Source organism: Bacteroides muris (ex Fokt et al. 2023) (genome assembly GCF_024704895.1).
Classification (GTDB): domain Bacteria; phylum Bacteroidota; class Bacteroidia; order Bacteroidales; family Bacteroidaceae; genus Bacteroides; species Bacteroides muris.
In genome coordinates, this window is record NZ_JAMZEE010000003.1 from 1 (window position 1) to 54,154 (window position 54,154).

A 54,154-nucleotide genomic window follows, 5' to 3' on the forward strand; every position below is an offset into this window, starting at 1 on the left:
AAGGGTGGAAAGAATTCGCATTACAAGCTTACAGGAAAGGAACCTCTCATTAGAACTATGCTCGAATATGGTTATTCAAAGGCTGCTATCTGTCGTAAGCTTAAATGCAATCCTAAAACATTGGATGACCATTTGCGAAGAATGGAAGTCTAAAATTAGGAAATACCGAACTCTGTTTCTATATTTGTAATCCCCGAAACAATAGAGACAACATGAATCTTCTATGAAGGAGTGTAACCCGTAGTCAGTCGGGTTCCGGTATCTATGCCGGTGGGGACACTTCTTTATAGAGGATTCGCCATTTTTTTATTAATACTATGAGAAAGAATTTTGCTATTGCAATATGTGGAATTTTCGCCATAATCTGCGTAGGTAGTGCTATTGGAATGTTTTATGTTAAGACAGAGCCAATGAATATTGATTTGATGGCTGCATTGGTAGGTGTGTTATCGATATTGGTAACGGTATTAATAGGCTTTCAAATAGCCAATTATTTCTTTGCAAAGGATTATCTTCTCAAAGTCATTAATGAAAAGGTTGATGCGAAATTGGGAAAGATAACGCATACAATCAAGGGATATTCTTTGTATGCGAGGGATAAGTTTTATTTTCATTCATTCTATATTAATGCTTTCGACCTATATATGGAAGCTTTAAACGAAGTTGTTATAGGCGGTGATGCAGAATCAATAGATTACATTGCAAGCAAAGTTATTATGGTTATAGAAGAAATGGAGAAACAGAATAAGTGCTACATTATGACGATGTATAAATTGAAGTATATTAAAATTGCAAATAAGCTGAAAGGAGAAAACTGCAATAGGATATTAAATTTCATCTTAGAGGCTGGAGGTGTAGATGGAGACGGCAGCACTTTTATTTATCCACCTCAGACTCCTCAAATTCAGAAGGATGAGGGAAAATAAAAGTAGCTCCGCTATCAACAAGTATTTTGGCTATAAGCCTGCATATTCCTATGAATAATGCGAGTCCTCCAACTGTCAATAGTGTTATTAAAGAAATATTAGCAAAATCTGTCATTGTAAAACTAACCATAACCTTTTCCTTTCCACAAAGATAGGGAAATATTCCTTATCTAATGCTTTGATTTACACAAAATAACACCTGTCTTTGCATATAATCAAGAGCTTAGTGGCAACTTACGTTGTCATCGAGCTCTTTTTTTATGTCCTTTTTCGAGGCTGTGGAAGCAATTACTTTTGCTGTCACGGAATGTCAGTGGAAAATTGTAATTCAACAACTTGTTTGATTTCGTCTGATGTACATTTGTGCGGTGTCGGACAAAGATATGGTTATTAGTAGATTATTAAATGAATTGGTGAAATGGGTATGAATGATTGGGTTATGTTGGTGACCGCCCTCGGTGGCATCGAGGGCATCAAGCAGCTTATTAAGTGGTGGATGTCGCGCAAAACCAACGCGCGTATTGAGGACGCACATGCTGATGTCGAGGAGTTCAAGGCATTACGGGAGTACAACGAGTTCCTGCAGAAGCAGCTTTCGGAAAAGGAACAGCGATTCGTGGAGCAGACAGACCGGCTTCGTAAGGTGCAGGATGAGTTATTTACACTGAAGGAGGCTAATTCAGACTTGAAACTGGAACTGGCGCTTAAACGGTGTGAGAGGAAGAAATGCGGTGACAGAGAACCGCAAAATGGGTATTAATTGAATAAGGAGGAAAATTGAAATGGCGAATGTGAATCAACTTGCACCGTTTATCCTAAAATGGGAAGGCGGTTTCGTGAATGACCCGGCAGACCTTGGAGGCGCAACGAACATGGGAGTGACTATCGGCACGTGGAAGTCATGCGGCTATGACAAGGACGGTGACGGTGATATAGACGTGGATGACCTGCGTCTGCTTACCCGTGAGGATGTCGTTAAACGGGTGCTAAAGCCGCATTATTGGGATAGGTGGAAGGCAGATTTGATAACGAGCCAGTCTGTGGCGAATATCCTTGTCGATTGGGTGTGGGCATCCGGTACGCATGGAATAAAGATTCCTCAACGTTTGCTTGGTGTTACTGTGGATGGAATAGTAGGTCCTAAGACACTTGCTGCGGTGAATGCCAGGAACCCGCGTGAGTTGTTCGACATGATTAAGATTGCACGGTTTGACTTCATCGAGGATATATGCCGTTCTCGTCCGGCGAACAATAAATTTAAGAGAGGCTGGATGAACCGTATAAACGATTTAAGGTTCGAGGAATGAAAAAGTTACCGTGGATATTGATTGTACTGCTGGTAATTGCTTGTGTGACGGCTTGGTTCCGTCCGCATGAGCAGCCTCCGGCTGAAGTTCGTGTAGAGACGAAGATAAAGACGGTTGTCAAGGTAGATACGATGCTTATCTCTGCACCGATGGCTGTGTTCTGGCGTTTCGTGCCGGATGATACGACATGGATAGGTGATACCTTGCTTCATCGCCGACAAGTGGTGTATTCAGATAGTTTATATCGTGCGATAGTGAGCGGATATGTAGACCCTCGGCTGGATAGTATGGTGGTGTATCCGAAGACTGTGTATCAGACGGTGACGAATGATATTTATCATCCGGTGATTGTCAAACCGAAAAGGAAGCGTTGGGGATTTGGCTTGCAGGCTGGATATGGCTATCCGGGTGGATGGTATGTTGGGGCTGGGGTGAGCTATAATTTGTTTATGTGGTAGGAGTATTTTTAACATATAGACGTAAGTCTCTAATTTTTTCTATTATAGTATTTGTAGGAAGACTTTATGGTAAATGTTGTAACAACGAAAATTTTATTTAATCTTTATCCACGAATTTGATAGCGATATCGCATATGAAATAATATAAACATAACAACCTGAACTAAGCGGTTATCATTTGTGAAAACGATTATCGCTTATTTTTTTGCTTATAAAATTCTTTCTATTTGAAAAAAATATATCTTTGCAACTAGGGATTAAATGTAAACTGAAAAAAATATTTGCATTCATAAACTATCTAATTTTATCTTTAATATGAGAAAACAAAATTTTCAAACAGTAAGTTGGTTTAATGACATCTATCGAAGAGATTTGTTAAATTTGTCACCATCTTATCAAAGAAGGAGTGTCTGGAGTCAAGAATATAAAGACTTTTTTATTGATACTATACTACTTAATTACCCAGCACCTGCCCTTTTCCTATTTGAAGAGATAGATACAAACGGTGTGGCCAAGTATAATGTTGTAGATGGTAAACAACGATTAACAACTATTTTTGATTTCGTAGATAATAAATTTCCAATATCTGAAAAAGCTACAAATAAGAATCTTAGAGGTAAATATTTTGATGATTTAAATAACGATATAAAGATAAATATTTGGAACTATAGCTTTATTGTAGAGTACATACCTTCTGAAAATGAAAGTATAATAAACGATATTTTCGATAGAATAAATCGAAATACGGCAAAATTATCAGCGCAAGAATTGAGGCATGCTAAATATTCAGGTGCTTTTATCACAACATCCGAGAATATGACTGATTTATTTTATTCAGAATTGCGTGATAATGTCCCACGTATTACTAGTCAAGCAAGAAAACAAATGAAAGATGTTGAATTCGTAGCTCAGCTTTTATTACTAATCGAAGAAGGCCCCAAAGGCTATTCACAAGAAGAGATAGACGTTGCTTTTAATGATAGAGATGAAGAATGGGTAAACGAAACATATGTTGTTGAACTTTTTAAGAGAGCTATAAATGTTATAAAAGAAATTTGGGCAAATGATGAAAGTGGAAAAATGAAAGGTTCCAGATTAATGAATCAAGCTGATTTTTACTCTTTATTCGGAGCTATAATCCTTAACTTGAAAGAAGGAAAAATATATTTAGCACCAGCTTATTATGATAAGTTGATGGATTTTATGGATAAAGTTAATGATGAAGAATATAGATCAAATAATCCATCATTTGAGAATTATTATCAGAATGCAAGAGCTGCATCCAATAGAACATCAGCTCGTAAAGATAGAATTCAAATATTGCAAGATTATTTAAATACTAATCTATGATTGTTCCAAAATTAATCCAAGATTATTATAGTCAACAAGAGCCATATGTAAAGATATTGAAAAGAAAAGTAGAAGAGACTCTACTTCCTTACTGCTCAAGTTTAGGCTATGCTTTCTTAGGTAGAATCAAAACTGTTCAGTCTTTGAGTGAAAAGATAGAAACTGGTCGATTTAGTAGTTGGAGTGAAATTGATGATTTGTATGCTGCTACGATTGTGGTTCCTAATAAAGGTAAAGAAAAAGGTGTAATAGAACATATTGGTACATTATTTGATATTATAAAGAGCAAAAGAAGGGAGACAACCGAAAATGATCCTGATGTCTTCAGATTTGACCATACAAGAATGTATTGTCAAATGAAAGATATGTCAATTTCTCATCAGGTTAAGAGTATTGTATTTGAAATACAAGTAAAAACAGTATTCGAATATGCATGGGGGGTATCTACCCATGATTTATTTTATAAAGCGGATATAATTGATTGGAGGTTATCTAGATTAGCTGCACAATTAAAAGCTTCTGTGGAACAACTAGATATGATTGTAGCAGATTCTTCAAATGCTTATTTGCATGTAGTTCCGAGTCCTTCTAAAAAGACGGATTTAAGAAGGTTAACATTAGAATTGATTACTGATTTTTTTAATAATCCTGAAGTTCCAGAAGAAATATGTCCCAAAGACAAATCAAGGTTGTCAGATAATATTTGTTCTTTAATTAAAAAAGTAGATATTGACAAAATTAAGCACTTGTTTTCTTTTGCAAATGTGAAAGCAAATATTTTGAAACGGGCAAATTTCCCTCGTTCTATTTCTGCTTTTCAATTTTTTATAGGGGTGGCAATTGAGAATGGTATTCAATTAAATGAGAATAAGGCGCTATTAATAACATTCGAACTTGAAACTATTTTCCCTGCCTCAAAAAGAATATCACATCGTTTCATGCCACCAAAGGTAGAATTCGAAAAGAAAGTTTTTGGTTCTTATAAAAAACAACTGACTCCATTACAAAGATTGAAAAAATCTCAGAGAAAGAGAAAGACCAGAAAATAATAGTTAATTTATATAGATATACACGTTTAAAGTCCATGATATTTGTCATCTTGGCTTCCATTGAGGTTTTTATCATACTTTTCTTTTATAAAAATTCTCTCAAATCACGTAGGGAATTTCAGAAAAGCAGTTGTCTTTATAGTAGAATCCGGTATATAGTGTTAGTATAGTCCTTCTTTCAGCCATTGCAGTTTCTTTATACTGGATTTACAGAATGTTCCAACATTGTGTGCTCTAATTGATTGTAGATATTGAAAGGAACATGCTGTACCTCAGCTTTTATGCGGCTGAGGTTTTGTCGGAGACAAGAGTGCGTTGTTGAACGTGCGATGGAAATATGTGTTTAACCAAATTATTAGTTATGAAAAAAGAGTTTTGTATGGTAATTGCATTTGCTATGGCTTTAGCCGGGTTATTTATGCTTATGTTTATGTCATTTGATTAGTGAATGTCTGTTTGTTGACTGTTTTATAGAAGGGGCGGCTTATTCAGCTGCCTTGTTCCATTTCCCAGGAATTAAGTAATCCATATTGTGTAATTATTCCCCATGTGTGGTACTCAGTTCCACATATTTCCACACATAATTATTCCTTCTTGTTTTTATAATATGCTGATGTATAGTGTATTATGTACTGATGTACATCATGGCATATCGTTTGTTCTATAGTTAATACAAAAACTATATTTATTTACTTAAAACTTACGATTATGAAAAAAGTATTGGTAGCATTAGCAATGGTTATGGGATTAGGCAGTTCAGTAGCATTTGCTTACGTGGTTTCTGGAACACAGTCTGTAGAGCAAACTCAGCAAAATCCTCAGGATGAGTTCACAAAAGTGGAAGTAAAAGACTTGCCTCAGGCAGTTATGAATGTCTTGGCTAAGGACTATGAGGGGGCTGTAATAAAGGAGGCTTTCATTTCCGAGAAAGAAACCGGTAAGATTTATAAGGTTGTGTTGACCATCACCGAGGAAAATCAATCCACTGAAGAAGTAACGGTACTTCTGAATGAAAAAGGAGAAACTGTAGAATGAATGGAAACTCTGTAGTGGTTCGGCATCCATCTACAGAGATGATTCGAGATGCTTTTATGTCTATCTCGTTAATGCGAAAGGGGCGGCTGAATAGTCGCTCTTTTTGTTTATATTGTAATAATAGTTCGTTTCTTTTTCGTCAGAAATTCCTATTATAGAGGGTTGTTTTATACAAAATAATGTTTATATTTGTATTCTAATCCCTATTGTATTATGAATGACAAACAACAACTTCTAATTGATTGTATTTCCCTTCTTCCCGTTATAGGCATTCTGGTTTTGATAACTGTTGCCAATGACCAGCTTGTTACTATGGTTGCTGCCTATGTGCTTTGCGGAGAACTCTTATGCGTATTGGTTAGCAGGATATTAAATTTGTACTATATTGATGTGGCTTTTGTTTGGTTGGGTGGGATTATGCTTTGGTTGTGGTATTGGCTCTGGTTGGAGTCAAGCCATGTAGTGATGGAGATTGTGGAAAAGGCAGTTGAATGAATCGCTCCTCTTTCAGTAAAAATCCCCGTAGCGGCTCAACTACGGGGATGGTGTCAAATAACAGAGTATCAATATGAGATACTAAGTGAGCCTATTTTTTGAGATATGTCTTGTAGTGCATTGTTGAATGTCTGTAATTCTTCTTTGGTAAAGCGTGCCGGTTTCCCGTTTACCAGATTGCCATTTAACCTCTGATATAACCACGAACGGCTCTTGTTGAAATACTTTTTCGCAAGATAGCTTAGAGAAACTATTTCGGCAACTTCTTGTAATTGCAATTTGATTGCACTTTCTTCTATAACGTCCAGTTTCCTATCAATGTTCTGTAAGCGTTCTGATACGAAATCTGCAATAGCTTTTTTATCTTCTTCCGAATTGTACTTGGCGGCTATTTCTCTCATTTTGGTATAGAACTCTGGAGAGTCTGTACCAAGTAGTGGCTTTAATGCCAGTAATTCATCTTTCAGTGCCATATATTTGTTTTTTAGTGCCCTCTCCGGAGAGAGGGACTTTGTTTTACTTCTTTTTTTCTAACTCTTTCAATATTTTGTCGATTGTCAGTAATCGGTCTAATCTTTTATCAATCTCTTTTTCCTGGTTAGTTCCGGTAACTTCGGCAATAAACCTTAGCTGGTCTAATTCTTTTTTGAGGAATGCTCTTTGTATAAGCAGGTCCTTTTTAATTTGTTCGTTACTCATGTTGATTACTTTTGTTATTTGACATTACAAAGATAATAATCTTTTGGTTATTAAACAACTATTGCATGAATTATTTTCGTTATCTCGCATATTTTTTCCATATTTGCAGTGCGTTACATACTTTATTGAATAGGAGGAATAGTAATATTCCGACCGTAGAGCTACTGGTGATAAATTTTGCCAGTAGCTTGTTCATATACGGTTCCGACCCCCGTGTGATAGCTTAATGGTTTCACTGTATCCTCCTATTTGAGAATATGTAACGCAACGGGAAAGCGGAACCGTTCTTTTTTCCGCTTCTTAATCCGGTTGTGTTATGGGTAAACTTGAATCATCCTTTCCGAAGCTCACAAAGTCCTTTATTGGCTATGGTCACTATCAGCTGACAGTTACGTATTCCGACTGTGTGAAAACAGCACTGACGGGAGATACAGACTTAATAGACCGTTTGAACTCCGACATAGAAAAGGAGAGGGAAGATGCCACTGCCGAAGCAATAGCTTTCGTCCAAGAACAATCACTTTAGCCCATCGAGGATTTTCCTTATTGCTATATCTGCATGTTTCCTCATAATCTTTACATAGTTGAAGATGGGACGGTTTTTCTTCATGCTTTGACCAATGCAGTATTCAAGGGTTTCCAAAGATATTCCTAGCTCAAACCCATGTTGAACGAATGATTTACGTGCAGAGTAATAGACTACATGCGATTCAATGCCGATATTTTCTGCAAGACGCTTAATCTCTTTGGTAACAAACTTCCTAAAATTGTCATAAGTGTATTTATAGCCAAAATTGAGCTTGCCATTTTTTCCCATCCATTCTTTTATTATCGGTTTGGCCTCTTCCGGTATGCTGAAACTTATCTTTTTATCCCCTTTTTTGGTGTTCTTTGATTTTTCCCGGATATACTCTATGGTGTCTCTGTTTTTAAAATTGAATTGCATCAGGTCAATAAGGTTTATCCCCCCAAGGTAATAGGATAGCATAAAAAGGTCACGGGCCATCCGAAGGGATTTTTCTTTTGGGGTGGAATCCCTTATCTGCTTTACCTCATCGACGCTAATGTCAAGCTCTCGTATATTGCCTTCCGGCTTTTCGTAATATTCAAAAGGGTGCGTGTCATACGATACCTTCTTGTCCCGGACGGCTTGATTAAGTATTGCCTTTAAATGTGCCATATGTGTACCGCGCGTGACCGGATTTAGGTTTTTCTCATTCTTTAGGTAGACATCGAACTCCTTGATGGTTCGTGGAGTGATGCCATCCAGCATTACATCTAATTTGATGAAATCATTGAAGTATCTGCAGGTACGGCGGTAAAGTTCAGCCGTGCTCTTTCTACCTTCCTTTTCCATATTAATGATATAGTCAGTAGATGCAGATGAAAAAGGTGCTGCCCCTTGTTTTATATTGGATAGGTATTCAACGACTTGGGCACATGTATATGATTGTGTGCTAATTCTATCTAATGCTTCTTGGTAGGAGTTTAGAATACTTCTGAGTTTCATGTTTACATATGAAGCATTTGGTATACCTATTACTTGGCCGTCTTTGAATTGCGACAAGTCATCAATGTTGAAGCGAGTAACAAGATACCTTGTTTCCTGCTTGTGTCCAATTGCAATTCTGATTTTGTGTTTTCCGCTTTTCAGCATCTTAGCTGGAACAACGGCAAGTTTGAGAGTTGTCATAATTGTTCTGGATTCGTTTTCGACAAGTTCTAAATGTCAAAAGTGACAGAATTTGTCTTTTTTTTAATCCAAAACGAAATTTGGAAATTCCTTTAGATGAGCTACAATACCTTGTAAGACCGTTTTTTAGGAGGTGGAGCGTACCGGACTCGAACCGGTCACCTCGACACTGCCAGTGTCGCGCTCTAGCCAGATGAGCTAACGCCCCGTTGCCAACGTTTGCGGGCTTGCTTTCATTTTTGATGGTGCAAATATAATGCATTATTCTGAAATAATTGCTATGTTTGCGAAAGAATTTGAAAAAATAAGTTATGCTGATATATAATACCACTTATCATGTAGAGAAAGGAGAAGACAAAAACTTCCTGATATGGATGCAGGAACACTATCTTCCCGAGGTAGAAAAGAATGGAATATTGTATGCTCCACGTATAGCCCGTATCTTGAGTCATATTGAGGAAGGAAGTATCTGTTATTCTGTTCAGTTTGAGGTAGAGAACTCTGCCAAACTGCATCGTTGGCATCAAGAGCAAGGAGTGAAACTGAATGAGGAATTACTGAATATCTTTAAGAATAAAGTGATTGGATTTCCTACATTGATGGAGGTAATAATGTGATACAACCGGTCAAAGAGAAAATAATATTGGGTATAGACCCTGGTACCACCATTATGGGGTATGGAGTATTGCGTGTGGCAGGTGTCAAGCCAGAAATGATAGCTATGGGAATTATTGACCTCCGCAAATTTGGAGACCACTATCTGAAGTTACGCCATATTCATGAACGGATACTGAGTATCATAGAGAGTTATTTGCCTGATGAGCTTGCTATTGAAGCCCCTTTCTTTGGAAAGAATGTACAGTCCATGTTGAAGTTGGGGCGTGCGCAAGGCATAGCAATGGCAGCTGCTTTGAGTAGGGATATTCCCATTACGGAATATGCTCCTTTAAAAATAAAGATGGCAATCACCGGAAACGGACAAGCATCCAAGGAACAGGTGGCGAACATGTTGCAGCGTATGCTGCATTTTCCTAAAGAGGATATGCCTACTTTTATGGATGCAACGGACGGGCTTGCTGCTGCCTATTGTCACTTTCTGCAGATGGGGCGTCCCACGGTGGAGAAAGGTTATCATGGCTGGAAAGACTTTATTGCCAAAAATCCGGATAAGGTGAAGAAGTATAAGAATTGAAATGTAGAATATAAAAATAATATCATGAAATTGAATGAACTTGCTATCATTGGAGTGGCTGCGACAACGGTTGTAAGCTGCACTCCCGCGAAGACGGAGTATGCTTCGTATGAACTTTACCCTGTTCGTTCGGGTAGTCTGACAGAGATGGAATATACACCTGCTGCCACGCAATTCACGTTATGGGCGCCTACGGCGGATGAAGTTCGCCTGATGTTGTTCGAAGCAGGAGATGGAGGTCATGCCTACGAAACTATTTCAATGGAATCATCTGAAGAAGGGACTTGGAAAGCTAAAGTTGAAAAGGACTTGATCGGTAAATTCTACACATTCAATGTGAAAATCAATGATAAGTGGTTGGGGGACACTCCGGGTATCAATGCCAAAGCTGTAGGGGTGAATGGAAAGCGTGCCGCCATCATCGACATGAAATCCACGGACCCCGAAGGATGGGCAGATGATAAACGTCCGGCATTGGCCTCTCCTGCCGATGTGATTCTTTATGAAATGCACCATCGTGATATGTCCATCGACCCGTCGTCGGGTATTGAGCATAAAGGAAAGTTCCTGGCATTGACAGAACAAGGAACGGTAAGTCCCGACAAGCTGGCAACCGGCATTGACCATCTGAAAGAATTGGGAGTGACACATGTACATCTCCTTCCGTCTTATGACTATGCCTCCGTTGATGAGACAAAGCTGGACGAGAATAAGTATAATTGGGGATATGATCCGCAGAACTACAATGTGCCTGACGGCTCTTATTCCACTGACCCTTATAAGCCGGATGTTCGTATCCGCGAATTCAAGCAGATGGTGCAGGCTTTGCACAAAGCTGGTATCCGTGTTGTTCTGGATGTGGTGTATAACCATACTTTCAATACATCTGACAGCAATTTCGAACGTACAGTTCCAGGATACTTTTATCGTCAGCGGCCGGATGGCACGTATGCAAACGGTTCGGCTTGTGGCAATGAAACTGCCAGCAACCGTCCGATGATGCGTAAATACATGATTGAGTCTGTATTGCACTGGATTAATGAATACCACATTGACGGCTTCCGTTTTGACCTGATGGGTATCCATGACATCGAAACAATGAACGAAATCCGTAAGGCGGCAACGTCTGTAGATTCGACTATATTTATATATGGTGAAGGATGGGCGGCATCGGCTCCACAGATGGCGGAAGATTCTCTGGCAATGAAAGCCAATACTTATAAGATGCCGGGTGTTGCTGCTTTCTCTGACGAAATGCGTGATGCTTTGCGCGGTCCGTTCAATGACAATCATCAAGGTGCTTTCCTTGCCGGATTGCCGGGAGGAGAGGAGAGCATAAAGTTTGGTATTGTAGGAGCCATCAGGCATCCGCAAGTAAATAATGACTCTGTGAATTATAGTAAGTCTCCGTGGGCGGAACAACCTACACAGATGATCAGCTATGTTTCCTGCCATGATGATATGTGCTTGGTGGATAGGCTGAAAGCAAGTATTCCGGGTATTATTCCCGTAGAATTGGCAAAGCTTGACAAATTGGCGCAAACAGCCGTATTCACTTCACAGGGTGTACCGTTTATTTATGCCGGTGAGGAAGTGATGCGTGACAAGAAGGGAGTGCACAATAGTTTTGAGAGTCCCGATTCCATCAATGCGATTGATTGGAGACGAAAGGCGGAGCATGCAGATGTATTTGCTTATTATAAAGGTTTGATACAGCTTCGTAAGAAGCATCCGGCTTTCCGTATGGGTGATGCGGATTTGGTGCGTAAACATTTGGAATTTCTACCGGTTGACGGCAGCAATGTGGTGGCTTACCGTCTGAAAGAAAATGCCAACGGTGATGCTTGGGGAGATATTATAGTAGTCTTGAATGCCCGTAAGGAGCCTGCCAAACTTACCGTACCCGAAGGTAAATATACAGTGGTCTGCAAGGATGGCTTTATCAATGAACAAGGTTTGGGTACACTGTACGGCCCCGAAGTTGTTGTTCCGGCCCAATCGGCACTGATTATGTATAAATGATGATTGGATGATGCAGCAACATACAATACACATAGCGGGGGGCGTAGTACGCAACCCGCTTGTTCGTTTGACAGAGCCTGTCACCCTTGATTTTCTGGCAGGAGAACACATTGCCATTGTAGGACCGAACGGAGCCGGAAAGAGTCTTTTGGTGGATATGCTGACGGGAAAGTATTTATTGCGTGATGGTGAGCTTACCTATGATTTCTCTCCCTCCCTCACGAAAACTGCCTATGACAATATCAGATACATTGCTTTCCGTGATACTTACGGTTCCGCCGATGCCAATTATTACTATCAACAGCGTTGGAATGCCCACGACCAGGAGGATGCTTCGTCGGTACGCGAAGTACTGGGAGAAGTAAAGGACGATGCCTTGAGGCAACGGCTATTTGAACTTTTCAGCATAGAGCCGATGCTTGACAAGAAAATCATTCTTCTCAGTAGTGGGGAACTCCGTAAGTTTCAGCTGACTAAGGCTCTATTGTCCGCTCCCCGAATTCTTATCATGGATAATCCTTTCATCGGGTTGGATGCGCCTACACGCGAACTGCTCTCCGGTTTGTTGGAACAGCTTACCAGGCTGGGCGGGTTGCAAATTGTCCTTGTGCTTTCCATGTTGGATGATATACCTTCATTTGTTACACACGTTGTTTCGGTAGATGGTATGAAGGTGAGCGGGAAGATGAAGCGCGAGGAGTATGTGCAGGCATTCTGTGTGGACAATCAGATACATATTCGGGAAGAAGCCGGTGCTTTGGAGGAATTGCGGCGGCGTATTTTTGATTTACCCTATGAGCATACGGATTTTACTTCCGATGAAGTGGTGAAGTTGAACGGGGTCAGTATCCGTTACGATGACCGTATCATTCTGAAGGAGCTGGATTGGACAGTGATGCGTGGGGAGAAGTGGGCGTTGAGTGGCGAGAACGGTTCCGGTAAGTCTACGTTACTCAGTCTGGTATGTGCCGATAATCCACAGTCGTACGCTTGTGATATCAGTCTTTTCGGACGGAAGCGCGGGACGGGGGAGAGTATTTGGGAAATCAAGAGACACATCGGTTACGTCAGTCCGGAGATGCACCGTTCTTATCTGAAGAACCTGCCTGCCATGGAGATTGTAGCTTCCGGTCTGCACGACAGTATCGGACTGTATAAGCGTCCTCACGCAGAACAGATGTCGGTATGCGAGTGGTGGATGGATATTTTCGGTATTGCCGCCTTGAAAGACAAGCCTTTTCTGCAACTTTCCAGTGGTGAACAACGTCTGGCGTTGTTGGCGCGTGCTTTCGTGAAAGACCCGGAATTGCTGATTTTGGATGAACCGCTTCATGGACTTGATACTTACAACCGTCGTCGGGTCAAGAAGATTATAGAAGCATTCTGCCACCGAAGAGATAAAACGATGATTATGGTGACTCATTATGAAAACGAGTTGCCGGGTACGATTACGAATCGGCTATTTTTGAAACGCAACTGATAATAATACTACAAAAAAATGAAGTACGGAACTCTTTACCTGTTGCTTCTGCTTTTCTTGTTGGTTTCTTGTGGAAAACAGCGTCTGGCATCGGAGCCTATGCGTCCCGATTCTGCTAGAGTGGCTTGGATTTTTTATAAGAAAATCTGGGCTGTATCCGCATTGGATAGTGTGGAAAGATATGCAAATCTGACATGTCGTTATCTTTCGGATAAAGAACTCACAGCAAGAGTGAATTACGGTGTGGCGCTTCGTTGCATGAAGTTAGGAATGTTTGAACGGGCTTTGGTCTATTATAGGAAAACAGGTGACGGGGCAGATACTTGGATACAGGGAGAAGTGTGTAGGGCCATGCCCGAGGCTTATGCCGGTATGGGGCGTTATTTGGATGCAGTCCGTTGTCTGGACTCCATACGCGATTGCAGGCAGTCTCGTTCCGTCATACCGCATTATTGCCTGGCTAAGGGAAACCTGTATGCCATGACAGGACAAGTTGATTCGGCCTGCCGTTACTATGAAAGTGCTGCTCGTTCGCTGAATCGTTGGGTGGCAGGTGTAGCTTCGCGGCGATTGAGTGCTTTTCATGCTTTGCGTGGCAAGGATAGCTTAGCTTATAATCTGGCATTGAAAGCGGATAAGATACTGATACGTGAAATCCAAAAGGAAGAAGCTACAGAAAATCGTGAGAATTATGAGAAAGAGAAAATGCAGAATGAACTGAATCGTTTGAGGATAGACAAGCAGCGGCAAGAAATCATGGTATTATCCCTTGGACTGATTGTGGTTCTGATTGTTTTTGTTTTCTATTTTGTATCGCAGCGTCGAAAACGCCAGACCGACCTCTTGTTGTTGCAGGAGAAAACGATTCGACTGGAACAGACCCGACAGTTGCTGGTGCAGGCAGAGGAGTTGACGCTTTTGCGTGAAAAGGAATCGCAGTTGCGCGAGTCTTTATTTCGCCGTATGAAGTCTTTTCATAAGATTCCTTCTTTGGAAGACAACGACCGGAAAGAAACAGATACCAACCTGCGCATTGCTTTGAGTAAAGAGGACTGGGACGATATCCGGCAGACGGTGGATAAGAGTTATGATAACTTTACGCAACGGCTGAAACGGAGTTTTCCTTCTTTGTCGGAGAAGGATGTCAATTTTTGTTGTCTGGTGAAGATTGGAGTCAGTATAAAAGACCTTTCAGATATTTATTGTATCAGTCGCACATCCGTCAGCCGTAAAAAGCAGCGGGTGAAAAAAGATAAGTTCGGATTGACTGCCGAAGATGATACTTTGGATTCTTTTTTGCGGCATTTTTAGAATTATGTGGCAAAATGTCTATATGATACTTTCTTTGTATATAGGTTATATATCTGTATTATAGTGAAATATAAAAGAAAGAAACTTCCGCTTTTGTCTATCGCGAAAATTGTGTTATTGCAATTTCTACTCTAATTTTGTTCTCATTCTATTCATGAATTTAAAAAGAATGAGGACATGAAAAACAAAAAACAGATGAGGGTCTTTTCCTTATTGATGGGGGTGGCTTTATTGGCAGGTTGCAATGGAGCCGGTAAAAAAGCGACGGATGGTTTGGCTGACTATCCGATGGTAAATTCTTTGGCCGGGCAGTCGGTGGTAGGTTCTGTGGAGGTAATGGATGGCGATTCGGTATGGGTCTGTGACTTTCCTAAATTAAAAGATACGGTTACTTTGCCTTTAAGTGCTATTGCGGAAGAGTTTCAAGTGGTGAAATTGGATAACAGTGACGAGGCGCTGGTTCCGGCAGGAGGTGTTTTGGTTTCGGACAATTATATATTGGTATATGGCAGGCAGCAGACACCTTTTAAACTATTTGACAAGTCCGGCAGGTTTCTGGCGAATATAGGCTCTTTCGGACAAGGGCCGGGTGAGTATCAGCTGGTGTATGATGCACAGATTGACGAGGCGTCGGAGCGTATTTATATCCTGCCCTGGAATGCAAAAGCTTTGCTTGCTTATGACTTGAAAGGTCAGTATGTACAGAGCATTCCTCTGCCCACACTGGTTCCGAAGGGGAAATTTAAAGTGGACAGTAAAAATTCCACTCTATCGGTATTCATCCTTCCTTTCAATAATCTGCTCTATGCGGCATGGCGTCAGGACCTTCAGGGGAATCTGCTGGATACCATTCCCGGACGTCATTTGGCGGTGCGTCCGGACTTCAGTAACGAGGTATTTAGTAACAAGGTGAACGGAAAGTTCGATGTATCTTTATTTACTTTCTTTGAACTTCGTCCCGATACGCTTTATCATTTTGAAGAGGGACGTTTGAATCCGCGTTTTACGGTGGATTTCGAGATGAAGGAAATCCCGATACATTTTTATCAGGAATTGCCCCACTGTTTTGTGGGCGACGTGACGGTAAAGAAGCAGGTAAGTGAGAATAGCTATGTCACTGATGCTCCGTCCTGTTATATCATGGACAAGAAGACGTTGAAAGGTGCTTTCTACAGATTGGTGAATGACTATCTGGGAGACATGCCCGCCTATCTTACGGTGAATGGTGATTACTATATTCTCAATATGGAGCCAGCCAAGCTAAAAGATGCTTTGGAGAAACATCTGGAAATCAAGACAAATCTTTCTTCCAAAGAACGCGAACGCTTGCAGAAGTTGGTAGATAGCATCCATGAGAATGACAATAACTATATATTATATGCTAAATTGAGATAAACCATGAAATATGTTTGTTTTCTTGTTGGTACTTTTCTCTTTTTCGACTTGCAAATAGAGAGCGGAAAAAAGAACCGGTTGTTGCCGATACTCTGTCTGTGACCGTAGAACCGGTACGTTCTGTTGAACCGTCTTTGGTTGCCGGAAGTGTCACTTTGAGCGAGGATTATTTAGTGCAGAGTTGCGGTAGTGCTCGCGGAACGGCATATTTGTATGAAACGACTGCTTCTAAGCTGTATGCCGCAGATACTACCGGCACTCTAAAGTCGGTTCCTGTAAAATTCGAGGCCATAAAAGGGAGCAGCTATTCTAGCAAGCAAATAGTCATGGCGGCGCCTGATACACTCTATTCGGTAGATAACGTCAGGGGAGGCAAGGCACTTTTCCGCACGGTATTGCAAGGTGACTCAACGGTGACGGAGCAGATTTACAATCTCTCTTTCAGTAAAAAGCACAAGGGGTGGGCTGCTTATATAGGAGACTTCCTTTATGAGTTGCCGGAAGATGTATTGCGTGGTCAACAAGCACTATGAATGCTATAAGCCTATCTTTCAATGTAATTATTGACTGATATTGGCGAGAAATAGAATAAAAAGATTTATTTTTGCGCCTTATATTAAATATATGATAAGGCACTGATGAAAGATAGGCTCATAGGATTTATTAAGACATACTGCTTGTTTGTCTGTATTTTTGTGTTGCAGAAACCACTATTTATGCTGTTTTACAAGTCGCTGTATCCGGACGCCTCGTGTGCGGACTGGTTCAGTGTCGCTTGGCATGGGTTACCTTTGGACTTGTCTTTGGCTGGTTATCTGACGGCTATTCCAGGTTTCCTTTTCATTGCTTCCGTATGGACGCTTTCTAAATCCCTTCATCGCATCTGGTGCGGGTATTTCCTCTTTGTTTCAGTTCTTATTTCCATAATTTTTACTGTCGATTTAGGACTGTACGAGTATTGGGGATTTCGTTTGGATGCTACTCCGTTATTCTATTTCTTTTCTTCTCCTAAAGATGCAGTGGCCAGCGTCAGCATCTGGATGGTGCTGGGAGGAATTGTGGCAATGGTTGTGTATGCTGTCGTACTCTATGCTGTTTTTTACAGCATCTTGTTGCAGAAGAAACAGCTGCTGCGGATGAAACTGCCTTATCGTCGTCTGAAGATGTCGGGCATACTGTTGCTGATGACGGGGTTGCTGTTTATTCCTATCCGTGGAGGCTTTACGGTATCTACCATGAATGTGGGGAAAGTCTATTTCAGTGCCGAGCAGCGTCTGAACCATGCAGCTATCAACCCTGCATTCAGTCTGATGGAATCTCTTGCCAAGCAGAAGGACTTCAGCAAGCAGTACCGTTTTATGGAAGCTGCGAAGGCCGACCGGCTTTTTAAAGACATGCTTGAGCCTGCAGTAGTCGGTGGTCAAACGGAAGAGACTGACTCTGTGCTGCAAGCTACTGACTCGCTGCATACTTTATTCAATACTCAGCGTCCCGATGTACTCTTTGTGATTCTTGAGAGTTTTTCCTCCAGGTTGATGACAGCTTTGGGAGGTGAGCCGGACATTGCCATCCATCTGGATAGTCTGAGTAAAGAAGGGGTACTCTTTACGAACTTCTACGCCAACAGTTTCCGTACGGACCGTGGACTGGTGGCTATCTTGAGCGGTTATCCTGCCCAGCCCACCACGAGTATCATGAAATATCCCCGCAAGACGCAGTCTATTCCTGCCATTGCAGGCAGCTTGCGGAAGGCGGGTTATGGTACCAAGTATTATTATGGCGGTGATGCCGACTTTACCAATATGCGTTCCTACCTGATGTCATCGGGCTTTGAAGATATTGTTTCCGACCAGGACTTTCCCGTAACGGAACGTTTAAGTAAGTGGGGGGCGCACGACCATCTCGTATTCAACCGTCTGCTGGAAGACTTGAAAACCGAAGCAGCCGAAGGAACTGCCGAAGAGAAAACTCCTCATTTCCGTGTCTTGCAGACCTCCAGCAGCCACGAGCCTTTTGAAGTACCTTTCCGTCGTTTGGAGAATGACCGGCTGAACGCCTTTGCCTATACGGATAGTTGTGCAGGCGATTTTGTAAGACAGTTCCGTGAGCTCCCCCAGTGGAAGAATACGGTGATTGTGTTTGTTCCAGACCACTTGGGAGCTTATCCCGAACATATCGACAATTTGTCGGTAGAACGCTACCGGATACCTCTGTTGATGGTGGGCGGTGCCGTCCGAGAGCCGAGGCGCATTGACGTCTATGGCTCGCAACATGACATTGCAGCCACGTTGCTGGCCCAATTGGCGCTGCCCCATGAAGAGTTTGTTTTCAGTAAAGATATGCTTAATCCCGCTTCCCCTCATTTCGCGTTCTTTACCGTACCCGATGCTTTCGGTATGGTGACAGCGGACAACCGGGTGATATTCAATTGCCAGGCAGGTGCTGTGGTATTGGATGAGGGTACGGCAAAGGGAAAGAACTTGCCTTTGGGCAAAGCCTATCTGCAAAAATTGTATGACGATATAGCAAAAAGATAGAGGAAGATAATTAAAGTATAAGAGTATAAAGTATGACAGCACTTATGGATGCCTTGCAAAGGGCGATAGATATAGACACAAACATATTCCTTTTCATCAATGGGATGCACAACACGTATTTCGATTATTTTATGAGCGCCTACAGCGGTAAGTGGGTCTGGGTGCCGATGTATGCTGCCATTTGGTATGTGATGCTGCGCAACTTCCATTGGAAAGTGACTTTGTGCTGCATGGTCGGTCTGGCACTCGTAATTACCATTGCCGACCAGACGGGGGCAACATTGATACGCCCGTATGTGGAACGCCTTCGTCCCGCCAATCTGGAAAATCCCATATCCGACATGGTGCATATCGTAAACGGGTATCGGGGAGGGCGTTATGGATTCCCCTCCTGTCATGCTGCCAATACTTTTGGCCTGGCATTCTTTGTCTGGTTTCTTTTCCGTAAACGATGGCTCACTGTGTTTATGATGGGATGGGCGTTGCTGACCTGCTATTCACGTATCTACTTGGGAGTGCATTATCCGGGCGATCTCATCGTGGGAACATTGGTTGGATTGATTGCCGCATACATTGTATATCGCCTTTTCCTGAAAGTCAGCGGGTATAAGACCATGAAGAAAGTCCCCCATATTTATGCTCCCATATTGGTGGGCGGATTGACGATAGTTGGGATATTGATATATTCCACGGTGATGATATTGCAGGCTTAGAACTGATGATTTATCGTCACCATTGCTTCCCTCGGACGTATATTTAGTCGTGAAGTGTAGCTTTGCGTGGTGGAATACGTGGTGTAAGCATACTCTTTTTTGTTGAACAGGTTGTTGAGGCTTGCTTCCAATCTCCATTTTTTTCTTTTATAGATAAGGGATGCATCTGCGAACACGGTGTTGAGATGTGCGTCCCCTCCTAAGTCATTCCGGTAATGCTCGCCGGATAGCCGTAGGTCTACCTGCCCGATACTGAATGTGAGATGTAGCCGTTGTACGAAGTCCAGTAACGGGGTGAGACGGGTATCACTTCCTATCTTACTGCCGCCATAGCCTAATGTGGCATGATATTCCGCTTCAAAAACATCTGCGGGCGACCAGATTATTTTAGGCTCTGCTTTCAGATAATCATAACGATAGGTCTGCAGAAGACTTTGCCGGTTACCCTCGCTGTCAGCCAGGCGGGTAAGCTGTTTGCCATTGCTGCGACTGAGTAGTAGGGTGAGTGAGGTTTTCAAATGCCAGTCGTATATACCTTTGGACAAAGTACTGCTGAGATTCCAGCTATCGTTATGGTTCGGTAGTTCACGACGAGTGTAGACAATGGCATTTTCGGAAACACTCTGTTCGAAAAGAGTATTCCGGTTGCTGCGGCTGTAGGTTAGTGCGGCAGTGATGAAAAATTCCTGTACAGTGTTTTTGTACTCTCCGTAGAGATTGTAGGTTTGCGTGAGGCTGGTAGGGAAGAGTCCGTTGCCGTCTCGCCAGGTGCGGTAATCAGTTTGGTAGAGTCCCGGATACAAGTCGGAGAAATCTCCTGCCGAGCGTTTCAGACTGCCATAAAGGGAAAACGTCCAATGATAATCCAGTTTATAGCGCAAATACATGGACGGATTGAAGAACAGGAACGAACGCTGTTGTGAGAAATACCGATCTGCTTTCAGAGGAAGCGAAAGTGTAGCCAGCCATTTTCCACGTTCCAGCTGGAAGTAGGGGGTAATATGCAATGACAGATGCGAAGCATTGAAATCATTGGGCTGTCTTGTCAGAGTATATTTCAGGGTAGCCCGTTCTCCTTGTATTCCTGCCTTATATTGTTGGGTAAATCCATCATACTTTCGTAGATATGCGGCACTGTTATCTGTGTAGAAGTTGTGCTGGTTGAATTTACTTTTTCCTTCTTCGAGTAGTAAGGATGCAGGCTGGTAAGCATACTGTGTCGTCGAACGAAATTCCCAGGTTCCGCTTTCCCGGTTTCGGATAAGATTGAAGTAGTTTCCGGCACTTAGCTGTGAAGTTTGCAGAGTTTGTCCCAGTTCCTCCGAATGTCCGCGATTTGTTTCTCCGTCTACGGTGAAGCGGTTGGATATATAATTCCGGCTGCTGTTATCTTCATAACGCAGTTCCAGGTTAGCGATGTCACTTCTCAGACGATAATGGTAGGTTTCGTCTATTTGTATGGTATCTGTCGGTTGATAATAGATTTGGGTATTTCCCCGTTGCTGTCGGATTAGCTCATGAGTATATCCGGCTTGCAGGCGTAAGCTGCGGTCATCATTCCATTTGTACATACGGTTGCCGTTCAGGGTGTGGGTTTCATTGAATAATAAGCGATTCTTGTCTAATGGTGCGCTGATGCCCGGTTGGGAGAGAAAACCGGAAAGCGGAACTTGTTGCTGGCCATTTCCGGTCAGTTTGGTTTGCTCGTTGCTGAGGTCCTTGCCATTGTTATTCGTCTTGTAATTATAGACACTCTGTTTTCCTTTACCCAGTTGAAGGGCATTCAGTCCGCCTTCCCACAGGATTTTGTCGTTGTTGTCACTCCATCCGGTTCCCAGAGTACCGTTTGCTATCCATTGATCGCGTGCTTTCGGATCCAGTTTCAGGTTCAATGCCACCTCATCGGAATTGATTTTTCCTTTCAAGGCCTTTACTGACTGATAGTTCTCCATGATTTCCGCACTCTTTACGGCTTTGGCACTCAGGTTGTTGTTGATTTGGTTATAACGTCCGCCTGTCACGTCCATTCCTTCCACAAAGTAGTGGTCGATGGCTTTCCCTTTATACTTAACCTGTCCGTTTTCATCTACATCCACGCCCGGAAGTTTCTTCAATACATCCTTTATGTGCACATCTTTAGATGATGCAAACTGCGCCAAGTCATATCTCACCGTATCTTTTCGGGTATTGATACGTCCGGGACGTATTTGTACTTCTTTTAATACGATGGCTTCCGGTTGTAGGCTGAGGTTCAGGATTCCTGCCGCATTGATATTCCGCATTTCTCTCTTATAGCCTAACAAAGAAATATTGAGTTGCAGCATTCCGCTATGCTTCCACGGCAAAGAAAATTGTCCTTTGGCATCGGTCAATGCATAGTCTATCGTTATGTTTCCGCGTAATACACTAATCATTACAGCTTCCAGCGGTTGATTGGTTTCTGCATCTGTTATCTTGCCGCTCAACGTCTGTGCGCAGGTAGGCGACAAGAAATGAAAGAGAAACAGGGAAAATAGAATGATAGTTTTTTTATTCATACACTGCAATAATTGATTGTTTGGCAATTGAAGTTTGTTGTAATTTTTATACGATTATGCTGGTTTCGTAATTTATTGATTATCAATGCGTAAAAAGAGGGTATTTAAGTATACGACTGAATGGCATTCACTATACGACTGAAAGGCATTCAGTATGCGATAGATTTCACGAATGCTTACAGGTGTGGAGAAATATTATCGTTCCAGTGGATTATAAGGAACGTTTTTCGGGTTCTTGGTTGCATTGCCGTGTTCATCACTAACCTTAATGGTGACGTTCGGCATGCTTCCGGTGATAAATCCTACCGGATCGGCATAATAACGTTCGTGCACTTTGTTGTATGCTTTGCGGTTCATCGGTTCGTGCTTCTTTCCGTCGAAAAGTATCGGCCGATATGTGTGGCATTGCTCTACACCTGTGGCAGTGAATGAATAATGCCCTTCACTGTCTTCGGCTTTCAGTATCAGTCCGGGCAGTCCGCAAAGCTTCCATGGACCTTTGCTGACGGGTATTTCTGCAGTAAACCATGCCGTCCATGTACGGCCTTTGAATTGACATTCGGCTTTGCTGCAAAGGTAGGAGAGGACACTATCGTTTTCTGCCAGTATCTTCCACTGCGGACGTTCATCCGTTTCTTCGCAACGTAGGCGGGATATGCCTGCCACTTCATCGAGAGTCGTTACTTTTCCGGCAGGATAACCTCTGAAGGTTCGTTCGCTCAGTTTGCTTGTTCCGTATTGTTTCAGATGTTCATTAATCGTTTCCTGCGAGGCTTTATTGGCGAAGTCTACTGCCAGTACAGAGTCGCAAACATACTTGGTGTAACTGTAGAACTTAGAGAGATTTTTACCGACTTCCAGCATCATGGTTTCTTCCGTAACATTTTCCGGCTTTTCCGTATTGCTGATACGGCGCGTTTCATATTGCACAAGGATTTGTGCTTCACCGATGGTATCATTCTGTATTTTCGTTCCATCAGAAACGATGATTTGTGCCTTCGCTTGTGATGCGAACAATATAGCGAGACACAGATTGAGGAAAATAATTCTTGCACTCATAGTTTTTACATTTTCAGAGGTTTTACATATTGCTTCCAGCGATTATTGTACTGCAAAACTATGCGGATTTTGCTTCAGAAGAGGCTGAAAGTTATTACTGAAATATTACTCAATGCATAATATCTGCCTCGCACGTACCTATATTTGCAAGCTAACTTCTACCTTTGCCGGTACTAAATGAAAGTCTTTCTAAGTGAGACTAAAAAAGAACAATTATGGAACAACGGATTAAGATCGTTTGGATATTCTCCATCGCATCGATACTGCTTATTACCTGCGGACAGGTCTACTGGTTGCGTAATCAGTATCAGTATATGAATGATGAACAAATCAATGATATTTATGATTGCATCTTGCAGACCACCCAACAGTATGACTCTATCCGTACTCCCCAACCCAAAAAGGTGCTTAGCAATACCAATATGTTCTTCTATCACCTGAGCAAATCCATTGATTTGGAAAAGCGGACCACTATTGACGAATTAATTTTGGGTGTTCTGAAAGGGCGGGACTTGGAGAGCTTGGGCCAAAAGAATACAGAAACTCTCAAAATAGAGCAGCAGGACTCTGCCAGTACAGATGATAAAGAGAGAGAGGCAAAGCGTAGGGAATGGGCATTGGCGTTAGACACCCTTTTGTCGGAAGAGCGGCTCATTGCGAAGGATTCATTCAAAATCAATATGTCCGATAAAGATGCTCCTAATTTGAACTCTATTATTAATCTTTATCGTTTGGAGTTGGATGTGCCTTTTGCGTTGCAGCAATTTGATTCCTTGCTTGCCATACGTTTGGACGAACAAACGTTTACTACGCATCTGGTGGTTTCCGAAGATTCCATTTACCAGTGGAATGCGGAACTGAAACGGCAAGGTACATTGTTTAATCCATATATAGAAGTAATGTATCCTTATAATCCCCTGAAACGCCAGTTTGTGCTTGTTTCCATGAAGGTTTCACCTCATGTGGTACTTGTGCGTATGGGTTGGCAGTTAGTGGGCAGTACATGTCTGATATTTCTGCTGGGGTTTTGTCTGCTGTTTCAGATAAAAACCATCTTGAAGCAACGGCGGATAGACGAACTGCGAAAAAGCTTTGTAAACACTATGATACATGAACTGAAACGTCCCGTCCAGGTTCTGAAAATGTGTATAGCCTTTCTCAATGACAAGTCTATGCGAACAGATGAGAAAGCGATGGATGAAGTGATTCACGATTCCATGTCCGAGCTGGATAACTTGTCGGCCTATCTTTCAAAACTACGTGATATGACGCGTGCCGATGATGAACACACGCAGCTTTCCGTCCGTACATTTGATATAAAGACGAGTTTGGAAAAGCTTGTCCGGCTTTACCATGTTCCTGAGGATAAGGATGTTGCTATTGAAACCCATTTCAGTTCGGAGACTCTGGTAACGGCAGACCCGGTGCATGTTTCTAATACTATCAGTAATTTGATAGAGAACGCCGTAAAGTATTCGGGCAAATCTGTGCATATTGTTGTAGATTGCCTTTTGCAGGATCACCAATTGACGATACGGGTGTCTGATGATGGCATCGGCATTCCGGTTTCCGAACAGAACCGTGTATTCGATAAGTTTTATCGGGGCAGTAATCTTCCCGACCGTTCGTTGCCCGGCATTGGTCTGGGGTTGAGCTATGTAAAGTTGCTGGTAGAGGCGCATCATGGAAGCATTTCTTTAAATAGTCAGGCAGGCAAGGGAACAATGATTGAAATTAATATTCCTCAATAAGTCCGTGCTAACCCGCATAATCCCTACTCTAAAATAACCAATGATATGAAAGCCTTGAAAATTCTTTTTGCCGATGATGATTTGAAATATTCAATGCTGCTGAAGCGCTTTCTTGAGAAGGAAGGCTATGAAGTGACTTATGCCGGAAACGGGGAAATTGCTCTGGAACAATTTCCGCTCATAAAGCCTGATTTGGTATTGCTCGATATCAATATGCCCGGTTACAATGGCTTTGAAGTGGCTGAACGCATCCGCGAGACGGATAAACACGTCCTGATCTTTTTCCTTTCCGACCGTAGCGATAAGGCCGACCGCCTGCAAGGATTCCAACTGAAGGCGAACGATTATCTTGCCAAACCCTTCTATCCGGAAGAGCTGACAGCGCGTATCCGCGAGCGTTTCACTTCGCAGTTGTCCGGCGTGGCGGAGAATGAGATGTATGCTTTCGGCCATTCCGTATTCAATTACAGTACGAACGAGATTCGTACGGGAAATAGTAAGGTGCTGATTACTTCCCGTCAAGCCGATATCCTTCGCTTGCTTGCGCTGAATGTGAATAAGACTGTCAGCCGCGATATGTTGCTGGATGCCGTGTGGGGCACTGCCTCATATGCCAATTCCCTTGCCTTGAATGTGCAGGTGTCCTATCTGAGGCGGGCATTGAAAAACGACCCGGCCCTAAGGATTGAGTCGTTGATGAAAAAGGGGTATATGCTTGCCGTTCTCTGAAAAACATCTTCATCTTTGGATTTATTATAGGAGTAAGAAGTTCCAAAGAAAAAGAGCTTATGATGAGTTTAGGAGGATGGATGAACGAAGTCCTGATAGGTTGGGGAATAGACCCAAGGTTTGCCGAAATATATTTCTTTTCGCGCAACAAAGTTTGGAAAGAGTACGAGCGCATTCAGTCCGACATCTCGACCATTTGTTGGTTATAGCGCAGAAGTTTGATTTGAAGCTGTATCAGTATTCCGATTAATATATCAACCGGAACTCCGCATATACCGGCAAGTGGTCGCTGTATCCTCCTTGATACTTCATCCCGTAGTAGGTGCGGAAAGGTTGCTGCCCTCCGTATTTCTTGTCTCTTGTCAGTAGGAAGGGCAGGCAGAATACATCCGACTTTGCTTCCTCCGTACGTAGTGATGAGTGTTCTTGCAACAGCGTGCCCGATACGATGATGTGGTCTAGCAGTCCCCATTCTCCTTGATGCTTGTAGCTGCCGAAGTGCTTGTGTGTCTTGGCTTTTTCTGCCAGCAGATGATAAAGCTTTTGTGGACGTAGAGAGTCTTGCAATGTTGACGGTGCTACCGCCTCCAACACCTCCTTTACCGATTTATTCTCCGGATAATCGTTGAAATCCCCTAAAAGGACAATTTGCGGATGTCGGCGTATCGTGTATAGACTGTCTATGGCATACTTCACCTTTCGGGCAGCCAGTAGCCGGTAAGGTTCAGACTCTCTTGCCCCTCCCGAACGGGATGGGAAGTGAGCTACCAGTACATCAAGCGTATCCCGATTCAGCAACAATCCGCTGACGTGAAGAATGTCCCGTGTGGGACGGCTATTCTTCCGGGGCTTGTCTACGGGGAGGCTCTGATAGGAAAGCAGCTTGAAAAGATTACGTTGATAAAGCAGCGCTACGTCGATGCCGCGTTCGTCGGGAGATTGTGTCATCACATACCGGTAGTCTGCTTCGCGCAAGGCGGAGTAGCGGGTAAGGTCGCGCATCACACTGTCATTCTCCACCTCACACAAGGCAACAAGGGCAGGCGGCGTCCATCCTCCGGTGGCGATGATGACGCGGGCTATATTGTCCAGTTTCTTTCTGTATTTGGAGTAGTTCCAATGCCGGACGGCATCCGGCAGGAACTCGTAGTCATTCTTTAGTGTATCATGTCGGCAGTCGAATAGGTTTTCTACGTTGTAGCTTACTATCCGAAACGTGAGGGTATCTTTTCCTTCTTGCCCGTACAGAGTGATGTACGGGCAGAGAAGGAAGAGTATAACTCCTATCTTATAGACAACGTTCATACAAACTATTCCCGTTCCCTTTTAAGGAACGAGGGATATTTATTTCACCGGTATGTGCCTCAGTATATCCAGCAGATGGTCCCAGAACTTCTGTACGGTAGGAATCAGCATCCGTTCGTCGGGAGAGTGTACACCCTGCAGGGTAGGTCCGAAGGAAATCATGTCCAGTGCCGGGTATTTGTCAAGGAACAGTCCGCATTCCAAACCTGCATGGATAGCTTTTACCTTGGCATCTACACCGAACAAGCGTTTGTAGGACTCGACAGCCACTTCCAGAATTTCTGAATGCGGGTTGGGTTTCCAGCCCGGATATCCGTCTCCGAAGGATACGGCTGCTCCACCCATTTCGAATATAGTGCGCACCATATTGGCAATGTCTTGTTTGGAGGAGGCGGTAGAGCTGCGCTGGCTGGTCTCGATGCGGATGATATGACCGGGCTTCATCTTTACGGAGGCCAGATTGGTAGAGGTTTCCACCAGCCCCGAAATGTCTTGGCTCATGGCATATACACCGTGAGGTGCGGCATAGATGGTTTGCAGCAATCGTTTGGCGGTATCTTTGTCAATGGCTTTGGGACGGGCTGCTTCCGATTCGAGCACGAATTGGAGGTCCGGGTCAACGACGGCATATTCTGCCTCCACTTCGGCGGCAAAGACATTCAAGTCTGTGCGCAGGGCATGCTTGTCGGCATCGGGTATGGCAATTACCGCGTGTGCTTCGCGGGCAATGGCATTGCGCAGGTTACCACCGTCTATTTCGCAAAGGTACATGTCGTACTTCTGGGATGCCTGGCTCAGGAAGCGGTTCAGCAGTTTGTTGGCATTGCCACGCCCCAGGTGTATGTCGCCGCCGGAGTGTCCGCCTTTCAGCCCCTTTACCTGCACTTTGCAGCAGAAGTATCCTGCAGGTACGTCCACTTCCCGGTAGGTGAACTCGCCAACGGAATCTATGCCTCCTGCACAGCCGATGAAGAGCTCGCCTTCATCTTCGGAATCAAGGTTCAGCAGAATGTCTCCGTTCATGAAACCTTCTTTCAGTGCAAAGGCACCGGTCAGTCCGGTTTCCTCGTCCACGGTGAATAAGCATTCGACAGGACCGTGTTCAATGCTGTCGTCGGCAAGGATAGCCAGTTCGGTGGCTACACCGATGCCGTTGTCGGCTCCCAAGGTAGTACCTTTGGCTTTCAGCCATTCGCCGTCAATTTCGGTTTCGATAGGGTCGGTCAGGAAATCGTGCTTCACGTCGTTGTTCTTTTCGCATACCATGTCGATGTGCGATTGAAGTACGACAGTCTTGCGGTTTTCCATGCCCGGAGTGGCGGGTTTCTTTATCAGAACGTTTCCGGCTCCGTCCACTTTTGTTTCCAACTTATGTTTTTCTCCGAATGCTTTTAAGTAAGCAATGATTTTCTCCTCCTTCTTAGAAGGACGCGGCACTTGGCAGATTTCCTCGAAATAGTGAAATACACCGGCCGGTTTCAAGTCTTTTTTTTCCATAATTATCTGAATTAACAGCTGCCTTACATGCGTTTATGCAGCCTTCATTATCAATTGTCAATTATTAATTCTCCATTAAATTAACCGCTTATTGCTAAATATGGTTAAAATGGTCGGCTATTTTATTCCCCTTTCTCTTTTTTTAGAGTAAAAAAGGCGTGTTAGTCCAACCAAAGCCCTATATTTGCACCCACAAAAATAGTAAAAACGCTATTTTCATGTAACAAAATTAATGGAAATGCTTGATACAATATTGATAACTCTGTTAATAGTTGCTATTTGCATTGTTTTATTGGGTGTAAAGGTCTTTTTTGTGAAAGGCGGCAGGTTTCCTAATGGGCATGTCAGTGGCAATAAGGCTATGCGCGATAGAGGTATCGGCTGTGTGCAGTCGCAGGATAGGGAAGCGCAACGCAAATCCCGTTTTTCCATTGATGAACTGGAAAAAGCCTTAAACGATAGTATGAACTAAATTTTAAAAACAATATTTATCAATTATGAAGAGATTAAACTACCTCATGAACGGTCTGGCAGCTCTCGCACTGATCGTTTTATTTGCTCAATGTGCCGGCAATACTGATAAACAGACAACAAACGCTCCTGCACAAGCCGGCGGATTATCGGAAATGAAAATTGCTTATGTTGAAATAGATACGCTTTTGGCAAAATACAACTATTGCATAGACTTGAATGAGGCTATGGTGAAGAAAGGAGAGAATGTCCGCCTGACCCTGAACCAGAAAGCCAGCGAGCTGGAGAAGCAGAAACAGGAATTCCAGACAAAGTACCAGAACAACGCTTATCTTTCTCAGGAGAGAGCGCAGCAGGAATACAACCGCATTGCCAAATTGGAGCAGGATTTGCAAAATTTGAGCAACAAGCTGCAGTCTGAGCTGATGAGTGAGAATGAAAAGAACAGCTTGCAGTTGCGTGATTCTATCAATGCTTTCCTGAAGGAGTACAATAAGACAAAAGGTTACAGCATGATTATCAGCAATACGGGTTTTGATAATCTGCTCTATGCAGACAGTGTCTACAACATCACTCGTGAGATTCTGGATGGTCTGAATGCAAGATACTCTTCTCCGGTGAAGAAATAATATATATCCTAATGATATAAGAAATAAGGATGTACTTTCGGTACATCCTTTTTTATAGGAGGGTCAAAACCCTCTTTTTAACAAAATCACCCTTGCTACAGATATCTGTGGCAGGGGTGATTTTCATATTTTTGGTGTTTTGACACATCCCTGTTTTGAAGTTACCCTTGTTTGTATTTTGTAGGACTATCTTTGTCCTCCTCCCCATGAGGAGGGGCTAGGAGAGAGGTTTTCAATGCTCCGATTGTTTGCCTTACCCGTTCCGTCGTAGTGATGGTGTGTGTATATTCATCAATATGTACCGTTCCTCCCATAGAGACGTTGGAATTATGATAGAGCATGGAACTCTCGATATTTTCTCTGGCGGAGAAATGGAACTCGCGGATACCGGTTTCTCGGGCAATGTGGGCTATGTTGGTTTCATTCACCCCACAGCCTGCCAATAGAATGATTCGGCCTGCTGCTTGTTGTTGGAGCTCTTCTAGCAGAGGGATGCCTTGCTCTGCTGTAGATTGCTGTCCGGAAGTTAGGATGCGGTTGCATCCTAATGCGATAATATCTTCTATTGCTTTTCGTGGATTTCTGCATACATCGAAAGCACGGTGGAAGGTGACGGACATCCCTTGTGAGGCTTTCATAAGTTGCTCCATCAATGGGAGGTCTACATCTCCTTCTGCCGTCAGGCAACCGAACACAACTCCGTCGGCGCCTAGACGGCGGGCATTCTCTATGTCTTTCAGCATGATGCGCTGTTCGGTGGAGGAGTAAAGGAAGTCTCCTCCGCGGGGACGGACAATGATATGCAATTTGGTCTGCTGCAATACTTCCCGTGCGATGAGGATATCGCCGTATGAGGGGGTTGTTCCTCCCTCGGGGATGCCTGCACATAGTTCTACTCGGTCTGCTCCGCCGGCTTGTGCGGCAATGCAACTCTCTACGGAGTTGGCACAAACTTCAAACTGATAATCTTTCATTTTTGTAAAGTTATGGTTATAGTGCAAAAATAAGAAAAGGGTGAATATGAATTCACCCTTTTCTGCATTTATTTTCTTTTCCGATGTTACTTTGCGTAGCTCACTGCACGCGTCTCGCGGATAACGGTAATCTTCACCTGGCCCGGATAAGTCATTTCATCCTGAATCTTCTTGGCGATTTCGCCGGAAAGACTCTCCGTCTGCTTGTCGTCAATCTTGTCGGCACCGACAATGACGCGCAACTCACGACCTGCCTGGATGGCATATGTCTTTGTCACTCCCGGATAGGACATGGCCAATTGTTCAAGGTCGTTCAGGCGCTTGATGTATGCTTCTACAATTTCGCGGCGTGCTCCCGGGCGTGCTCCTGAAATGGCGTCGCATACTTGTACGATGGGGGCCAGCAGGCTGGTCATTTCCACTTCGTCGTGGTGGGCACCGATGGCGTTGCAGATGTCCGGTTTTTCCTTAAACTTTTCTGCCAGCTTCATACCATAGAGTGCATGCGGCAATTCCGGTTCTTCATCGGGCACCTTACCTATATCGTGCAGCAGTCCGGCACGTTTTGCTTTCTTCGGGTTGAGTCCCAGCTCTGATGCCATCACAGCGCAAAGATTGGCTGTCTCGCGTGCATGCTGCAAAAGGTTCTGGCCGTACGAAGAACGGTATTTCATCTTACCGATAATGCGGATAAGTTCCGGGTGCAGACCGTGGATGCCCAGGTCGATAGTAGTACGTTTACCGGTTTCGATGATTTCCTCTTCTACCTGCTTGCGTACTTTGGCAACTACCTCTTCAATGCGTGCCGGATGGATACGTCCGTCCGTCACCAGCTGGTGCAATGCCAGACGTGCAATCTCACGGCGAACCGGGTCGAAGGCTGACAATACGATAGCTTCCGGAGTATCGTCTACTACGATTTCTACACCGGTAGCGGCTTCCAGAGCACGGATGTTGCGGCCTTCGCGACCGATGATACGTCCCTTTATTTCATCTGATTCGATGTGGAACACGGTTACTGAGTTTTCAATGGCTGTTTCCGTAGCTACACGCTGGATGCTCTGTATCACGATGCGCTTGGCCTCTTTGCTTGCTGTCAGCTTGGCGTCGTCCATGATGTCGTTGATGTAGGACTGGGCCTGCGTTTTGGCTTCTTCCTTCAGGGATTCCACCATGCGCTCTTTGGCTTCTTCGGCAGAAAGTCCGGAGATAGCTTCCAGTTTTTCTATTTCCTGGCGCTGCATGTGCTCCAGTTCTTCTTTCTTCTTGTCTACGATGGACAGCTGGGCTTCTAGATTTTCTTTCACGGCTTCTGCTTCCATCTTCTTGCGCTGGATTTCTTCCTGGCGTTGGTTCAGTACCAATTCACGTTGTTTCAGCTTGTTTTCTGCCTGCTGTATCTTTTGGTTACGTTGGGCCACTTCTTTTTCCAAGTCTGCCTTCTTGTTTAAGAATTTTTCCTTTACTTCCAGCAACTTGTTCTTCTTAATCACTTCCGCTTCCGCTTCCGCATCTTTCAGGATACCGTCGTATTTGTTTTTCAGCCCGTGCTTGAAGAACAAGTACGAGGCAAACCCTCCGACAATGAAGCAGGCAATGGATAATACTATTGTAACTACTGTCATTTTATTAATTTGTTTTTAATATATAAATAAAAAAGCACTGCATAAAAGCTTGCTTCGATGAAGGGCAAACTTTTGTACAGTGCGCGAATTTCTCTCTTTTACCGACCCGACGGAGGGATTGCAGCTTATTGTTCCTTGAAATAGGTCTCCAATACCTCTGTCAGTTCCTTTATTTTAGCTGTATAGGGTTCAGTATCATTACGATCCTTCAACCGAAGGTTTTCTAAAGCGAACTGATAGGCCACCATAGCTATAATTCTCTCTAGAGACACATTCAGATAATGCTCCCGATACGCATTGAGTCTGATATCTACCTGCTTGGCGGCTTCTCTTACCATTTCCTCGTCCTCACGGTTGATTGTGAGAGGGTAGGAGGCTCCTGCCATCTTCAGGTTTATCTTTATTTTATCGTTCATACATCCTCTTTTCTTTATTCATTCAACAAAGCGATGCATTTATCGATTTCACGCACTAATTTGGACAATCGCAGTTTCGTCTCTTTCACGTCGCTGCCGTTAAGGCTGATTGTCATAGCTGTTTTTAGGTTCGTGTAGTTAAGTTCCAGTTCGCGGTATTCAGCCTGTACCTTCCCGTATTCTTCCTCTTTGGCTTTAAGAAGTTGCTTTAGCTCAGTATTTTCGCGTTTTAATTCATCGTGCAGATAGATTAAATGCCGCAGTCTGGCTTCAAAGGTACTTAATAGCTTCTTTTCTTCGTCTGTCATTACTACACCAAAATTGTACACAAAAATACGATTTACTTGGAGATTACAAAAACTTTTCGGAGAAAATGTGCTGTAGAGGTATCGAAATAACCGAAATGGCCTACGAAAACCTGGTTTCGGGGGATTGAAAAAGGGGCGGACTGTTTATCAAAAGATAGGATATGTAGATAGGTGTGGGACTATTGGTTTTCTGCAAGGATTCTCTTCCTTTCTTTTCAAACGCTTAGTATTTCTGTTGCTAACTATTAATCGTTCGACAGTTGTTGAATTATCGTCCAACAACTGTCGGACGATAATTAGACATATGTCGGACGATAATAAAACGGTTATCGGACGATTAATAGTTAGTAAGGCAGGAATTACTTTTTGCTGTTTTCGGAACTGCTGCTTGGGAATGATTGGAATAACCTACAGTAAAGTAGGATGCAAAGAAATAAATAAAATAATTTATATAATAGTTTGGTTTATAAAATAAACTAATTATATTTGCATTGGAGTTCGAACCTAAAAAGTGTTTTTATTAATATGTGTGTAACTTTAAAATGAAGTGTGATTATGAAAACAATGGGTTATAAAGGTATGGTAATCGTTCTTTTTAGTATGTTTGTAGTGGGTGTGTCGGCGCAGAGTGTTCTGACGCTGAAAGTGACGAATGTTCCTTCTGCCAAGGGGAAGCTGATGGCGGCTACCGACAAGGGGCAATATAATATGGTGGATGCCGCTGTGAGCGATGTCGTGCTGGAGCTGAAGGATGTGCCTGCGGGCAAGTGCAAAATTTACGTCTATCACGATGAAAACGGTAATTACCAGCTCGACAGAGAGGATGGAGTACCGATGGAGTATTGTGCCATTGTCGATTGGGAGGTAAAAGAAAATACGGAGACGGTGGTTGTGCCGTTGGTGGATGTCCGAAAGGGAATGAAGAAGTAATCATATCGGGTATAATTATGAAAGATAAAGAATTGAACGAGAAAGAGAGTTTGGAACTTATCGCTCGAATGATACGCAATACGCGTCGCAACCTGGATACGGGTAGCGGAAATGGTTTTTTAGTGTGGGGATATGTAGGTGTGTTGGTGACTTTGGCCGTATGGGCAGGTGTCACGTTTACGGGTAATCCTGTCTGGATGTGGGGATTCTGGGGGATTCCGGTTGTGGGGTATCTGTTGATGTTCCTCTTATTGCGTAAGCGGCAAAAACCTGTGAAGTTTTATCTTGACAAGATACTGGAGCGGGTGTGGGGGGTGTTCGGGATGGTATGTATGATGGGGGTGCTGGCGGCAACGGATGCCGGACGTTACGAAACTATTCTGCCTTTGTGTGCCATCTTCTTCTCGTTGGGCAGCATCATTACGGGCTGCATCATTCGCTATACTACGTTTTTTATCTTCCCGCTGTTTGGCTTTTTATGGGGGCTGAAGAATTTGTTGTATACTTGGGGAGAAGTGACTTTCCTCTCATCCCTGCTTTGGTTTGTCGGTGTACTGGTATTTTCGCTGATTATTCCCGGGCATATACTGAATTATAAGGCGCGGAAAGAAAATCGAAACGGAGAGTGGGGTGAAGTATGATGACACGAAACAGTGCTTTAGACAAATTCCTGCTTTCCCGAAAGTTTATTGTGTGTATAATTGTTTTGCAATTTATTCTATTGCCGATTGCTACTAAAGGATTTCGGTGGGAGAACATCGGTGATCTGATAATTTATACCTTGAGCCATGCACTTATACAAGGGATGTATCCTTATGCGTGGACTTTTCAGATTGTTTCCCTTGTCATGCTGATGCTGCTTGTGCTTCGGCGCGTGACGATGTCGCGCTGGTTTATGTTTTATGTGGGAGGTTGCTATGTGCTGTATGCCATTGTACAGAATGTGGCAGTAACAGATAAATATGGTTTCAGCATAGTGACGGTCAATGTGGTGATGATGCTCTTGGTTGCCCTGCTTTGGATGAGGGAAGCCTGGCGGGGGAGCAGCAGGCTGACCTTCGGCAATCTGAACCGAAGGACGGCATGGCTGATACCCGCGGCACTCTTTTGCCTATGGTGGCCTATGGACATGATGCGTGGCGCAGAACCCGATTTCAGCCCGATACATCTGTTTGCCGGAGGCTCGGCGATGGCATTTTGTCCGATGACTCCGGTTTTTCTGGTCCTGCTTCTATTGAGTAAAGAAAATATTGATTTAACTTTGCTGCGGGTAACGGCGTTGGTGGGGTTTATCATCGGCTGTTATAACATGGGCAATTTTGCAACCGATGCAGGGTTTTATTTGGGATTGTATCACCTTCCTTTGGTGGGAATATCTCTCTATGCATTGTTGAAAAGTAAACGGAAGAATAAAATTTGATATGTTTAAAGAACTGAACCCTTTGCTTCACAGTGAACTGCGGCTTGCGGTGATGTCGTTGCTCATCAGTGTCGAGGAAGCGGATTTTGTCTATATCCGTCAACAAACGAAAGCTACGGCAGGAAACCTCAGTGTGCAGTTGGATAAGCTCAGCAAGGCGGGTTATGTGGAGATAACAAAAACTTTTAAAGGAAAAATGCCTTGTACACTTTGTAGGATTACTCCGCAAGGGATAGATGCTTTTGAGGAATATGTAGAGTCATTGAAATCTTATCTGGCAGGGAGATTATGAGTGTGGGTGACTTTACATTTATGGGGCAAAGATGGAAATCTTCTGAAAAAGGTTTCTATCTTTGCCTTTTTCATGAGAAGGAGGAGGGTGTGTCATCTGTGTGGCATCAACCGTTTTGCACACCCTTATGCCGGACAAAATTTGAACAGACTCTAAAAAGATAGAATGATATGAGAATCTTGGTTACTTATGCCGTACAAGGCGAATTTACTGAATTGAAATTTCCCGGACTGATAGGGGAGGAAGAGGTGCAGATTGGCTATCTCCGTACCGGCGTGGGAAAGGTGAAATCGGCTTTTTATCTTTCTGAAGCGATAAACCATGCGCAACCGGACTTGGTGGTCAATGTAGGTACGGCAGGGACTATCTGTCATCAGGTAGGAGATATTTTCGTATGCCGTCATTTTGTGGACCGTGATATGCAGAAGCTGGTGGAGCTTGGTATGGAGCATGAGATTGATTCAACGGATTTGTTGTCCCAAAAAGGATATTGTTTGCACTGGCCGGCAGGTGGTGTATGCAATACGGGGGATACTTTCTTGACAGAACTCTCGGATGTGTCCGGTGATGTTGTGGATATGGAAGCCTATGCCCAGGCTTTGGTATGCCGTGCCAAGAATGTTCCTTTCATTTCGGTGAAGTACGTGACGGATATTATCGGACAGAACTCCGTGAAACATTGGGAAGACAAGCTTGCCGATGCCCGGAAGGGGTTGGGAGAATTCTTTGAAAAATTGGGAGGAATTTAGCACGTTACCTCAACGTCTTGAATGACAGAATATGCCAAGTCACCCCCACAGCGACAAGAAACAATACTATCTTTATTTCTGTTAGTGGAATCAGGAAGAAGATGCAGTAAACCATTGTTCCCCACATCAGCAGTAGGGAGATGATTTTGGCACGTAGAGGGATGGCTTTGTTCTCGCGGAAGCTGCGGATGTAGGGGCCGAGGCATTTGTGGTTCAGCAGCCATTGGTACAGTCTGGGTGAGCCTCTGAAATAGAGCGTAGCCGTGAGCAGCAGGAAAGGCGTAGTGGGCAGCAACGGCAGGAAGATACCGATGATGCCGAGTGCCAAAGAAAGTGTTCCTAAAATGATGTAGACTGTTTTCATGCGGCAAATGTAGGAAAAATAATAATATAGATAATATGTATGCGAATAAAGTAAAGAAGGTTGTTGCCGTCCACGACTTGTCGGGAGTCGGACGGGTGTCTCTGACGGTGGTCATTCCCATTCTTTCGTCTATGGGTTTCCAGGTGTGCCCGTTGCCTACAGCCGTATTGTCGAGCCATACCCAGTATCCGGAATTCTCTTTTCTGGACCTGACGGATGAAATGCCGAAGATTATTTCCGAGTGGAAAAAGCTGGAAATGCAGTTTGATGCCTTTTATACCGGCTATCTGGGTTCTCCGCGGCAGATACATATTGTTTCTGACTTTATTGATGACTTCCACCGACCGGACGGTCTGGTTGTGGTAGACCCGGTGTTGGGCGATAACGGACGGCTTTATGCGAACTTCCACGAGTCCATGATTGATGAAATGAAACATCTCATCACCAAGGCCGATGTCGTTACTCCCAATCTGACGGAACTGTTCTATCTGCTGGGCATTCCTTATAAGGAGATGAATACGGATGAGGAGTTGAAGTCATATCTTCGCCAGCTTTCCGATTGTGGTCCCGAAGTGGTGATTATTACCAGTGTGCCTGTATGGGATGATAAGCATAAGACGTCCGTATATGCCTATAACCGGAACGGTAACCGCTACTGGAAGGTTACGTGTCCTTACTTGCCGGCCCATTATCCCGGAACGGGGGATACGTTTACCAGTGTCATCACCGGAGCACTGTTGCAAGGCGACAGTTTGCCCATTGCCCTGGACCGTGCCACGCAGTTCATTCTGCAAGGTATCCGTGCTACTTTCGGATACGAGTACGACAACCGTGAAGGTATACAGCTTGAAAAGGTGTTGCATAATCTCGACATGCCGATTCAAATCTGCAGCTATGAATTAATTTAAACCAATCCCATCTTATGAAAAAGAAAATATTCCTGGCAGTGTATCTCTGCTGCGGCATGTTTGCAGCAATGGCGCAGACTGCTGCCGATTCTCTTGCCATCGTTTCTGCCACCTGGCAGACTAATCCCCTGCAGAAAGGGATGCTTTATAAAAAGGCAGTATTCAGTTCTTTGTATGGAGTTCCTCAGGAAGTGTCCATTCTTGAAATATCCCCGAAGCGCTACCGTTTCGATGTGCTCGTCCACAATCCCAAGGAGGAGACCAGTATAGCCGCCCGGCATGCAGGTGCGGTGGCGGCCATCAATGGCTCCTATTTTGATATGAAAGCCGGAAATTCCGTCTGCTATCTGCGTAAGGACGGGGTGGTGATAGACACTACCTCTACCGGGGTTTTGGCAACAGTGTCCAATGGAGCTGTGTTCATAAGGAAGGGCAGGCTGGAACTGACTCCCTGGAGCAAGCAGGAAGAAAAGGCATGTACTTTGAAAAAGGGCACTGTGCTGGCTTCCGGTCCTTTGATGCTGAAGGACGGGCAAATGTGCGACTTGTCCGGGACTAACCGGAATTTTGTAAATACCAAGCATCCCCGCAGTGCTGTGGCGCTGACAAGAGAAGGAAAAATCCTGCTTATTGTCGTTGACGGACGTCGGAAGGGAAAAGCGGAAGGTATCAATATACCCGAGCTTGCCCATATGATTCGTATATTGGGTGGGGAGGATGCGTTGAATCTGGACGGTGGCGGTTCTTCTACGCTGTGGAGTGAGGCGTTGCCGGATAAGGGAATAGCCAATACCCCGAGTGGCAGTGCCGAGCGTAAGGTTGCCAATTCTCTTTGTGTGTACGAATAAGTTAGGGAAGTAAATGGATAAATCTTAAGTTTTTTGTAATTTTGCCGTCGCATCGAGGTGACATTAGATGCGATAACTTATATTATATTAATTAGCGTATTAACAAGTATGTACACAGTCATCAAACGCATGGAAGTGTCGGCTGCCCATAGCCTGAAACTTTCTTATCGCAGCAAGTGTGAGAATCTGCACGGTCACAACTGGATTATCACTGTCTATTGCCGTTCCAAAGAGCTGAATGCGGACGGAATGGTGGTAGACTTCAGTCACATCAAGCAGGTGGTAAAGGAACAGCTGGACCATCACAATCTTAATGAAGTGCTTTCCTTCAATCCCACAGCCGAGAACATAGCCCGTTGGATATGCGACCAGATACCCACTTGCTTCAAGGTGGAAGTGCAGGAGTCGGAATCAAACATTGCCGTCTATGAGGAAGATTAATGAGATATTCTACAGTTTGCAGGGAGAAGGATACCATACGGGTACTCCGGCTGTCTTTATCCGTTTTTCCGGTTGCAACCTGAAGTGCCCCTTTTGTGATACGCAGCATGAGGACGGCATACTGATGTCCGATGAAGATATCGTAACAGAAGTCAGTAAATACACTGCCGCTACCGTGATATTGACCGGTGGAGAACCCTCCCTTTGGATTGACCGTGAATTTGTGGATTGTCTGCACCAGGCGGGAAAGTATGTCTGCATTGAAACAAACGGTACCCGTCCGCTGCCGGATAATATAGATTGGGTGACCTGTTCTCCCAAGCAGGGGGCAAAACTGGAAATTACACGTATGAATGAAGTGAAGGTGGTGTATGAAGGGCAGGATATTACTGTTTATGAGCAGCTGCCTGCCAGGCATTTCTTTCTCCAGCCTTGCTCTTGCAGCAATACGGCCGAAACGGTGGATTGCGTGATGAAGCATCCTAAGTGGAGGCTTAGTTTGCAGACACATAAGCTGATAGATATCCGGTAGGCGTTTATAAAACGACAAAGGCTGTAAGCATTGCTTACAGCCTTTGTCGTTCATGCACGGGAGGAGAGGCTCGAACTCCCGACACCCGGTTTTGGAGACCGGTGCTCTACCAACTGAGCTACTCCCGTGTTTGCGGCTGCAAAGGTAATGTAAACTTTCAAATATACAAGTAATATACGTACTTATTTTATAAAGAAAGTTGCTTATAGCATCTGTAAGTCCTGATACATAATGCGATAGGCTGCTGCCTTTTTTCCCAGTGCCAGCGGGTAGGCTCTCGAGGAAGAAGGCATCCGGTAGAGACGCATCGGATGGTTTTCAAAAAGAAACTCTGTGAAGTCTCCTACTTTGGGTTTGTCGATGGAGAACTGTGTGCACAGCGTATCCGTCGCCTTCTCGCCGGTGGTGACGATAGCCTTGCATTGAGGTATCCGGTGTAGCAGGGCAGGGATGTCCGTGGGTTGCACCACTTCCAGAAACTTATCCGAGGCGTTGTCTTGCAGGCGCCGTATGGCAGAGGCTGTGTCGAACAAGGCAATACCTTTTTCCTGCAGGAAACTGATGAGGCGTGCTTTGCAGAAAGCCTTCTTCGTCTTGTCTACAAAATAATCCTTGTCATTGAAGAAAAGTAATCCGGTAATCCTCCACATGTCATTGTTCCAGTTGGGATAGTAAAACTCCATGGACCACCGTTTTTTCTGCGGAGGAAAACTTCCCAGCATAAGCAGACGGGCATTGCCGGGAAGGAAGGGTTCTAAAGGGTGTTGTTCTATTTTCATACTTTCCAATCGTCTTGCCTTTCGTATAGTTCCGGATGATGGCATATTCTTCGGCGTCTTCTCCCATGGCTTGCAGTTGGTGGAGGCAGGAGGCTTTGGTTGTCAATGAACCAGCCGCCAGCCGGCAGCATTAGGCTTGCCGGACTCCACCATATTCTACTGTTTCCAGTTAGAATTCTTATTCTTTTATTTCTCTTCGTTGGCTTTCTGTTTCGGTTCCTTTTTGGCCAGCATCACTACGTTGTAAACGTACTCGGTCATCCATTGTTCCGAATATCCCAGACGCTCTTTGTACTGGCGTACTGCCGCTGCCGTCTTGTGTACATCGTCCTTTTTCCATACGGTTTTTGTGCAGACATCGTGTACGGTTTTTTCGGTCATGCTGCGCAGTGCTCCCTTGAAGATGGAAGGCATGCGGAATTTCCACTGCATCAGGTTTCCCATCAGCATCATAAGATCATTGGAGAAGCCCTGATACATGAAGAGGTAGCCTTGTACGTCATTTTGTGTACGACAGTGCTTTTTGACGGAAGTGTCAATTTCCTTGAAGAAGTTTTCACTGATACCGTAGTCCTGCATCAGCATCTTGCGCGAAGCGGCCTTTTCCGCTTGTCCCAAGCGTCCTCCCTGCGTGGGGATTTTGAACAGACGCTTGAAATTGGCTACATCCGGCACAAAGCGGATGTTGGTGATGCCCAGATTGGCGGCTATTACAGACTGGAAGTAGACGCGTGTCAGTGACACGAAATCTTCTACATTCTTCGAAGATACTTCTTCGGTATTCTTGTTGAATAGTTTGGTAAATAAACTCATATCAAATTACGAATTACTGATTACAATTTACAAAATCGCAGGTCATCCGGCGGTTTCGGCTGCAAAAGTACGAAATAAGTTGGTTATCACCAGCACTCTATGTCTTTTTCTACCTCTTTCAGGCGGTTCTTGGTGAAAACGGGGTCTTGGATATCGGTGCTTTTCTGTGCGCGGTAGTCTTAAGGCAGCCTGAAAGGATATTTTCCGATTATCCCAACAGCAGGGCGATGAGGATGTAGATCCGGAGCAGGTCGTTTATCAGATTTATTATTCGCATCAATGTATATATACAGTAATCTATTTGCAGTAAAAAACTTGCACAAAACAACTACTACCCTCTGTCGTTATTCAAGATTGCTTCTGTTGTTATAGAGATGAGCTTTTGCAAATTTTTGATAATCAGTAATATGAAGTCTGTTGTGCTGCAACTTGCGGCATGGGCAAATCTGGACGAACCTGATGGAATCTCCTTGCCTATTTCAGCCTGAAGTGAAATTTGTGCCCTTCAAACACAGGCTCCACGATGTCATAACGAACAAACTTTGCCAGCAGATGTTCGGCGGTGCGTCGGGAAAGATGCGCTAGGCGGCAGTAACGGTTCAGTGAAAGGCGGTTGTTTTCTTCCAGCAGATTGAGTAGCAGTTGTTCCCGTTCGGTATATTCTATCAGTTCTCCTTTCAGACTTCCGCTTTGCTGCCAGACGCGTAGATGAACGGGAGTAGCCAGGATGTTTTCGTCCTTGATGCGCAGATAGGCCAAGTATTTTCCTGTTTCGTCCTTGGCGTATACCGGCTTCCGGTCACTTTCCTCGATTTGTACCACCAGCACACTGCGTCCTTCCACCAGATAGGTCTGCATGGTGTAGTTCACTTCGGGACTGCAATAAAGTCCGGCAGCCGCTTCTATCATATATTGTTCTTCGTCCGAACGGACACCGGCAATTTTCCCGTTGTCTTTCACTCCAATGAGCAGTTTTCCGCCGTCTGTATTGGCAAAGGCTGAAAGGGTTTTGGCTATCTTGCGGGCGTCGGATATTTCGAACTTGAAATCCTGTTGTTGATGCTCTCCTTCAGCTATGAGAGCGTGTATATACTCGGTGTCAGTAAGCGTTTTCATGCTTGCAAAAGTAGATAAAAAACGCGTAAGAGCCCCTTTTTGAGGCGATTTTACCGAATATTTCAAAAAAAATATCGTTTTTCTGTATTTATTTCAAGAAAGAATGTATTTTTGCCAGACATTATTAACGAAGTAATTTGAAAAGGATTATGAAAGAATTAGTTGAAAAAGTAGCTGCATTATATGCAGACTTCTCAAAAGATGCAAACGCTCAGTTGGAAAACGGTAATAAGGCAGCAGGAACTCGTGCTCGTAAGGCTTCTTTGGAAATCGAAAAAGCTATGAAGGAATTCCGCAAAGCATCTTTGGAAGCTTCTAAGAAGTAAGAAAAAAAGCATATCTTATGCTGTGAAAGACTGCCACGTTTGGCGGTCTTTTTTGTTTTTAAAAGTATTATTATTACTTTTGGCGCAGGTATTATGGATGAAAACGTTCTCAATAAACTGAAGATACTGGCAGAGTCGGCAAAGTATGACGTCTCTTGCTCCTCCAGTGGTACGGTACGCTCCGGCAAGGCAGGCATGCTGGGGAATGCTGTGGGTGGCTGGGGCATCTGCCATAGTTTTGCCGAGGACGGCCGTTGCATCTCTCTGCTCAAAGTGATGCTTACCAATTATTGCATCTACGATTGTGCCTACTGCATCAACCGCCGCAGCAACGACCTGCCGCGTGCCACGCTGTCGGTGACCGAGCTTGTAGGCCTCACCATGGAGTTCTATCGCCGCAACTATATCGAAGGGCTTTTTCTGAGCAGTGGGGTGGTGCGTAATCCCGATTACACAATGGAACGCTTGGTGCGTGTTGCCAAGGATCTCCGTACCATCCATCGTTTCAACGGTTATATTCATCTGAAAAGCATTCCCGGCGCCAGCCGCGAACTGGTGAATGAGGCAGGGCTTTATGCCGACCGTCTCAGCGTCAATGTCGAAATACCGAAGGAAGAGAATCTGAAACTGCTTGCTCCGGAGAAAGACCATAAGAGTGTGTATGCGCCTATGCGCTACATCCAGCAGGGTGTCCTTGAGAGTTCGGAAGAACGCAAGAAACACCGCCATGCTCCTCGTTTCGCTCCTGCCGGACAAAGCACACAGATGATAGTAGGTGCTACTGCCGAGACGGACAAGGATATTCTGTATCTTTCGTCAGCCCTCTACAAGGGACCTACGATGCGACGTGTCTACTATTCGGGCTATATTTCCGTCAATACCTACGATAAGCGCCTGCCGGCCTTAAAACAGCCCCCTTTAGTACGTGAAAACCGGCTCTACCAGGCTGATTGGTTGATGCGTTTTTATCAGTTCAAGGTGGAGGAAATAGTGGATGATGCCTATCCGGACCTTGATTTGGAGATTGACCCCAAGCTGTCCTGGGCTTTGCGTCATCCCGAGCAGTTTCCGGTCGATGTGAACAAGGCGGATTATGAACTGTTGCTTCGCGTACCGGGCATCGGCGTGAAGTCGGCACGGCTGATAGTGGCTTCCCGGCGTTTCTCCAAGATAGGTTTCTATCAGTTGAAGAAGATAGGGGTGGTGATGAAGAAGGCACAGTATTTCATTACCTGCTGCGAGTTGCCGATGCACACGGTCAATGAGCTGACTCCGCAAGGGGTACGCAGCCTGCTGTTGCCCAAACCGAACAAGAAAAAAGTGGATGAGAGGCAGTTGATGCTTGATTTTGGCGAATGAATATTTTTTTATATGATAAGACTTTTGAGGGATTGTTGACTTCTGTTTTTGAAGCCTATTCCCGCCGCACTTTCCCCGATGCACTGTTGTTGGAAGGAGAGCCTCTTCCATTGTTCTGCGATGAAATATTTACAGTGATAACCGATGAAGAGAAATCCGGCCGCGTCTGGCGGGGATTGCAGAAGAAACTGTCGTCTGCGGCACTTGCCTGCCTCGCCCAGTGCTGGCTGGCGGAGGAACCGGAAACTCCCATGCTGCTATTCCGCTATATCCGCAAGGCGATAGATGCTCCTCGCTCCATTGAAACGAATTTTGCCGATCCTGATGTGCTGGAGTTCTCTCGTATGTGGAAGCGGGTGGATTGGGAGCGTATACGCCTGCTTCAGTTTGTTCGTTTTCAGAAGGCTGCGGACGGTACTTTCTTTGCGGCCGTCGAGCCCGAGAAGAATGCCCTTCCTTTGGTAACGGAGCATTTCAAGGATCGTTTTTCCGACCAGCGTTGGCTGATTTATGACATCAGGCGAGCCTATGGGTACTATTACGACTTGAAGGAGGTGCGCCAAGTGACTTTTGGTGAGGACAACTGCGAGGGGCATCTTGTCACCGGCATGCTCGACGAAAGTCTGATGGACAAAGACGAACGGCTTTTCCAGTCTCTCTGGAAAACCTATTTCAAGGCAATCTGCATCAAGGAACGCCTCAATCCCCGAAAGCACAAGCAAGACATGCCCGTGCGCTATTGGAAATATCTGACGGAGAAACAGCAGTGATTCCTTTTATTCGATTTTCCACTGTCATCTCGGGAAATTCCTGCCCGGTTGCAGCAAATATCCCTCATCATAGTTTATTAATACGAATCTGTGGTTGAAACGGGGCATAACGGCCCTGAAACGAGTACAATGATATTTTGATGAATTGTTGTGATTTAATGAAGTGATGATGGCGGTTCGTAATATTCTGATTATCTGCGTGTTTAAGGTGACCTGTATTCAGTATACGACTGAACCCTATTCAGTATACGATTGAATGGCATTCAGTATACGACTGAATTAGGTTCAATATGGCACTGTATCTCGAATCTGTACTATTTGTAAATAATGCAGATTGCCATCCGACTTTTGTTTCGGCTCATGACCGATAAAAAAAGGAATTAGTTTCAACTACTGATTCGCATTGTTAATTGATGACCCAGTTCTTGTCGTGGGGTACTGTTTTCTTGGGGTCGTAATGCATTCCATCCTGCGTAGGTATCTTCAGTGTATAAGTACGTCCGCTTTTATTCATCAGTAAGGTATCCCGTAGCCAAGGGTTGGCGTCTTTCAGTTGGGCATAGGTGATGCCTTTACTTTTGGCAAACTGTGCCAGGTTGGCAATACCCGTTGTGACAGCCACTTCCGTGCAGGGTATGGGCGGATAAAGATGTTCCCGTTTCAGCAGAAAACCGTACTGTTGCGGATTGCTGATGACGGCTTTGGCTGCCAGCAGGCGGAACATGTAACGCGAAGTTTCTTCTACCAGCCACAAGTCGACGGCTTGGTCTACCATTTGTTTTTGCATCTGTGTGGAGATGCGCCCTTGTCCGGCATTGTAGGCGGCAGCTACGCACAGCCAGTTTCCATATTTCTGATAGGCGTCTTTCAGGTATTTGCAGGCTGCCTTGGTTTCCTTCTCGATATGGTATCGTTCGTCGATGTTGCTGTTCACCTCCAGGCCGAATTCACGTCCGGTGGCAGGCATGAACTGCCATAGGCCTGCAGCACCCGCAGGCGATTTGGCTAGCGGGTTCAGGTTGCTTTCTATCACAGCGAGGTACTTGAAGTCATCGGGCAGGCCGTTGGCTTTCAGTATAGGTTCTATGACGGGGAAGTAGCGGTTGGCACGCTTCACCATGAGCATGGTGGTGGAGTGCATGTAGGTGAATGACATCAGTTCGCGGTCCATACGCTCGCGATGGTCATAGCGCAGCAGGTCAATATCCTGCCTGGCAAAAGTAATCTTGTCCGGTACGCTGGGAGAGGTCACGCAGTAGGGAACTTCGGATTTCACGGAATCGCGTTCGGGATTCAGCGCACTGCTGCCTGCGAGGAAGGGGAGGCTGGAACCTGCACACAGTGCAATGGCAGCCGTAAGCACGATATATTTTGAATTTTTCTTCATGTCTGTATGTATATTTCTGTTTGGAGACGTGAAGATACGAAATCAATTCGTTATAGGCAACCTTTCCCATAGCCATCGTGGAATCATACGCCAAAAAAACACCAGTACCCGGTAGCGTCCGTCAATGACAACTACCCGTCTCTTTTCTCTTAAAGCCTTGATTATGTGCTGTGCTACACGGTCTGCTTTCATCAGCATCGGGTATTTCCCGCTTTTCAGTAAATCGGTGGCAACAAATCCCGGACGGATGTCGGTGAAGTGTATATCAAGATGCTGCATCCGGGCAAGTTGTGCCAGCGCTTCGATATAGGTATTCTGGAAGCGTTTGGTGGCAGAGTAGGCCGGTGCAACGCCTAGTCCTTTAGTGCCTGCAATGGAACTGATGACAGCAATATGTCCGGAGCCTTTTTCCTTGAAATAGTTGAAGGCGGCAGTCACCATGCGGGTAAATCCCTCTACATTGGTACGTGCCGTGTTCAGTTCGATGTCCGGTTGTAAGTCCCGGTTTTGATGTCCCACGCCGGAACTGAGGAAAAACAGGTCTATGCCTCCCAGCTTTTTTATCAGGTTATGGAGGTGTAGAGTCGCTGTCTCTTCCGTAACGTCCAGCTGTTCCGTGACTATCCGGTCGGGTGCGGTGGCTTGCAGGGCATGCAATGCCTCTTTCCTTCTGCCGGCAATGCCTATATGCCAGCCTTGTTGTACAAGTATCCTGGCTACTTCTTGTCCGATGCCTGAAGTGGCACCGATGATGATGGCTTTCTGCATGATGATAGGGGATTATCCGATGACGGTTGCTACGATTCTTCTTCCTCCGCCCCGGTTGCGGAACTCGCAGAGATAGATGCCTTGCCAGATACCCATGTTCAGGCGTCCGTTGGTGATGGGAATCGTAAGGCTGGTTCCGCTGAGGGTTGCTTTGGCATGGGCGGGCATGTCGTCATCCCCTTCGCATGTATGCTGGTAATAAGGTTCCCGCTCTTTTACGAGGCGGTTGAAGATGGCTTCCATGTCTGTCTGTACGTCAGGGTCTGCATTTTCGTTGATGGTGAGGCCTGCGCTTGTATGCTTGATGAACAGATGCAGGATTCCGGCAGGTGGAAGAGGGGGAAGGTTACGTATAATCTCCTCTGTCACCAGGTGAAAGCCACGCCGGCGAGGGGTCAGGGTAAATTCTTTCTGTGCGGTCATAAATCATTGTTTTTCGTTTGTTGTCAGGCTTATCTTGTCTGGCAGGGCAGTTCCACGGTGAATGTACTTCCCACGCCCATTGTCGAATCTACGGCAATCACTCTTTAATAGTGATGTTTTTGTTCTGTCACAACAATTAAGATATTGACAAAGATATATTATTTCCAAATTAATATGTGATGAACGGAAATAAAAAATAAAGGTTGTATCTGTTTTGAGGAAATGGGAAAAAGATACCCGAGTTTTTGTACTTGCGGGAATAAGACGTATATTTGTTGCAATTTTTGCATCCTGACAAGAAAATGACATGAAGCGTATTGGACTCTTTGTAATGGTTTTTTCTGCATGTCACTCTTGCTCCATGCAAGTGGTCTGCGTGTCTTGTTTATCGGAGATTCTGTGATATGAACCATATTTATGGTAGCGGCTATATGTATTTGTGTGCAAGTCATTATCAAGGAAATTTTCCGGAAAAGGAATATGCTTTTTTAATCGTGGCATCAGTGGAAACACTCTCCGGCTTCTCAAGACCCCTATTGGATTTGGGACGGTATCCACACCCCACTCCTGCAGGGCATAAACGAATGGCGGATATGTGTATAAAGCGCGTGAATTTATAATTTATCAATAAAATAGAGAGTAATGGAAAAAGTGATTATCAACTCGTACGAGGATTTTGAAAAGCTGGTAGGCCAGCAAATCGGTGTTTCGGAATATGTAGAGCTCCCTCAGGAGCGTATCAATCTGTTTGCTGATGCGACATTGGACCATCAGTGGATACACGTCGATACGGAACGTGCCAAAGTGGAAAGCCCTTTTAAGAGCACCATTGCACATGGGTATCTCACCTTGTCCATGTTGCCATATCTGTGGAACCAGATTATTGAAGTGAACAACCTGAAGATGATGATTAATTATGGTATGGACAAGATGAAGTTCGGTCAGGCGGTATTGTCCGGACAGAGCATCCGACTGGTTGCCCATTTACAATCTCTGTCGAATCTGCGTGGTGTGGCAAAGGCGGAAATAAAGTTTGCCATCGAAATACAAGGTGAAAAGAAGAAGGCATTGGAAGGGGTGGCTATATTTTTGTATTATTTCAATTGATGATGCGTAAGATGGTATGCCCCCAATGCAAGGTGGGGGCATTTTTTGTGATGAACGGACAAGGTGAGCGCCTGCCGGTCTACATCTCTGACAAAGGCGAGATTGTGCCTAAAGACAGCACCTCTTCATTGGAAGGATACGACCTGGATACGGTTTATTGTTTGTGCTGTTCCTGGCGCGGAACTCCGAAACGTTTGGTGAGATACTGATGGACATATTCCTGCCACAAATGGCAGAGTGCCGCCACGGGATGGTATAACAGCATCCGTGGTCCGGCATACCGCATGACTTTACGCATCCGTTCTTTCATTTCGGGCTTGTAGCAGTGAATGCTGCATTGCCTGCAGGTGGATTTATTCTCACCGAAAGGACAGCGTGAAAGACGAATGCGGGCATATCCCAGCAATTCCTCGCATCGGGGACACAATTGCTTGTTACCTTCCTTTTTCCGGCAGTAGAGGCGGACCATCCGTTCTACTGTCTGTTTTTCCTGCTCGATACGGGACGGCATGTTTATTGTTTGGACTGCCAGCGTTTCAAGGTCGGGAAGAATTCTTTCATACCGGCAATGGCTTCCTCTTTAGTGAAATTCATTCCGGAATCCTTGTTGAATTCGTCGGTGAACTGTGCACAATGTTCTATCATTTCGTCCATAGTGCAGTCTTGTGCAAAATTGCCGTGCTGGTAGCAATAGGTGCAATATTCCTCGTTGAGGCTACCGTCGGCATTGGTTCCGAGTACTTCTGCAGATGACAAGGGCATTCCGCAGCTTTGGCAAAGTTTAGCTTCCATAATGTGTGGAGTTAAGTGATATGCAAATATAGGATATTATTTTGGTTGAAGCGTCCTTTTCAGATAAATCATGTCTTTCAGTTGCTTGCTTCCTTCAAATATGGGGTGGTCGTAATTATCGATAAAGAAATCGGGTACCCGGTGTGAGTATGCAAATCCGCAGCTTTCATAGAAGGGGATGGTTAGCGGACTGTCTCCAGTGCCGACAAGCATAGTATGGCACCGGTCTTTATAATGTTCAAGAACGAATGCTATCAGTTGTCTTCCATATCCCTGGCGCTGGTATTCCGGATAGACAGCTATGCTCTTTATTTCGTAGATTCCTTTATCCTCGCAGGTGATTACACAAGACGCTTTGACTGTATCATTATCGGATAGGATGAACATCTCTCCCCGTTCCAGATAACGGTCAATCATGGACTCTTGTTCGTCGGCAAGCAGTAGCAGGTCAAGATATTGCTTTTTGTTGCCGGATATGGGATGTATTCTTATCATATTTCTGAATTTCTGGTGTGAAGTTAGTCATTTTCTATTGAATTACAATGGATATCTCTTTTTAACTGTTGAATGGTTGAGAGTTGCCGGTGAACAAAATCTGCCATACGCCGTTCTTCTCATAACATGATAATCTGATGAAGTTATGAGTAAGTTGAAATTCTCTTTTCTGGTTTTGATACGAAAGTCTGGTTTGACGGGCAGGCGCAATGGGTAATGCAACAGACGGACTGGGAGACAATGGACGAAGTGCCCCCTGCCGTTTACAATGCTTTTGCCGCCAGTGAATATTCCGGAGGGATGGTGCAGAATGTCACTTGGGTACAGTTTCCCAAATGGCAGTCCATCGTGGCGGTAGAGGTAGGGATGACAAATCTCCAGACGAAATATCAGATATTGTTTACCCCGACGGGCGAAATCATCCGTGCCCGTAATGTCACCTATACATACAATCCGCTCGGCGCAGCCACTTTCTTGTAACGTCTGTTCGCATACCTGCTGAATTTATCATATCTTTGCCTTCCCAAACCAGACTTTTATGGACAAAGACACTTTTCAGCAGGAGGTTTATAATGTAGTGGCCGCAATCCCTCCGGGGCGGGTGGTGACGTACGGACAGATAGCCTATCTTGTCGGAAGACCTCAATGTTCGCGCATGGTGGGACATGCCATGCACGATGTGCCCGACGGCATGTGTCTGCCCTGCCATCGGGTAGTGAACAGCCAGGGCAGGCTGGCACCGTGCTGGACTGAACAGCGGGCTTTGCTGGAGGCAGAGGGCGTGACGTTCAGAAAGAATGGGTGTGTAGACATGAAAAAATGCCAGTGGGAATTCATGAAAGAACAAATACAATAAGATTATGAAATTTATAGGTGCACATGTATCGGCCAGTGGGGGAGTGGAAGCGGCTCCCGTCAATGCCGGTGAGATAGGGGCAAATGCTTTTGCCTTGTTTACCAAGAACCAGCGTCAGTGGGTGGCAAAGCCGCTGGCGGCTGATAGTATTGAATTGTTTAAGGAAAATTGCGGGAAGCTTGGTTTCGATTCCCGCTGCATCCTGCCTCACGACAGTTATCTGATAAATTTAGGGCATCCTGAAGAAGAAGGGCTACAGAAAAGCCGCGCCGCTTTTCTGGATGAGATGCAGCGCTGCGAACAATTAGGGCTGAAGTTACTGAATTTTCATCCGGGCAGCCATCTGAATAAGATTTCTGTGGAAGAGTGTCTGGATAGGGTCGCTGAATCCATTAATCTTATATTGGGCAAGACGCACGATGTGGTGGCTGTCATAGAGAACACAGCCGGGCAGGGTAGCAATGTGGGAAACGAGTTCTGGCAGCTGGGACATATCATCGACCGGGTGGATGACAAGTCTCGCGTTGGAGTTTGCCTTGATACCTGCCACACGTATACAGCGGGCTATGATATAGTGAATGAGTATGACAAGGTGTTTGAGGAGTTTGACGCGGCTGTAGGCTTCGGCTATCTGCGCGGTATACACCTGAATGACTCCAAGAAAGCACTCGGCTCCAGAGTAGACCGTCACGACAGCATCGGCAAGGGGCTGATAGGTATGGATTTCTTCCGGCGTTTTATGCAAGATGTGCGTTTTGACGGTATACCTATTATTTTGGAGACGCCCGATGAATCGCTTTGGGCAGAGGAGATAAAACTGTTGAGAAGCTTTGTCTCTTCTGATTGAGAGACTATGCCCTGAATACACATTCTATACGGTTACCGTCCGGGTCGAGGACGACACTTTCAAAATATCCGTCGCCGGAGGTACGGGGCTCTCCTGCGATGGTATATCCCGCTGTACGTAGCCGTTCTGTCTGTCGGAGGACAGCTTCCTGGCTGTCGAAGGCAAAGGCAAAGTGGGTCAGTCCCAGTCTGTTTTCCTCAATAGGGGTATTCTGTATGTCCGTACGGCTCATCAGTTCCAAATCCGTTCCTTCATCGAAGTGAAGGAAATAAGATTCGAATCCTTTTTTGGGGTTGATGTACTTTTCATTGCTGCTCCCGTTGAAGTAACGTGTGTAGAACTCTTTCATCTCTTCCAGTTGGAAGGTCTAGATGGCGATGTGATGTATCTTCATAAGTTTGCTAAATTATAATCTGTGTTCTACCCGAGTAATCTGTGGTGGGGTTGGTAATTGCAGATGCAGAATAGGGAAAGGCTTTCCCGTCGGGTCGGTTTCGTCCCGGCCGGCCACTTGGAATCCCATATGTTGGTAAAATCGGCAAGCTTGTCCGTTCTGCTCGTTTACATCCACTTTGTGGATGTGTTTTTGGTGGACGGCGTACTCCATGAGCCGTTTTCCGTATCCCTTACCTTGTTGGTCAGGACGGACAAACAACATCTCGATGAGTTCATCGCTCAGTCCCATAAAGGCGGCAATTTCTTCTTTTTCGTTGCGGATGATGTAAAGCTCTACGGCAAGAAAGTACTGCTCTCTTATCAGTGGTTTGTAAAACTGTATATCCTTTTCTGCCAGGAAGTGGTGTGTGCTGCGGACAGAGGCTTCCCAGACGGTCAACAGTTCGTCATAATCTTGTGGGGTAGGTCGGAGTATCATCATTTATTGCATTACTTTGCTGGTTATTAATCAGTAGGCAGTCAGAATTCAGCTTCTTTGGTAATCCTTACGGTTTCTCCCGTTATAGGGTGGGTAAATTCTAAGTATTCGGCATGCAGATAAAGCCGGTCTGCTTTCTCCCCGTAAAGTTCATCACCGATGATGGGGCAGTGCAAGCCAAGCGGGTGTGCTGCATGTATACGTAGCTGATGGGTTCTTCCCGTGCGCGGATAGAAAGCGATACGGGTCCGTTTCCCGTCCAGACGTTCCAGAACTTGATAATCGGTGATGGCGGGCTTTCCGTGTTCGGTGTGTACCATTTGCCGTGGGCGGTCAAGTGGATTCAGGCAAAGCGGGAGGTCGACCGTATCTTTGTCCTTTGGGACAATACCCTCGAGCAATGCGACATAACGTTTCCTGACCAGGCGGTTCTTGAACTGGGCCTGCAGGTTCTGGTGTACACGCTTGGTCTTGGCAATGAGCATTAAACCGGAAGTGGCCATGTCGAGACGATGTACCGTCAGTGGACCGTCAGCTTCTGGATATTGCCCACGCATCAGGCTATAGACGGAGACTGCATCTTCCTTGCCGGGAACAGACAGCATTCCTGCCGGTTTGTTGATGACCGAAAGCCATGAATCCTCGTAAACAATCTCCAAATTTTTGGAGGGCACCTGCATTCTTTTCAGCATGGGGTTTTCCTCTACTTGTAGACCTTGCAGCATATGCTGCAGTATAGGTTCGCACTTTCCTTTGCAAGCCGGATAATAGTGCCCGTGATGGCGTATCTCTGTCTTGGGGGAGTCACCCCACCAGAACTCGGCCATGGCAATCGGTTTCCATCCATGCAAATAAGCTTGTTGTAGCAATTTGGGGGCTGCACATTCACCCGCGCCGGCAGGAGGTGTCTTGTGCACGGTCTGCCCGAATATCTCACAGAGATTCTTGACTTCTCCCCGGTAATTCAGCATCCCGAACTGTTCGAATAGCTTTTGCTGCAATGCTGCAGAGCGGGTTTTACGTTCAGACTTCAATGCTGAAATCCGTCTTTCCCAGTCTTCTGTCTGCGTTTGCAGTGTGGTAATCCTTGCTTTCCATGAACGTTCCAGGCGTTTATATTCCGCCTTTTGAAACTGGCTTTCCCGTATCAGTTCGGCTTCTTCCTGCGCATTGAGCTCTTTTTCTTTTCTGCGCTGTTCTCTGGCAGTTTTGGCTTCTTTCAACTGTGCTTTGGCTGTTGCCAGTATGTCTTCTGCCGACTGGATAGTCCGGGCAAGCTCTGCTGATAAGGCGGCATATGCTTTGTCATTTTCCAATTGCCGGATGTTGCGGTTGATGGAAGAGATGTTCTCTTCTTCTATCTTGAAAAAGCCTTGTGGCTGTAGCAAGTCATATACGGGAGGAACAAAAAAGGGATGTAGGTTCTTTCCGGCCAATATGCCTGAGAATGCAGCTAAATATCCGGTTTCTCCATGCTCGGTTTGTACAATCAGTACCCCGAACATTTTGCCTTGGCGCAGTTCGTCCTTCCATGCAGTTTGTCGGGTAAGATAGCTTTGTACTTCTTTGGCTGCTAATATACATAATGGGTGCGGAGTATAGCAGAAAGGATAGGTGAACCTTTCCGGAAGCGGAATGTCGGTTATGGAAGTAGTAAAACGGTGCAACATGATGTTGCAAAGATACTATATTTCTCTCATAACAGACCGTTTGTACTGCAAATCTTTATTTCGTTATTACTTTTAGAAGCGGTAGTCTTGTTCGATGTATGTCATATATTCGTCGTAACTGATGTGCCTGCCTCCCATTGTCTTGAGGTGAGGGGTTTCGAACTGGCAATCTATCATGACGCCTCCATGTTCCCTGAAGAATTGGGCCAGACGGATGAGGGCCAGCTTCGAGGCGCTGGGAACGAGTGAGAACATGCTCTCTCCAAAGAAACAACGTCCCAGGGTCACTCCGTACAGCCCACCTACCAGTTGTTCTTCTTCCCAT

63 protein-coding genes, 2 tRNA genes and 2 pseudogenes (1 of these 67 cut by a window edge) are annotated in these 54,154 nt (G+C 44.8%); 40 read left to right on the forward strand and 27 right to left on the reverse strand.

Annotation, left to right across the window (positions count from 1 at the left end; translation table 11 throughout):
• Positions 1-317: 317 nt before the first annotated feature.
• The 8 genes from M1B78_RS01500 (at position 318) to M1B78_RS01535 (ending at position 6,620) form a co-directional block, all read left to right on the forward strand.
• Positions 318-926, forward strand: a complete 609-nt coding sequence (locus tag M1B78_RS01500) for a hypothetical protein (RefSeq protein ID WP_176467825.1) — start codon at positions 318-320, stop codon at positions 924-926.
• A 418-nt stretch (positions 927-1,344) separates the two neighbouring features.
• Positions 1,345-1,686, forward strand: coding sequence for a hypothetical protein (locus M1B78_RS01505; protein WP_346015102.1), 342 nt, complete (start codon positions 1,345-1,347; stop codon positions 1,684-1,686).
• A gap of 22 nt (positions 1,687-1,708) precedes the next feature.
• Positions 1,709-2,233, forward strand: a complete 525-nt coding sequence (locus tag M1B78_RS01510; RefSeq protein ID WP_257939712.1) for a glycoside hydrolase family 108 protein — start codon at positions 1,709-1,711, stop codon at positions 2,231-2,233.
• Entirely contained in the window at positions 2,230-2,691 is a 462-nt protein-coding gene (locus M1B78_RS01515; protein ID WP_257939713.1) for a DUF6808 domain-containing protein, read from the forward strand. Before M1B78_RS01510 ends, M1B78_RS01515 begins: the two co-directional genes overlap by 4 nt.
• Positions 2,692-3,006: 315 nt before the next feature.
• The gene (locus tag M1B78_RS01520) at positions 3,007-4,041 is read left to right on the forward strand and encodes a DUF262 domain-containing protein (protein ID WP_257939714.1); all 1,035 of its coding nucleotides are present in this window, start codon (positions 3,007-3,009) and stop codon (positions 4,039-4,041) included.
• A complete protein-coding gene (locus M1B78_RS01525) occupies positions 4,038-5,090 on the forward strand; it encodes a hypothetical protein (RefSeq protein ID WP_257939715.1) in 1,053 nt (350 codons plus the stop codon). Before M1B78_RS01520 ends, M1B78_RS01525 begins: the two co-directional genes overlap by 4 nt.
• Positions 5,091-5,798: 708 nt before the next feature.
• Positions 5,799-6,125 (forward strand): hypothetical protein, encoded by a 327-nt coding sequence (locus tag M1B78_RS01530; RefSeq protein WP_005825585.1) that lies wholly within the window; start codon positions 5,799-5,801, stop codon positions 6,123-6,125.
• A 213-nt stretch (positions 6,126-6,338) separates the two neighbouring features.
• Entirely contained in the window at positions 6,339-6,620 is a 282-nt protein-coding gene (locus M1B78_RS01535) for a hypothetical protein (protein ID WP_005825583.1), read from the forward strand.
• Between the two features lie 68 nt (positions 6,621-6,688).
• On the opposite strand, the gene M1B78_RS01540 is transcribed toward M1B78_RS01535, so the two are convergent.
• Positions 6,689-7,093, reverse strand: a complete 405-nt coding sequence (locus tag M1B78_RS01540) for a DUF5053 domain-containing protein (RefSeq protein WP_117866126.1) — start codon at positions 7,091-7,093, stop codon at positions 6,689-6,691.
• A 43-nt stretch (positions 7,094-7,136) separates the two neighbouring features.
• The gene (locus tag M1B78_RS01545) at positions 7,137-7,319 is read right to left on the reverse strand and encodes a hypothetical protein (RefSeq protein WP_117589094.1); all 183 of its coding nucleotides are present in this window, start codon (positions 7,317-7,319) and stop codon (positions 7,137-7,139) included.
• A 316-nt stretch (positions 7,320-7,635) separates the two neighbouring features.
• Between M1B78_RS01545 and M1B78_RS01550 the strand changes: the two genes are divergently transcribed.
• Positions 7,636-7,845: a hypothetical protein gene (locus M1B78_RS01550; protein ID WP_257939716.1), complete on the forward strand. Its 210-nt coding sequence runs from the start codon at positions 7,636-7,638 to the stop codon at positions 7,843-7,845.
• Here the strand turns inward: M1B78_RS01550 and M1B78_RS01555 are convergent.
• Positions 7,837-9,012, reverse strand: a complete 1,176-nt coding sequence (locus M1B78_RS01555; RefSeq protein WP_257939717.1) for a tyrosine-type recombinase/integrase — start codon at positions 9,010-9,012, stop codon at positions 7,837-7,839. The genes M1B78_RS01550 and M1B78_RS01555 overlap by 9 nt on opposite strands.
• Positions 9,013-9,146: 134 nt before the next feature.
• A tRNA-Ala gene (locus M1B78_RS01560) sits at positions 9,147-9,220 on the reverse strand.
• A gap of 103 nt (positions 9,221-9,323) precedes the next feature.
• Between M1B78_RS01560 and M1B78_RS01565 the strand changes: the two genes are divergently transcribed.
• From M1B78_RS01565 to M1B78_RS01605, 9 genes are all read left to right on the forward strand, one after another.
• Positions 9,324-9,629, forward strand: coding sequence for a DUF4286 family protein (locus tag M1B78_RS01565; RefSeq protein WP_136009413.1), 306 nt, complete (start codon positions 9,324-9,326; stop codon positions 9,627-9,629).
• A complete protein-coding gene (gene ruvC, locus M1B78_RS01570; RefSeq protein WP_257939718.1) occupies positions 9,626-10,204 on the forward strand; it encodes a crossover junction endodeoxyribonuclease RuvC in 579 nt (192 codons plus the stop codon). The genes M1B78_RS01565 and ruvC overlap by 4 nt, the downstream gene beginning before the upstream one ends.
• Positions 10,205-10,228: 24 nt before the next feature.
• Positions 10,229-12,226, forward strand: a complete 1,998-nt coding sequence (gene pulA, locus M1B78_RS01575) for a type I pullulanase (protein WP_257939719.1) — start codon at positions 10,229-10,231, stop codon at positions 12,224-12,226.
• 10 nt (positions 12,227-12,236) lie between these two features.
• Positions 12,237-13,706, forward strand: a complete 1,470-nt coding sequence (locus M1B78_RS01580; RefSeq protein ID WP_257939785.1) for an ATP-binding cassette domain-containing protein — start codon at positions 12,237-12,239, stop codon at positions 13,704-13,706.
• Between the two features lie 18 nt (positions 13,707-13,724).
• Complete coding sequence (locus M1B78_RS01585) at positions 13,725-15,017, forward strand: hypothetical protein (protein ID WP_257939720.1); 1,293 nt, start codon at positions 13,725-13,727, stop codon at positions 15,015-15,017.
• Positions 15,018-15,194: 177 nt separating this feature from the next.
• A complete protein-coding gene (locus tag M1B78_RS01590) occupies positions 15,195-16,412 on the forward strand; it encodes a 6-bladed beta-propeller (RefSeq protein WP_257939721.1) in 1,218 nt (405 codons plus the stop codon).
• Between the two features lie 98 nt (positions 16,413-16,510).
• Positions 16,511-16,945, forward strand: a complete 435-nt coding sequence (locus M1B78_RS01595) for a hypothetical protein (RefSeq protein ID WP_257939722.1) — start codon at positions 16,511-16,513, stop codon at positions 16,943-16,945.
• Positions 16,946-17,050: 105 nt separating this feature from the next.
• On the forward strand, positions 17,051-18,949 hold the full coding sequence (locus tag M1B78_RS01600; protein ID WP_257939723.1) for an LTA synthase family protein: 1,899 nt from the start codon (positions 17,051-17,053) through the stop codon (positions 18,947-18,949).
• Between the two features lie 32 nt (positions 18,950-18,981).
• Positions 18,982-19,662, forward strand: a complete 681-nt coding sequence (locus tag M1B78_RS01605; protein WP_257939724.1) for a phosphatase PAP2 family protein — start codon at positions 18,982-18,984, stop codon at positions 19,660-19,662.
• On the opposite strand, the gene M1B78_RS01610 is transcribed toward M1B78_RS01605, so the two are convergent.
• A complete protein-coding gene (locus M1B78_RS01610) occupies positions 19,659-22,199 on the reverse strand; it encodes a carboxypeptidase-like regulatory domain-containing protein (RefSeq protein WP_257939725.1) in 2,541 nt (846 codons plus the stop codon). The two genes, M1B78_RS01605 and M1B78_RS01610, sit on opposite strands and share 4 nt — an antisense overlap.
• 195 nt (positions 22,200-22,394) lie before the next feature.
• Positions 22,395-23,258, reverse strand: a complete 864-nt coding sequence (locus tag M1B78_RS01615) for a GLPGLI family protein (RefSeq protein ID WP_257939726.1) — start codon at positions 23,256-23,258, stop codon at positions 22,395-22,397.
• Positions 23,259-23,473: 215 nt separating this feature from the next.
• Here M1B78_RS01615 and M1B78_RS01620 point away from each other — a divergent pair, with 215 nt between their 5' ends.
• The 3 genes and pseudogenes from M1B78_RS01620 to M1B78_RS01630 all read left to right on the forward strand — a co-directional run.
• Positions 23,474-25,009 carry a sensor histidine kinase gene (locus tag M1B78_RS01620; RefSeq protein WP_257939727.1) on the forward strand — a complete coding sequence of 512 codons (1,536 nt, stop codon included), beginning with the start codon at positions 23,474-23,476 and terminating at the stop codon, positions 25,007-25,009.
• Positions 25,010-25,054: 45 nt separating this feature from the next.
• Positions 25,055-25,738, forward strand: coding sequence for a response regulator transcription factor (locus tag M1B78_RS01625; RefSeq protein ID WP_257939728.1), 684 nt, complete (start codon positions 25,055-25,057; stop codon positions 25,736-25,738).
• Positions 25,739-25,863: 125 nt separating this feature from the next.
• A pseudogene (locus M1B78_RS01630) lies at positions 25,864-25,988 on the forward strand (mechanosensitive ion channel family protein); the annotation flags it as partial.
• On the opposite strand, the gene M1B78_RS01635 reads toward M1B78_RS01630, so the two are convergent.
• Both M1B78_RS01635 and M1B78_RS01640 read right to left on the reverse strand, forming a co-directional pair.
• The gene (locus M1B78_RS01635) at positions 25,985-27,043 is read right to left on the reverse strand and encodes an endonuclease/exonuclease/phosphatase family protein (protein WP_257939729.1); all 1,059 of its coding nucleotides are present in this window, start codon (positions 27,041-27,043) and stop codon (positions 25,985-25,987) included. The pseudogene M1B78_RS01630 and the gene M1B78_RS01635 overlap by 4 nt on opposite strands.
• 39 nt (positions 27,044-27,082) lie before the next feature.
• Positions 27,083-28,540, reverse strand: a complete 1,458-nt coding sequence (locus tag M1B78_RS01640) for an aminoacyl-histidine dipeptidase (RefSeq protein ID WP_257939730.1) — start codon at positions 28,538-28,540, stop codon at positions 27,083-27,085.
• Between the two features lie 238 nt (positions 28,541-28,778).
• On the opposite strand from M1B78_RS01640, the gene M1B78_RS01645 reads away from it, so the two are divergent.
• The gene (locus tag M1B78_RS01645) at positions 28,779-29,012 is read left to right on the forward strand and encodes a hypothetical protein (protein WP_005835814.1); all 234 of its coding nucleotides are present in this window, start codon (positions 28,779-28,781) and stop codon (positions 29,010-29,012) included.
• A 25-nt stretch (positions 29,013-29,037) separates the two neighbouring features.
• Positions 29,038-29,640 (forward strand): OmpH family outer membrane protein, encoded by a 603-nt coding sequence (locus M1B78_RS01650; protein WP_009036606.1) that lies wholly within the window; start codon positions 29,038-29,040, stop codon positions 29,638-29,640.
• Positions 29,641-29,801: 161 nt separating this feature from the next.
• Here the strand turns inward: M1B78_RS01650 and M1B78_RS01655 are convergent, their stop codons facing one another.
• The 4 genes from M1B78_RS01655 to M1B78_RS01670 form a co-directional block, all read right to left on the reverse strand.
• The gene (locus tag M1B78_RS01655; protein ID WP_136009428.1) at positions 29,802-30,614 is read right to left on the reverse strand and encodes a copper homeostasis protein CutC; all 813 of its coding nucleotides are present in this window, start codon (positions 30,612-30,614) and stop codon (positions 29,802-29,804) included.
• An 86-nt stretch (positions 30,615-30,700) separates the two neighbouring features.
• Positions 30,701-32,239, reverse strand: a complete 1,539-nt coding sequence (gene rny / locus M1B78_RS01660; protein ID WP_176467879.1) for a ribonuclease Y — start codon at positions 32,237-32,239, stop codon at positions 30,701-30,703.
• A 125-nt stretch (positions 32,240-32,364) separates the two neighbouring features.
• Positions 32,365-32,655, reverse strand: a complete 291-nt coding sequence (locus tag M1B78_RS01665) for a cell division protein ZapA (protein ID WP_148356360.1) — start codon at positions 32,653-32,655, stop codon at positions 32,365-32,367.
• Positions 32,656-32,669: 14 nt separating this feature from the next.
• On the reverse strand, positions 32,670-32,963 hold the full coding sequence (locus tag M1B78_RS01670) for a hypothetical protein (RefSeq protein WP_136009431.1): 294 nt from the start codon (positions 32,961-32,963) through the stop codon (positions 32,670-32,672).
• Positions 32,964-33,518: 555 nt separating this feature from the next.
• On the opposite strand from M1B78_RS01670, the gene M1B78_RS01675 reads away from it, so the two are divergent.
• The 5 genes from M1B78_RS01675 to M1B78_RS01695 all read left to right on the forward strand — a co-directional run bounded on the left by M1B78_RS01675 (position 33,519) and on the right by M1B78_RS01695 (position 36,354).
• Positions 33,519-33,893 (forward strand): DUF2141 domain-containing protein, encoded by a 375-nt coding sequence (locus M1B78_RS01675; RefSeq protein WP_008663834.1) that lies wholly within the window; start codon positions 33,519-33,521, stop codon positions 33,891-33,893.
• A gap of 17 nt (positions 33,894-33,910) precedes the next feature.
• Positions 33,911-34,534, forward strand: coding sequence for a hypothetical protein (locus M1B78_RS01680; RefSeq protein WP_257939731.1), 624 nt, complete (start codon positions 33,911-33,913; stop codon positions 34,532-34,534).
• A 164-nt stretch (positions 34,535-34,698) separates the two neighbouring features.
• Entirely contained in the window at positions 34,699-35,313 is a 615-nt protein-coding gene (locus M1B78_RS01685) for a hypothetical protein (RefSeq protein WP_257939732.1), read from the forward strand.
• A 1-nt stretch (position 35,314) separates the two neighbouring features.
• Positions 35,315-35,605: a winged helix-turn-helix domain-containing protein gene (locus M1B78_RS01690; protein WP_257939733.1), complete on the forward strand. Its 291-nt coding sequence runs from the start codon at positions 35,315-35,317 to the stop codon at positions 35,603-35,605.
• A gap of 170 nt (positions 35,606-35,775) precedes the next feature.
• On the forward strand, positions 35,776-36,354 hold the full coding sequence (locus M1B78_RS01695; protein WP_136009436.1) for a 5'-methylthioadenosine/S-adenosylhomocysteine nucleosidase: 579 nt from the start codon (positions 35,776-35,778) through the stop codon (positions 36,352-36,354).
• 4 nt (positions 36,355-36,358) lie between these two features.
• Here M1B78_RS01695 and M1B78_RS01700 read toward each other — a convergent pair whose 3' ends face one another.
• Entirely contained in the window at positions 36,359-36,718 is a 360-nt protein-coding gene (locus tag M1B78_RS01700; protein WP_257939734.1) for a YbaN family protein, read from the reverse strand.
• Positions 36,719-36,753: 35 nt separating this feature from the next.
• Between M1B78_RS01700 and M1B78_RS01705 the strand changes: the two genes are divergently transcribed.
• The 4 genes from M1B78_RS01705 (at position 36,754) to M1B78_RS01720 (ending at position 39,447) form a co-directional block, all read left to right on the forward strand.
• The gene (locus M1B78_RS01705; RefSeq protein ID WP_016273219.1) at positions 36,754-37,626 is read left to right on the forward strand and encodes a pyridoxamine kinase; all 873 of its coding nucleotides are present in this window, start codon (positions 36,754-36,756) and stop codon (positions 37,624-37,626) included.
• Positions 37,627-37,640: 14 nt separating this feature from the next.
• On the forward strand, positions 37,641-38,474 hold the full coding sequence (locus tag M1B78_RS01710; RefSeq protein ID WP_257939735.1) for a phosphodiester glycosidase family protein: 834 nt from the start codon (positions 37,641-37,643) through the stop codon (positions 38,472-38,474).
• Between the two features lie 108 nt (positions 38,475-38,582).
• Positions 38,583-38,915 (forward strand): 6-carboxytetrahydropterin synthase QueD, encoded by a 333-nt coding sequence (gene queD / locus M1B78_RS01715; RefSeq protein WP_005826426.1) that lies wholly within the window; start codon positions 38,583-38,585, stop codon positions 38,913-38,915.
• Positions 38,902-39,447 (forward strand): 7-carboxy-7-deazaguanine synthase QueE, encoded by a 546-nt coding sequence (locus M1B78_RS01720; RefSeq protein ID WP_257931314.1) that lies wholly within the window; start codon positions 38,902-38,904, stop codon positions 39,445-39,447. Before queD ends, M1B78_RS01720 begins: the two co-directional genes overlap by 14 nt.
• A gap of 55 nt (positions 39,448-39,502) precedes the next feature.
• Here the strand turns inward: M1B78_RS01720 and M1B78_RS01725 are convergent.
• The 4 genes from M1B78_RS01725 to M1B78_RS01740 form a co-directional block, all read right to left on the reverse strand.
• Positions 39,503-39,575, reverse strand: a tRNA-Trp gene (locus tag M1B78_RS01725).
• 75 nt (positions 39,576-39,650) lie between these two features.
• Positions 39,651-40,226 carry a uracil-DNA glycosylase family protein gene (locus tag M1B78_RS01730; protein ID WP_257939736.1) on the reverse strand — a complete coding sequence of 192 codons (576 nt, stop codon included), beginning with the start codon at positions 40,224-40,226 and terminating at the stop codon, positions 39,651-39,653.
• 186 nt (positions 40,227-40,412) lie between these two features.
• Complete coding sequence (locus tag M1B78_RS01735; protein WP_257939737.1) at positions 40,413-41,039, reverse strand: hypothetical protein; 627 nt, start codon at positions 41,037-41,039, stop codon at positions 40,413-40,415.
• Positions 41,040-41,513: 474 nt separating this feature from the next.
• The gene (locus tag M1B78_RS01740; RefSeq protein ID WP_257931313.1) at positions 41,514-42,155 is read right to left on the reverse strand and encodes an AlbA family DNA-binding domain-containing protein; all 642 of its coding nucleotides are present in this window, start codon (positions 42,153-42,155) and stop codon (positions 41,514-41,516) included.
• 149 nt (positions 42,156-42,304) lie between these two features.
• Between M1B78_RS01740 and M1B78_RS01745 the strand changes: the two genes are divergently transcribed.
• The 3 genes from M1B78_RS01745 (at position 42,305) to M1B78_RS01755 (ending at position 44,610) form a co-directional block, all read left to right on the forward strand.
• Positions 42,305-42,481, forward strand: coding sequence for a histone H1 (locus M1B78_RS01745; RefSeq protein WP_005826447.1), 177 nt, complete (start codon positions 42,305-42,307; stop codon positions 42,479-42,481).
• Positions 42,482-42,574: 93 nt separating this feature from the next.
• Entirely contained in the window at positions 42,575-43,840 is a 1,266-nt protein-coding gene (locus M1B78_RS01750; RefSeq protein ID WP_136009442.1) for a putative DNA modification/repair radical SAM protein, read from the forward strand.
• Positions 43,837-44,610 (forward strand): TIGR03915 family putative DNA repair protein, encoded by a 774-nt coding sequence (locus tag M1B78_RS01755; RefSeq protein ID WP_257939738.1) that lies wholly within the window; start codon positions 43,837-43,839, stop codon positions 44,608-44,610. The genes M1B78_RS01750 and M1B78_RS01755 overlap by 4 nt, the downstream gene beginning before the upstream one ends.
• 406 nt (positions 44,611-45,016) lie before the next feature.
• On the opposite strand, the gene M1B78_RS01760 is transcribed toward M1B78_RS01755, so the two are convergent.
• From M1B78_RS01760 to M1B78_RS01770, 3 genes are read right to left on the reverse strand one after another with little or no spacing between them, the layout of a single operon-like run.
• Complete coding sequence (locus tag M1B78_RS01760; RefSeq protein WP_257939739.1) at positions 45,017-45,997, reverse strand: lytic transglycosylase domain-containing protein; 981 nt, start codon at positions 45,995-45,997, stop codon at positions 45,017-45,019.
• Positions 45,998-46,039: 42 nt separating this feature from the next.
• Positions 46,040-46,765: an SDR family NAD(P)-dependent oxidoreductase gene (locus M1B78_RS01765; RefSeq protein WP_120138826.1), complete on the reverse strand. Its 726-nt coding sequence runs from the start codon at positions 46,763-46,765 to the stop codon at positions 46,040-46,042.
• A 12-nt stretch (positions 46,766-46,777) separates the two neighbouring features.
• Positions 46,778-47,188 carry a secondary thiamine-phosphate synthase enzyme YjbQ gene (locus tag M1B78_RS01770; protein WP_057089180.1) on the reverse strand — a complete coding sequence of 137 codons (411 nt, stop codon included), beginning with the start codon at positions 47,186-47,188 and terminating at the stop codon, positions 46,778-46,780.
• 642 nt (positions 47,189-47,830) lie between these two features.
• Between M1B78_RS01770 and M1B78_RS01775 the strand changes: the two genes are divergently transcribed.
• Both M1B78_RS01775 and M1B78_RS01780 read left to right on the forward strand, forming a co-directional pair.
• Positions 47,831-48,295, forward strand: coding sequence for a MaoC family dehydratase (locus tag M1B78_RS01775; RefSeq protein ID WP_005826461.1), 465 nt, complete (start codon positions 47,831-47,833; stop codon positions 48,293-48,295).
• A 2-nt stretch (positions 48,296-48,297) separates the two neighbouring features.
• Positions 48,298-48,504 carry a hypothetical protein gene (locus tag M1B78_RS01780; protein ID WP_009036627.1) on the forward strand — a complete coding sequence of 69 codons (207 nt, stop codon included), beginning with the start codon at positions 48,298-48,300 and terminating at the stop codon, positions 48,502-48,504.
• Here the strand turns inward: M1B78_RS01780 and M1B78_RS01785 are convergent.
• The 3 genes from M1B78_RS01785 to M1B78_RS01795 are packed head-to-tail and all read right to left on the reverse strand — an operon-like array spanning position 48,450 to position 49,582.
• Entirely contained in the window at positions 48,450-48,806 is a 357-nt protein-coding gene (locus M1B78_RS01785; protein ID WP_009036628.1) for a nitrous oxide-stimulated promoter family protein, read from the reverse strand. The two genes, M1B78_RS01780 and M1B78_RS01785, sit on opposite strands and share 55 nt — an antisense overlap.
• Positions 48,807-48,808: 2 nt before the next feature.
• On the reverse strand, positions 48,809-49,087 hold the full coding sequence (locus M1B78_RS01790; protein WP_005835861.1) for a zinc ribbon domain-containing protein: 279 nt from the start codon (positions 49,085-49,087) through the stop codon (positions 48,809-48,811).
• A gap of 36 nt (positions 49,088-49,123) precedes the next feature.
• Positions 49,124-49,582 carry a GNAT family N-acetyltransferase gene (locus tag M1B78_RS01795; protein ID WP_257931307.1) on the reverse strand — a complete coding sequence of 153 codons (459 nt, stop codon included), beginning with the start codon at positions 49,580-49,582 and terminating at the stop codon, positions 49,124-49,126.
• 156 nt (positions 49,583-49,738) lie between these two features.
• Between M1B78_RS01795 and M1B78_RS01800 the strand changes: the two are divergent.
• The 3 genes and pseudogenes from M1B78_RS01800 to nfo form a co-directional block, all read left to right on the forward strand.
• Positions 49,739-50,062: pseudogene (locus tag M1B78_RS01800) on the forward strand (PepSY-like domain-containing protein); the annotation flags it as partial.
• 58 nt (positions 50,063-50,120) lie between these two features.
• Positions 50,121-50,438: an MGMT family protein gene (locus M1B78_RS01805; RefSeq protein ID WP_257939740.1), complete on the forward strand. Its 318-nt coding sequence runs from the start codon at positions 50,121-50,123 to the stop codon at positions 50,436-50,438.
• Positions 50,439-50,442: 4 nt separating this feature from the next.
• Positions 50,443-51,285, forward strand: a complete 843-nt coding sequence (gene nfo, locus M1B78_RS01810; protein ID WP_136009449.1) for a deoxyribonuclease IV — start codon at positions 50,443-50,445, stop codon at positions 51,283-51,285.
• A 4-nt stretch (positions 51,286-51,289) separates the two neighbouring features.
• Here the strand turns inward: nfo and M1B78_RS01815 are convergent, their stop codons facing one another.
• The 4 genes from M1B78_RS01815 to aat form a co-directional block, all read right to left on the reverse strand.
• On the reverse strand, positions 51,290-51,634 hold the full coding sequence (locus M1B78_RS01815; RefSeq protein WP_246866888.1) for a VOC family protein: 345 nt from the start codon (positions 51,632-51,634) through the stop codon (positions 51,290-51,292).
• 57 nt (positions 51,635-51,691) lie between these two features.
• Positions 51,692-52,162, reverse strand: a complete 471-nt coding sequence (locus tag M1B78_RS01820) for a GNAT family N-acetyltransferase (RefSeq protein WP_009036631.1) — start codon at positions 52,160-52,162, stop codon at positions 51,692-51,694.
• A gap of 38 nt (positions 52,163-52,200) precedes the next feature.
• A complete protein-coding gene (locus M1B78_RS01825; protein WP_257939741.1) occupies positions 52,201-53,829 on the reverse strand; it encodes an RluA family pseudouridine synthase in 1,629 nt (542 codons plus the stop codon).
• A 72-nt stretch (positions 53,830-53,901) separates the two neighbouring features.
• Positions 53,902-54,154, reverse strand: partial view of a leucyl/phenylalanyl-tRNA--protein transferase gene (gene aat, locus M1B78_RS01830; RefSeq protein ID WP_257939742.1) — the 3' portion only. Its footprint extends 398 nt past the window's final position; only the last 253 of its 651 coding nucleotides appear in the window; its start codon lies off the right edge, out of view — the gene reads right to left on this strand; its stop codon occupies positions 53,902-53,904.

Excerpts from the sequence above, each read along its gene's own strand:
- M1B78_RS01615 (WP_257939726.1), bottom strand. The coding sequence starts at position 23,258 with ATGAGTGCAAGAATTATTTTCCTCAATCTGTGTCTCGCTATATTGTTC.
- M1B78_RS01805 (WP_257939740.1), top strand. The coding sequence starts at position 50,121 with ATGGACAAAGACACTTTTCAGCAGGAGGTTTATAATGTAGTGGCCGCA.
- queD (WP_005826426.1), top strand. The coding sequence starts at position 38,583 with ATGTACACAGTCATCAAACGCATGGAAGTGTCGGCTGCCCATAGCCTG.
- M1B78_RS01640 (WP_257939730.1), bottom strand. The coding sequence starts at position 28,540 with ATGGAAAAAAAAGACTTGAAACCGGCCGGTGTATTTCACTATTTCGAG.
- M1B78_RS01600 (WP_257939723.1), top strand. The coding sequence starts at position 17,051 with ATGAAAGATAGGCTCATAGGATTTATTAAGACATACTGCTTGTTTGTC.
- M1B78_RS01510 (WP_257939712.1), top strand. The coding sequence starts at position 1,709 with ATGGCGAATGTGAATCAACTTGCACCGTTTATCCTAAAATGGGAAGGC.
- M1B78_RS01535 (WP_005825583.1), top strand. The coding sequence starts at position 6,339 with ATGAATGACAAACAACAACTTCTAATTGATTGTATTTCCCTTCTTCCC.
- M1B78_RS01735 (WP_257939737.1), bottom strand. The coding sequence starts at position 41,039 with ATGAGTTTATTTACCAAACTATTCAACAAGAATACCGAAGAAGTATCT.
- M1B78_RS01635 (WP_257939729.1), bottom strand. The coding sequence starts at position 27,043 with ATGAACGTTGTCTATAAGATAGGAGTTATACTCTTCCTTCTCTGCCCG.
- M1B78_RS01540 (WP_117866126.1), bottom strand. The coding sequence starts at position 7,093 with ATGGCACTGAAAGATGAATTACTGGCATTAAAGCCACTACTTGGTACA.
- M1B78_RS01690 (WP_257939733.1), top strand. The coding sequence starts at position 35,315 with ATGTTTAAAGAACTGAACCCTTTGCTTCACAGTGAACTGCGGCTTGCG.
- M1B78_RS01825 (WP_257939741.1), bottom strand. The coding sequence starts at position 53,829 with ATGTTGCACCGTTTTACTACTTCCATAACCGACATTCCGCTTCCGGAA.
- M1B78_RS01745 (WP_005826447.1), top strand. The coding sequence starts at position 42,305 with ATGAAAGAATTAGTTGAAAAAGTAGCTGCATTATATGCAGACTTCTCA.
- M1B78_RS01585 (WP_257939720.1), top strand. The coding sequence starts at position 13,725 with ATGAAGTACGGAACTCTTTACCTGTTGCTTCTGCTTTTCTTGTTGGTT.
- M1B78_RS01515 (WP_257939713.1), top strand. The coding sequence starts at position 2,230 with ATGAAAAAGTTACCGTGGATATTGATTGTACTGCTGGTAATTGCTTGT.
- M1B78_RS01820 (WP_009036631.1), bottom strand. The coding sequence starts at position 52,162 with ATGATGATACTCCGACCTACCCCACAAGATTATGACGAACTGTTGACC.
- M1B78_RS01605 (WP_257939724.1), top strand. The coding sequence starts at position 18,982 with ATGACAGCACTTATGGATGCCTTGCAAAGGGCGATAGATATAGACACA.
- M1B78_RS01610 (WP_257939725.1), bottom strand. The coding sequence starts at position 22,199 with ATGAATAAAAAAACTATCATTCTATTTTCCCTGTTTCTCTTTCATTTC.
- M1B78_RS01685 (WP_257939732.1), top strand. The coding sequence starts at position 34,699 with ATGTATCCTTATGCGTGGACTTTTCAGATTGTTTCCCTTGTCATGCTG.
- M1B78_RS01525 (WP_257939715.1), top strand. The coding sequence starts at position 4,038 with ATGATTGTTCCAAAATTAATCCAAGATTATTATAGTCAACAAGAGCCA.
- M1B78_RS01720 (WP_257931314.1), top strand. The coding sequence starts at position 38,902 with ATGAGGAAGATTAATGAGATATTCTACAGTTTGCAGGGAGAAGGATAC.
- M1B78_RS01500 (WP_176467825.1), top strand. The coding sequence starts at position 318 with ATGAGAAAGAATTTTGCTATTGCAATATGTGGAATTTTCGCCATAATC.
- M1B78_RS01625 (WP_257939728.1), top strand. The coding sequence starts at position 25,055 with ATGAAAGCCTTGAAAATTCTTTTTGCCGATGATGATTTGAAATATTCA.
- M1B78_RS01750 (WP_136009442.1), top strand. The coding sequence starts at position 42,575 with ATGGATGAAAACGTTCTCAATAAACTGAAGATACTGGCAGAGTCGGCA.
- M1B78_RS01755 (WP_257939738.1), top strand. The coding sequence starts at position 43,837 with ATGAATATTTTTTTATATGATAAGACTTTTGAGGGATTGTTGACTTCT.
- M1B78_RS01710 (WP_257939735.1), top strand. The coding sequence starts at position 37,641 with ATGAAAAAGAAAATATTCCTGGCAGTGTATCTCTGCTGCGGCATGTTT.
- M1B78_RS01770 (WP_057089180.1), bottom strand. The coding sequence starts at position 47,188 with ATGACCGCACAGAAAGAATTTACCCTGACCCCTCGCCGGCGTGGCTTT.
- M1B78_RS01590 (WP_257939721.1), top strand. The coding sequence starts at position 15,195 with ATGAAAAACAAAAAACAGATGAGGGTCTTTTCCTTATTGATGGGGGTG.
- M1B78_RS01680 (WP_257939731.1), top strand. The coding sequence starts at position 33,911 with ATGAAAGATAAAGAATTGAACGAGAAAGAGAGTTTGGAACTTATCGCT.
- M1B78_RS01555 (WP_257939717.1), bottom strand. The coding sequence starts at position 9,012 with ATGACAACTCTCAAACTTGCCGTTGTTCCAGCTAAGATGCTGAAAAGC.
- M1B78_RS01655 (WP_136009428.1), bottom strand. The coding sequence starts at position 30,614 with ATGAAAGATTATCAGTTTGAAGTTTGTGCCAACTCCGTAGAGAGTTGC.
- M1B78_RS01530 (WP_005825585.1), top strand. The coding sequence starts at position 5,799 with ATGAAAAAAGTATTGGTAGCATTAGCAATGGTTATGGGATTAGGCAGT.
- M1B78_RS01565 (WP_136009413.1), top strand. The coding sequence starts at position 9,324 with ATGCTGATATATAATACCACTTATCATGTAGAGAAAGGAGAAGACAAA.
- M1B78_RS01700 (WP_257939734.1), bottom strand. The coding sequence starts at position 36,718 with ATGAAAACAGTCTACATCATTTTAGGAACACTTTCTTTGGCACTCGGC.
- M1B78_RS01675 (WP_008663834.1), top strand. The coding sequence starts at position 33,519 with ATGAAAACAATGGGTTATAAAGGTATGGTAATCGTTCTTTTTAGTATG.
- M1B78_RS01765 (WP_120138826.1), bottom strand. The coding sequence starts at position 46,765 with ATGCAGAAAGCCATCATCATCGGTGCCACTTCAGGCATCGGACAAGAA.
- M1B78_RS01705 (WP_016273219.1), top strand. The coding sequence starts at position 36,754 with ATGTATGCGAATAAAGTAAAGAAGGTTGTTGCCGTCCACGACTTGTCG.
- M1B78_RS01795 (WP_257931307.1), bottom strand. The coding sequence starts at position 49,582 with ATGATAAGAATACATCCCATATCCGGCAACAAAAAGCAATATCTTGAC.
- M1B78_RS01775 (WP_005826461.1), top strand. The coding sequence starts at position 47,831 with ATGGAAAAAGTGATTATCAACTCGTACGAGGATTTTGAAAAGCTGGTA.
- pulA (WP_257939719.1), top strand. The coding sequence starts at position 10,229 with ATGAAATTGAATGAACTTGCTATCATTGGAGTGGCTGCGACAACGGTT.
- M1B78_RS01740 (WP_257931313.1), bottom strand. The coding sequence starts at position 42,155 with ATGAAAACGCTTACTGACACCGAGTATATACACGCTCTCATAGCTGAA.
- M1B78_RS01760 (WP_257939739.1), bottom strand. The coding sequence starts at position 45,997 with ATGAAGAAAAATTCAAAATATATCGTGCTTACGGCTGCCATTGCACTG.
- M1B78_RS01520 (WP_257939714.1), top strand. The coding sequence starts at position 3,007 with ATGAGAAAACAAAATTTTCAAACAGTAAGTTGGTTTAATGACATCTAT.
- M1B78_RS01785 (WP_009036628.1), bottom strand. The coding sequence starts at position 48,806 with ATGCCGTCCCGTATCGAGCAGGAAAAACAGACAGTAGAACGGATGGTC.
- M1B78_RS01790 (WP_005835861.1), bottom strand. The coding sequence starts at position 49,087 with ATGGAAGCTAAACTTTGCCAAAGCTGCGGAATGCCCTTGTCATCTGCA.
- rny (WP_176467879.1), bottom strand. The coding sequence starts at position 32,239 with ATGACAGTAGTTACAATAGTATTATCCATTGCCTGCTTCATTGTCGGA.
- M1B78_RS01550 (WP_257939716.1), top strand. The coding sequence starts at position 7,636 with ATGGGTAAACTTGAATCATCCTTTCCGAAGCTCACAAAGTCCTTTATT.
- M1B78_RS01730 (WP_257939736.1), bottom strand. The coding sequence starts at position 40,226 with ATGAAAATAGAACAACACCCTTTAGAACCCTTCCTTCCCGGCAATGCC.
- nfo (WP_136009449.1), top strand. The coding sequence starts at position 50,443 with ATGAAATTTATAGGTGCACATGTATCGGCCAGTGGGGGAGTGGAAGCG.
- M1B78_RS01505 (WP_346015102.1), top strand. The coding sequence starts at position 1,345 with ATGGGTATGAATGATTGGGTTATGTTGGTGACCGCCCTCGGTGGCATC.
- M1B78_RS01695 (WP_136009436.1), top strand. The coding sequence starts at position 35,776 with ATGAGAATCTTGGTTACTTATGCCGTACAAGGCGAATTTACTGAATTG.
- M1B78_RS01545 (WP_117589094.1), bottom strand. The coding sequence starts at position 7,319 with ATGAGTAACGAACAAATTAAAAAGGACCTGCTTATACAAAGAGCATTC.
- M1B78_RS01580 (WP_257939785.1), top strand. The coding sequence starts at position 12,237 with ATGCAGCAACATACAATACACATAGCGGGGGGCGTAGTACGCAACCCG.
- M1B78_RS01670 (WP_136009431.1), bottom strand. The coding sequence starts at position 32,963 with ATGACAGACGAAGAAAAGAAGCTATTAAGTACCTTTGAAGCCAGACTG.
- M1B78_RS01780 (WP_009036627.1), top strand. The coding sequence starts at position 48,298 with ATGCGTAAGATGGTATGCCCCCAATGCAAGGTGGGGGCATTTTTTGTG.
- M1B78_RS01645 (WP_005835814.1), top strand. The coding sequence starts at position 28,779 with ATGCTTGATACAATATTGATAACTCTGTTAATAGTTGCTATTTGCATT.
- M1B78_RS01650 (WP_009036606.1), top strand. The coding sequence starts at position 29,038 with ATGAAGAGATTAAACTACCTCATGAACGGTCTGGCAGCTCTCGCACTG.
- M1B78_RS01665 (WP_148356360.1), bottom strand. The coding sequence starts at position 32,655 with ATGAACGATAAAATAAAGATAAACCTGAAGATGGCAGGAGCCTCCTAC.
- M1B78_RS01620 (WP_257939727.1), top strand. The coding sequence starts at position 23,474 with ATGGAACAACGGATTAAGATCGTTTGGATATTCTCCATCGCATCGATA.
- M1B78_RS01815 (WP_246866888.1), bottom strand. The coding sequence starts at position 51,634 with ATGAAAGAGTTCTACACACGTTACTTCAACGGGAGCAGCAATGAAAAG.